At 73.5% G+C, this 57,671-nt stretch carries 43 protein-coding genes (2 of these 43 cut by a window edge); 24 read left to right on the top strand and 19 right to left on the bottom strand.

Annotated elements, in window-relative coordinates; translation table 11 throughout:
* A protein-coding gene (locus ACIP93_RS16285; RefSeq protein ID WP_401759292.1) for an ATP-binding cassette domain-containing protein crosses the window boundary here: on the top strand, positions 1-1,583 show its 3' portion. Its footprint begins 688 nt before the window's first position; the window shows 1,583 of its 2,271 coding nt (coding positions 689-2,271); the start codon falls outside the window, past its left edge; the stop codon is at positions 1,581-1,583.
* Here ACIP93_RS16285 and ACIP93_RS16280 read toward each other — a convergent pair.
* Entirely contained in the window at positions 1,580-2,269 is a 690-nt protein-coding gene (locus ACIP93_RS16280) for a FadR/GntR family transcriptional regulator (protein WP_401759290.1), read from the bottom strand. The genes ACIP93_RS16285 and ACIP93_RS16280 overlap by 4 nt on opposite strands.
* Positions 2,270-2,414: 145 nt before the next feature.
* Between ACIP93_RS16280 and leuA the strand changes: the two genes are divergently transcribed.
* The 5 genes from leuA (at position 2,415) to ACIP93_RS16255 (ending at position 8,986) form a co-directional block, all read left to right on the top strand.
* Complete coding sequence (gene leuA, locus ACIP93_RS16275) at positions 2,415-4,190, top strand: 2-isopropylmalate synthase (protein WP_401759287.1); 1,776 nt, start codon at positions 2,415-2,417, stop codon at positions 4,188-4,190.
* A complete protein-coding gene (locus ACIP93_RS16270) occupies positions 4,187-4,993 on the top strand; it encodes an ABC transporter ATP-binding protein (protein ID WP_401759284.1) in 807 nt (268 codons plus the stop codon). Before leuA ends, ACIP93_RS16270 begins: the two co-directional genes overlap by 4 nt.
* A 150-nt stretch (positions 4,994-5,143) precedes the next feature.
* Positions 5,144-5,923: a dimethylargininase gene (gene ddaH, locus ACIP93_RS16265; RefSeq protein ID WP_345218598.1), complete on the top strand. Its 780-nt coding sequence runs from the start codon at positions 5,144-5,146 to the stop codon at positions 5,921-5,923.
* A gap of 122 nt (positions 5,924-6,045) precedes the next feature.
* Positions 6,046-7,017, top strand: a complete 972-nt coding sequence (locus ACIP93_RS16260; protein ID WP_345218596.1) for an acyl-ACP desaturase — start codon at positions 6,046-6,048, stop codon at positions 7,015-7,017.
* Between the two features lie 1,033 nt (positions 7,018-8,050).
* On the top strand, positions 8,051-8,986 hold the full coding sequence (locus ACIP93_RS16255) for a chitosanase (RefSeq protein WP_345218594.1): 936 nt from the start codon (positions 8,051-8,053) through the stop codon (positions 8,984-8,986).
* A 69-nt stretch (positions 8,987-9,055) separates the two neighbouring features.
* Here ACIP93_RS16255 and ACIP93_RS16250 read toward each other — a convergent pair whose 3' ends face one another.
* Complete coding sequence (locus tag ACIP93_RS16250) at positions 9,056-10,741, bottom strand: GMC family oxidoreductase (protein WP_401759279.1); 1,686 nt, start codon at positions 10,739-10,741, stop codon at positions 9,056-9,058.
* A gap of 105 nt (positions 10,742-10,846) precedes the next feature.
* Positions 10,847-11,131, bottom strand: coding sequence for a WhiB family transcriptional regulator (locus ACIP93_RS16245; RefSeq protein WP_401759277.1), 285 nt, complete (start codon positions 11,129-11,131; stop codon positions 10,847-10,849).
* 489 nt (positions 11,132-11,620) lie between these two features.
* On the opposite strand from ACIP93_RS16245, the gene ACIP93_RS16240 reads away from it, so the two are divergent.
* Positions 11,621-13,042: an FAD-dependent oxidoreductase gene (locus ACIP93_RS16240; protein ID WP_401759274.1), complete on the top strand. Its 1,422-nt coding sequence runs from the start codon at positions 11,621-11,623 to the stop codon at positions 13,040-13,042.
* Here the strand turns inward: ACIP93_RS16240 and ACIP93_RS16235 are convergent.
* Complete coding sequence (locus tag ACIP93_RS16235; RefSeq protein WP_401759271.1) at positions 13,039-14,133, bottom strand: ATP-dependent DNA ligase; 1,095 nt, start codon at positions 14,131-14,133, stop codon at positions 13,039-13,041. The two genes, ACIP93_RS16240 and ACIP93_RS16235, sit on opposite strands and share 4 nt — an antisense overlap.
* A 93-nt stretch (positions 14,134-14,226) precedes the next feature.
* Here ACIP93_RS16235 and ligD point away from each other — a divergent pair, with 93 nt between their 5' ends.
* Together ligD and ACIP93_RS16225 are read left to right on the top strand one after the other, a co-directional pair.
* A complete protein-coding gene (ligD, locus tag ACIP93_RS16230; RefSeq protein WP_401759268.1) occupies positions 14,227-15,264 on the top strand; it encodes a non-homologous end-joining DNA ligase in 1,038 nt (345 codons plus the stop codon).
* Complete coding sequence (locus ACIP93_RS16225) at positions 15,261-16,409, top strand: ABC transporter permease (protein WP_401759265.1); 1,149 nt, start codon at positions 15,261-15,263, stop codon at positions 16,407-16,409. Before ligD ends, ACIP93_RS16225 begins: the two co-directional genes overlap by 4 nt.
* A gap of 688 nt (positions 16,410-17,097) precedes the next feature.
* On the opposite strand, the gene ACIP93_RS16220 is transcribed toward ACIP93_RS16225, so the two are convergent.
* Together ACIP93_RS16220 and ACIP93_RS16215 are read right to left on the bottom strand one after the other, a co-directional pair.
* Positions 17,098-19,329: a glycoside hydrolase family 3 N-terminal domain-containing protein gene (locus tag ACIP93_RS16220; RefSeq protein ID WP_401759262.1), complete on the bottom strand. Its 2,232-nt coding sequence runs from the start codon at positions 19,327-19,329 to the stop codon at positions 17,098-17,100.
* A 153-nt stretch (positions 19,330-19,482) separates the two neighbouring features.
* Positions 19,483-20,175, bottom strand: coding sequence for a TOPRIM nucleotidyl transferase/hydrolase domain-containing protein (locus tag ACIP93_RS16215; RefSeq protein WP_401759259.1), 693 nt, complete (start codon positions 20,173-20,175; stop codon positions 19,483-19,485).
* A gap of 213 nt (positions 20,176-20,388) precedes the next feature.
* Here ACIP93_RS16215 and ACIP93_RS16210 point away from each other — a divergent pair, with 213 nt between their 5' ends.
* Positions 20,389-22,491 carry an MDR family MFS transporter gene (locus tag ACIP93_RS16210; RefSeq protein WP_401759256.1) on the top strand — a complete coding sequence of 701 codons (2,103 nt, stop codon included), beginning with the start codon at positions 20,389-20,391 and terminating at the stop codon, positions 22,489-22,491.
* 76 nt (positions 22,492-22,567) lie between these two features.
* On the opposite strand, the gene ACIP93_RS16205 is transcribed toward ACIP93_RS16210, so the two are convergent.
* Entirely contained in the window at positions 22,568-23,806 is a 1,239-nt protein-coding gene (locus ACIP93_RS16205; protein WP_401759253.1) for a cytochrome P450, read from the bottom strand.
* A gap of 139 nt (positions 23,807-23,945) precedes the next feature.
* Here ACIP93_RS16205 and ACIP93_RS16200 point away from each other — a divergent pair, with 139 nt between their 5' ends.
* A complete protein-coding gene (locus ACIP93_RS16200; protein ID WP_401759251.1) occupies positions 23,946-25,025 on the top strand; it encodes a TetR/AcrR family transcriptional regulator in 1,080 nt (359 codons plus the stop codon).
* A gap of 198 nt (positions 25,026-25,223) precedes the next feature.
* Here ACIP93_RS16200 and ACIP93_RS16195 read toward each other — a convergent pair whose 3' ends face one another.
* Positions 25,224-26,285 carry a PucR family transcriptional regulator gene (locus ACIP93_RS16195; protein WP_401759248.1) on the bottom strand — a complete coding sequence of 354 codons (1,062 nt, stop codon included), beginning with the start codon at positions 26,283-26,285 and terminating at the stop codon, positions 25,224-25,226.
* A gap of 172 nt (positions 26,286-26,457) precedes the next feature.
* Here ACIP93_RS16195 and ACIP93_RS16190 point away from each other — a divergent pair, with 172 nt between their 5' ends.
* The gene (locus ACIP93_RS16190) at positions 26,458-26,955 is read left to right on the top strand and encodes an NUDIX hydrolase (protein ID WP_401759245.1); all 498 of its coding nucleotides are present in this window, start codon (positions 26,458-26,460) and stop codon (positions 26,953-26,955) included.
* 266 nt (positions 26,956-27,221) lie between these two features.
* On the top strand, positions 27,222-28,970 hold the full coding sequence (locus ACIP93_RS16185; RefSeq protein WP_401759242.1) for an FAD-dependent oxidoreductase: 1,749 nt from the start codon (positions 27,222-27,224) through the stop codon (positions 28,968-28,970).
* Here ACIP93_RS16185 and ACIP93_RS16180 read toward each other — a convergent pair whose 3' ends face one another.
* The 4 genes from ACIP93_RS16180 to ACIP93_RS16165 are packed head-to-tail and all read right to left on the bottom strand — an operon-like array spanning position 28,971 to position 34,860.
* Positions 28,971-32,282, bottom strand: a complete 3,312-nt coding sequence (locus ACIP93_RS16180; RefSeq protein ID WP_401759240.1) for an NACHT domain-containing protein — start codon at positions 32,280-32,282, stop codon at positions 28,971-28,973.
* Positions 32,283-32,324: 42 nt separating this feature from the next.
* Positions 32,325-33,089 (bottom strand): amino acid ABC transporter ATP-binding protein, encoded by a 765-nt coding sequence (locus ACIP93_RS16175; protein ID WP_345218560.1) that lies wholly within the window; start codon positions 33,087-33,089, stop codon positions 32,325-32,327.
* Positions 33,086-33,958 (bottom strand): amino acid ABC transporter permease, encoded by an 873-nt coding sequence (locus ACIP93_RS16170; protein WP_345219086.1) that lies wholly within the window; start codon positions 33,956-33,958, stop codon positions 33,086-33,088. The genes ACIP93_RS16175 and ACIP93_RS16170 overlap by 4 nt, the downstream gene beginning before the upstream one ends.
* 14 nt (positions 33,959-33,972) lie before the next feature.
* A complete protein-coding gene (locus ACIP93_RS16165; RefSeq protein ID WP_345218558.1) occupies positions 33,973-34,860 on the bottom strand; it encodes an ABC transporter substrate-binding protein in 888 nt (295 codons plus the stop codon).
* Between the two features lie 382 nt (positions 34,861-35,242).
* Here ACIP93_RS16165 and ACIP93_RS16160 point away from each other — a divergent pair, with 382 nt between their 5' ends.
* The 3 genes from ACIP93_RS16160 to ACIP93_RS16150 are packed head-to-tail and all read left to right on the top strand — an operon-like array spanning position 35,243 to position 39,307.
* Complete coding sequence (locus ACIP93_RS16160; protein WP_401759236.1) at positions 35,243-37,150, top strand: M64 family metallopeptidase; 1,908 nt, start codon at positions 35,243-35,245, stop codon at positions 37,148-37,150.
* A gap of 52 nt (positions 37,151-37,202) precedes the next feature.
* Positions 37,203-38,492 (top strand): VWA domain-containing protein, encoded by a 1,290-nt coding sequence (locus ACIP93_RS16155; protein WP_401759233.1) that lies wholly within the window; start codon positions 37,203-37,205, stop codon positions 38,490-38,492.
* Positions 38,492-39,307, top strand: a complete 816-nt coding sequence (locus tag ACIP93_RS16150) for a hypothetical protein (protein WP_401759230.1) — start codon at positions 38,492-38,494, stop codon at positions 39,305-39,307. The genes ACIP93_RS16155 and ACIP93_RS16150 overlap by 1 nt, the downstream gene beginning before the upstream one ends.
* 152 nt (positions 39,308-39,459) lie before the next feature.
* Here ACIP93_RS16150 and ACIP93_RS16145 read toward each other — a convergent pair whose 3' ends face one another.
* The 3 genes from ACIP93_RS16145 to ACIP93_RS16135 form a co-directional block, all read right to left on the bottom strand.
* Positions 39,460-40,284 carry an SAM-dependent methyltransferase gene (locus ACIP93_RS16145; RefSeq protein ID WP_401759228.1) on the bottom strand — a complete coding sequence of 275 codons (825 nt, stop codon included), beginning with the start codon at positions 40,282-40,284 and terminating at the stop codon, positions 39,460-39,462.
* A 110-nt stretch (positions 40,285-40,394) separates the two neighbouring features.
* The gene (locus ACIP93_RS16140; protein WP_266660214.1) at positions 40,395-40,610 is read right to left on the bottom strand and encodes a DUF397 domain-containing protein; all 216 of its coding nucleotides are present in this window, start codon (positions 40,608-40,610) and stop codon (positions 40,395-40,397) included.
* 93 nt (positions 40,611-40,703) lie between these two features.
* Positions 40,704-41,564, bottom strand: a complete 861-nt coding sequence (locus tag ACIP93_RS16135; protein ID WP_401759225.1) for a helix-turn-helix domain-containing protein — start codon at positions 41,562-41,564, stop codon at positions 40,704-40,706.
* Positions 41,565-41,805: 241 nt separating this feature from the next.
* Between ACIP93_RS16135 and ACIP93_RS16130 the strand changes: the two genes are divergently transcribed.
* The 7 genes from ACIP93_RS16130 (at position 41,806) to ACIP93_RS16100 (ending at position 53,557) form a co-directional block, all read left to right on the top strand.
* Positions 41,806-42,306, top strand: coding sequence for an ATP-binding protein (locus ACIP93_RS16130; protein ID WP_345218545.1), 501 nt, complete (start codon positions 41,806-41,808; stop codon positions 42,304-42,306).
* Positions 42,303-42,728, top strand: a complete 426-nt coding sequence (locus ACIP93_RS16125) for a hypothetical protein (RefSeq protein WP_345218543.1) — start codon at positions 42,303-42,305, stop codon at positions 42,726-42,728. Before ACIP93_RS16130 ends, ACIP93_RS16125 begins: the two co-directional genes overlap by 4 nt.
* Before the next feature lie 163 nt (positions 42,729-42,891).
* Positions 42,892-46,572 carry a DUF4132 domain-containing protein gene (locus tag ACIP93_RS16120; protein ID WP_401759221.1) on the top strand — a complete coding sequence of 1,227 codons (3,681 nt, stop codon included), beginning with the start codon at positions 42,892-42,894 and terminating at the stop codon, positions 46,570-46,572.
* Positions 46,569-47,678 (top strand): AAA family ATPase, encoded by a 1,110-nt coding sequence (locus tag ACIP93_RS16115; protein ID WP_401759218.1) that lies wholly within the window; start codon positions 46,569-46,571, stop codon positions 47,676-47,678. The genes ACIP93_RS16120 and ACIP93_RS16115 overlap by 4 nt, the downstream gene beginning before the upstream one ends.
* Before the next feature lie 5 nt (positions 47,679-47,683).
* Entirely contained in the window at positions 47,684-50,152 is a 2,469-nt protein-coding gene (locus ACIP93_RS16110) for a DUF5682 family protein (RefSeq protein ID WP_401759215.1), read from the top strand.
* 73 nt (positions 50,153-50,225) lie between these two features.
* The gene (locus ACIP93_RS16105) at positions 50,226-51,497 is read left to right on the top strand and encodes a VWA domain-containing protein (RefSeq protein ID WP_401759212.1); all 1,272 of its coding nucleotides are present in this window, start codon (positions 50,226-50,228) and stop codon (positions 51,495-51,497) included.
* A complete protein-coding gene (locus ACIP93_RS16100) occupies positions 51,494-53,557 on the top strand; it encodes a hypothetical protein (RefSeq protein ID WP_401759210.1) in 2,064 nt (687 codons plus the stop codon). The genes ACIP93_RS16105 and ACIP93_RS16100 overlap by 4 nt, the downstream gene beginning before the upstream one ends.
* Positions 53,558-53,618: 61 nt before the next feature.
* On the opposite strand, the gene ACIP93_RS16095 is transcribed toward ACIP93_RS16100, so the two are convergent.
* The 4 genes from ACIP93_RS16095 to ACIP93_RS16080 form a co-directional block, all read right to left on the bottom strand.
* On the bottom strand, positions 53,619-54,155 hold the full coding sequence (locus tag ACIP93_RS16095; RefSeq protein ID WP_345219081.1) for a thioesterase family protein: 537 nt from the start codon (positions 54,153-54,155) through the stop codon (positions 53,619-53,621).
* 50 nt (positions 54,156-54,205) lie between these two features.
* Positions 54,206-55,192, bottom strand: a complete 987-nt coding sequence (locus ACIP93_RS16090; RefSeq protein WP_401759207.1) for a 3-hydroxyacyl-CoA dehydrogenase NAD-binding domain-containing protein — start codon at positions 55,190-55,192, stop codon at positions 54,206-54,208.
* 123 nt (positions 55,193-55,315) lie between these two features.
* On the bottom strand, positions 55,316-56,218 hold the full coding sequence (locus tag ACIP93_RS16085) for a 3-keto-5-aminohexanoate cleavage protein (protein WP_401759204.1): 903 nt from the start codon (positions 56,216-56,218) through the stop codon (positions 55,316-55,318).
* 37 nt (positions 56,219-56,255) lie between these two features.
* Positions 56,256-57,140 carry a TetR family transcriptional regulator C-terminal domain-containing protein gene (locus tag ACIP93_RS16080; RefSeq protein ID WP_401759201.1) on the bottom strand — a complete coding sequence of 295 codons (885 nt, stop codon included), beginning with the start codon at positions 57,138-57,140 and terminating at the stop codon, positions 56,256-56,258.
* 200 nt (positions 57,141-57,340) lie between these two features.
* Here ACIP93_RS16080 and ACIP93_RS16075 point away from each other — a divergent pair, with 200 nt between their 5' ends.
* A protein-coding gene (locus tag ACIP93_RS16075; protein ID WP_401759198.1) for an MFS transporter crosses the window boundary here: on the top strand, positions 57,341-57,671 show its beginning. The gene runs 965 nt beyond the window's last position; only the first 331 of its 1,296 coding nucleotides appear in the window; the start codon lies at positions 57,341-57,343; the stop codon falls past the right edge of the window.

The raw sequence follows: 57,671 nt of genomic DNA, 5'->3' as shown, positions 1-57,671 counted from the left end.
GTCTGGTCAACCGTTTCGAGCGGCTCTTCCTCAAGCGGGACACCGGGTCGTTGTCCGCCGCCTCGCGCGAGGCGGCCGACGCCTTGACGGTCGAGGGCGTGTGCGGGGCGTGCGGAGGGGCGCGGCTGAACGAGGCCGCGCTGAAGTCCCGGATCGACGGGCTGTCCGTGCGGGACTACGTGTCGATGGAGGTCGCGGACCTGGTGGACGTGCTGGCCCGGATCGACGACCCGGTGGCCGCGCCGATCGCGGCGGCCGCCCGGGAGCGGCTGGAACGGCTGGTGGGGATCGGGCTCGGCTACCTGAGCCTGGACAGGGAGACCACGACGCTGTCCGGCGGCGAGGGGCAGCGGCTCAAGATGGTGCGACACCTGGGGAGTTCGCTGACCGGGCTGACGTACATCTTCGACGAGCCGAGCGTGGGGCTGCATCCGCGCGACGTGGGCCGGCTCAACGACCTGCTGGTGCGGCTGCGGGACAAGGGCAACACCGTCCTGGTCGTCGAGCACGACCCGGACGTGATCGCGGTCGCCGACCACGTCGTGGACATCGGTCCGGGTGCGGGCGTCGACGGCGGGCTGGTGGTCTTTGAGGGGCCGGTGGCCGGGCTGCGGGAGGCGGACACACTGACGGGCAGGTGCCTGCGGCGGCGGACCCCGCTGAAGGAGACGTTCCGCTCCCCCGCCGGGTGGCTGCCGGTCACCGGGGCCGAGCTGCACAACCTCAAGGGGGTCGACACCGCGTTCCCGACCGGCGTGCTGACGGTGGTGACGGGCGTGGCGGGTTCGGGGAAGTCGACCCTGGTGTCGGAGGTGTTCACGGCCGGGCACCCGGAGGCGGTCGTCATCGACCAGGGGGCGATCGGGGTGTCGTCCCGGTCCACCCCGGCGACGTACGTCGGCATCATGGACACGATCCGCCGGCTGTTCGCGCAGGAGAACGGGGTGAGCGCGGCGCTCTTCTCGTTCAACTCGACCGGCGCGTGCGGCAATTGCGCGGGACGCGGGGTCCTGTCGACCGACCTCGCCTTCATGGACCCGGTGACGACGGTGTGTCCGCGGTGCGAGGGGCGGCGGTTCGACGCGGAGGTGCTGGAGTACCGGCTCGGCGGCAGGTCGATCGTGGACGTGCTGGAGATGCCGGTGGACCGGGCGCGGACGTTCTTCGAAGATGCCTCGGTGGTACGGAAGCTGGACACGCTGCACGAGGTCGGGCTCGGGTACCTCTCGCTCGGACAGCCGCTCAGCTCGCTGTCCGGCGGCGAGCGGCAGCGCATCAAGCTGGCGACGCAACTGCACCGCACGGGCAGCGTGTACGTGCTGGACGAGCCGACGACCGGGCTGCACATGGCGGACGTCGACACCCTGGTCGCCCTCCTGGACCGGCTGGTCGACGCGGGGAACTCGGTGATCTGCGTCGAGCACAACCTGGACGTGGTCAAGCGCGCGGACTGGGTGATCGACCTGGGCCCGGACGGCGGCAAGCACGGCGGCGAGATCGTCTTCGAGGGGACGCCCCTGGACCTGATGGAGCATCAGGGTTCGTTCACGGCGGCCCACCTGCGGCGGGACCTGAGCGCCTAGAGCGCGCGGAGCCGTGCCTGTGTGCCCGCCAGTTCCGCCTGGAGGGCACGCCCGGCCGCGTCCGCGTCCCCGCGCACCACGGCCTCGACGAGCTCCTCGTGTCCCGCCTCCCCGCAGCCCCGGTCCTCCTCGCGCAGCCCCGTCAGTTCGACCATGTCGATCAGCCCGGCCCGCAGCACCGGCCGGAACTCGGCGAACAGCGAGCCCAGGACGGGGTTGTGCGCGGCGTCGACCACCACGGCGTGCAGGTCGATGTCCGCGTCCACGAACGCCGCGTCCGCCCCCGGCACGGCCGCCCGGCGCGCCCGCATCGCCGCACGGAGCGCGGTGACGTCGTCCGGGGTGCGGCGCTCGGCGGCCAGGCGGGCGGCCTGGACCTCGACCAGCATCCTGACCTCGTACACATCGGTGATCTCCGCCCGGCGCAGCCGGGTCGGCCAGTCCTCCTCGGGCTCGGTGGCGAGGACGAAGACGCCGGAGCCCTGGCGGGCCCTCAGCAGCCCCGCCTCGGAGAGGGCGCGCAGCGCCTCGCGGACGGTGGAGCGGCCCACGCCGAGCGTCTTGGCGAGGGTCGTCTCGCCCGGGATCTTGCTGCCGACGGGCCAGTGGCCGCCGGTGATCTGCTCGCGGAGCTGCGCGATGGCCTGTTCCACCAGGGGGGTCGGGCGGAGGGAGCCGAGCGGCATGAGTTTCACCTGTCAGGTTGTCTGAGGACTTGCGGTGTGGTTAGTGTAGCCGCCATGCGCTTCTGCGGTCTTCTTCTCGGCTGCCGCGGCGGGGTCTGAAGCCGACCGGCGCCCCGCCGCGGGGTGCCGTGCTGCCGGTCGGTCCATGGATCTACCGGACGACCTGAGGAAGACGCCTCCCGTGCACACCTGGAATCCGCAACGGCCCAGCCCCATGCCCTCGCACCGCTACCGCCCGGCCCATGAGCGCGTCGCCGTGCCGCTCGCCGACGCCGACCGCACCTGGCCCTCCCGCCGGATCGAACGTGCCCCGCTGTGGGTGCCGGTCGATCTGCGCGACGGCAATCAGGCGCTGTCCGAACCGATGGACCCCGTGCGCAAGCACAAGCTGTTCGACCTGCTGGTGGCCATGGGCTACAAGGAGATCGAGATCGGCTACCCGTCCGCGAGCCGCGCCGACTTCGACTTCGTACGCCGTCTGGCGACGAGCGGCGCGGTCCCGGACGACGTGACGACCGTGGTCTTCACGCCCGCCCGCCGCGAGCTGATCGAGCGGACGTTCGCCTCCGTCGAGGGCCTGCCGCACACGGTGGTCCACCTCTACACGGCAACGGCCCCCGTCTGGCGCGACGTCGTGCTGGGCCGGTCGCGCGCGGAGGTGCACGCGCTCATCAGGGAGGCCGCGACGGACATCCTGCGGCTCGCCGAGCGGCGCCCGGACGCGGACATCCGCTTCCAGTTCTCGCCCGAGGTCTTCAACCTCACCGAACCCGACTTCGTCCTGGAGATCTGCAACGGGCTCACCGAGCTGTGGGACGCCTCCCCCGACCGGCCGGTGATCCACAACCTCCCGGCGACCGTCGAGACCGCCACGCCGAACGTGTACGCCGACCAGATCGAGTACCTGCACCGGCACTTGGACCGCCGCGACCGCGTGATCCTGTCCGTTCATCCGCACAACGACCGCGGCACGGGCGTCGCCTGCGCCGAACTCGCCGTACTGGCGGGCGCGCAGCGCGTGGAGGGCTGCCTGTTCGGCAACGGGGAGCGCACCGGCAACGTCGATCTGGTCACCCTCGCACTGAACCTGCACACCCAGGGCGTCGACCCGATGGTCGACTTCTCCGACATCGACGCGGTCCGCGAGGTCGTGGAGCACTGCAACCGGCTGCCGGTGCCCGTCCGCCACCCGTACGCCGGCGACCTCGTGCACACCGCGTTCTCCGGCACCCATCAGGACGCCATCAGCAAGGGTTTCGCGGAGCACGCCCGGCGGGCCGCCGAACAAGGCGTGTCCGGACGCGAACTGCCGTGGTCCGTGCCGTACCTGCCGATCGACCCGGCCGACATCGGACGCTCCTACGAGGCGGTGATCCGGGTCAACAGCCAGTCCGGCAAGGGCGGGATCGCGTACCTGCTGGAGCAGGGGTACGGGATCGACCTGCCGCGCGGCATGCGCCCGGAGTTCGCGAAGACGGTGCAGCGGGCGACGGACGACAGCGGCCGCGAGGCGAGCGCGGAGGAGCTGTGGGAGCTGTTCCGTACGACGTACCTGGACGCCGGGACGGGCGGGGCGGTGGCCGTGCCCTGGTGGGAGACGCGCGAAGTCGCCCCGGGAGAGCACGAGTCGGTGTGCGACATCGCGGTGGACGGCGGGCCGCCGGCCCGCTTCAAGGGGGCCGGGAACGGCCCGGTCGCCGCCTTCACGGCGGCGCTGGCCGAGGCCGGGATCGAGGTGGCGGTGCTCAGCTACTTCGAGCACTCCACGGCCACCGGGCAGGGCAGTCCCGCGGTCGCGTACGTGGAGTGCCGGATCGGCCCGGCGGTCCTGTGGGGCGCGGGCCAGGACACGTCAGTCCTGACGGCCTCGGTCCGGGCCGTCCTCTCAGCAGTCAACCGGGCCCACCAGGAGCGACGGTGACGCTGCCTCAGATCGTTCTGCGGGCCGAGCACGTCGACTTCGTGCGCGACGGCACTTCCCTGCTGTCCGACATCTCGCTGACCGTCCGTCCGGGCGAGCACTGGGCCCTGCTCGGCGCGAACGGGGCCGGCAAGACCACCCTGCTGCGACTGCTCGGCGCGCTCGCGCACCCGACCCGGGGGCGCGTGGAGGTCCTGGGGCACGAGCTGGGCCGCATCGACGTGCGCGAGCTGCGTTCGTACGTCGGGCACGTCGACCCGCGCCATCCGCTGAGGTCGCCGCTGCGGGTACGGGACGTGGTCCTGACGGGGATCACCAACTCCGTCGAGCCGGTACCGCGCCGGCGGCCCACCGGGGAGCAGGAACGGTACGCGGACCGCCTCCTCGCGCTGCTCGGGCTGACGGAGCGCGGGCGGGCGCGCTGGCCGACGCTGTCGCAGGGCGAGCGGGGCCGGGCCCTGGTCGCGCGTGCCCTGATGCCCAGCCCGCGCCTGTTGCTGCTCGACGAACCGGCGACCGGGCTCGACCTGGTGGGGCGTGAGCAACTCGTCGACCGGCTCGACGCGTTGGGCACGAGCCGTCCGGACCTGGCGTCGGTCCTGGTGACCCATCACCTGGAGGAGCTGCCCTCGGGGACCACGCACGCGATGCTGCTGCGGGACGGTGTGTGTCTGGCCTCCGGCCCCGTCCGGGAGGTACTGACCGACGGCCTGGTCAGCGCGTGCTTCGCGCATCCGGTGCGCCTGCGGCGCGACGAGGGCCGGTGGAGCGTACGGACGCGGCGCGGGCCGGGCGCCGGCTGACGCGCCGCTCCCTCCGGGCGCGGGCCCGTCGTTCGCCGCGTTCGATACGTTCGAGTGGCGGGCCCGTTCGTTCGTCCCCGGGTCCGGTGACTTTCGCCGCGCATACGCCCCGTATGCGCCATCTGTCCGCCACGTACCGGGAGTTGTCCCATGCCCAGCAAGAAGGCCCTTGTCCGCCGTCCGAGCCCGCGTCTCGCCGAAGGGCTGGTGACGCACGTCGAACGGCAGCCGGTCGACGGGGAACTGGCGCTCGCCCAGTGGGAGGCCTACGGGGCGGCGCTGCGCGCCCACGGCTGGCAGACCGTGGAGGTGGACCCGGCCGACGACTGCCCGGACGGGGTGTTCGTCGAGGACACGGTGGTGATGTTCCGCAACGTCGCGCTCGTCGGGCGGTCGGGGGCCGCGCGCCGCAGGCAGGAGACGCCCGCCGTGCGGGACGTGCTGGTGGAGCGGCTGGGCTGCTCGGTGAACCGGGTCCGCGAGCCCGGGACGCTGGACGGCGGGGACGTCCTGAAGGTGGGCGACACCGTGTACGTGGGGCGAGGGGGGCGGACCAACGCGGAGGGGGTGCGTCAGCTCCGGGCCGCGTTCGAGCCGCTCGGCGCACGGGTCGTGGCGGTGCCCGTCAGCCGGGTGCTGCACCTGAAGTCGGCGGTGACCGCGCTGCCCGACGGGACGGTCGTCGGGTACGAGCCGCTGGTGGACAGCCCGGCGGCCTTTCCGCGCTTCCTGGCCGTGCCGGAGGAGGCCGGGGCGCATGTGGTCGTGCTCGACGGGAACTCGGTGTTGACGGCGGCGAGCGCTCCCAGGTCGGCCGAACTGTTCGCGGATCTCGGTTTCACACCCGTACCGGTGGACATCAGCGAGTTCGAAAAGCTGGAGGGGTGCGTGACATGTCTCTCGGTGCGACTGCGCGACCTGCACACATAACGGGGTGTAGCGGGACGCAACGGACGGGGACTTGGCTCAGCGCTCACGCCGCGCTTAACCTACGGTCTCGTAACCTACGAAGCCGTAGGTAATTGCTTTCGTCCCCACCCCCTGGAGTACCCGTGACGATCACCTCTCCCCATCTCGGCAGCTCGGAGGCGTGGACCGACGCCAAGCTGCTGTTCGCACTGGAAGAGGTGGTGGAAAAGGAACTCAACCGCCACCTGAAGGTCACCAAGGACTGGATGCCCCACGAGTACGTCCCGTGGAGCGACGGCCGCAACTTCCCCGGGTTCTTCGAGGACGGGGAGAAGTGGGAGCCGGAGCAGTCCAAGGTGACCGACATCGGCAAGATCGCGCTCGTCGTGAACCTGCTGACCGAGGACAACCTGCCCAGCTACCACCACGAGATCGCCTCCCTCTTCGGCCGCGACGGCGCCTGGGGCACCTGGGTGCACCGCTGGACCGCCGAGGAGGGCCGGCACGGCATCGTCATGCGTGACTACCTGCTCGCGTCGCGGGCGGTGGACCCGGACAAGCTGGAGCAGTTCCGGATGGCGCACATGAGCGAGGGCTTCGAGTCGGACAACCGGCACTCGATGCTGCACTCGGTCGCGTACGTGGCCTTCCAGGAACTGGCCACCCGGATCTCGCACCGGAACACCGGCCACCAGTCCGGGGACCCGGTGTGCGACCGGATGCTGGCGCGGATCGCGACGGACGAGAACCTGCACATGGTCTTCTACCGGAACCTGCTGGGGGCCGCCTTCCAGCTCGCGCCGGACCTGACCATGCAGGCCGTGCGGGACGTGGTCGTCAACTTCCGGATGCCCGGGCACGGGATGCCGGGCTTCGAGCGGGCTGCCGCGCAGATGGCGATCGGCGGGGTGTACAACATCCGCATCCACCACGACGACGTGATCCAGCCGGTGCTGAGGTTCCTGAAGGTGCTGGACATCGACGGGCTCGGGGCGGAGGGGCTGAAGGCGCAGGAGGAGCTGGGGCTGTACATGAGCGGGCTGGACTCGGAGGCGAAGAAGTTCGACGAGAAGCTCGCGGCGAGGCTGGCCCGCCGGGCGGCTCGCGGCCTCTGAGCCCTGGCTCCGCCCTCTCCCCCGGGCCCGGTGGGCGGCGGCACCGGCGCGCCGCCCACCGCTTCCGGCCTCCGGCTCCGCCCCTCCCCAGATTCCGGCGGGCGACGCACCCTCCTGCCCCCTCGGCACTGCGGCCGCCTCCCCTCGGCACGGCCGCCGCCTCCCTTTTCTCCTGGGGTGGCGGCGGCCGCCCTCCCCCGCTCCCTCTCCTTGGGCTCTGCAGCTCCCTCCCCCCCGCTCCCTCTGGGCTCCGCAGCCGCCCGCCACCCCCCGCTCCCTTGCGCGACGAGGCCGCCCGCCACCCCCGTCCCCTTGGGCGTCACCGCCGCCCTTCCCGTTTCCCCCGTCCCCTTGGGCGACGGGGCCGCCCCAAGGGGGCGAGGGGGGTACCCCCTGCTCGAGCGAAGCCGAGAGCTTGGGGGAGGGCGGGCAAGGGGGCGGCCCCTCCCGCTCCCGGTCCGCCCGGGTGCCGCCCCCTGCGTGAGCGCCTGCGCCGGACGCCCGACCCCGCCAAGGCCGTGAGCTCAGCCCCGGCACCGGACGCGCCAGCCCCGCCCGGCTCGGGCAGGAGAGGCCCCGGACCCGCCCCTCCACCTAAAGCGCTCGCCGCGCGGCCAAGGGGAACGGTTCCCGTGCAGATCCGTCGTGGCTGGGCGCGCAGTTCCCCGCGCCCCTGGAGGGGCGTGCCTCCGGTGGGAAATGGGCAGGCGTGTCGTGCGTGTGGGTGCGTAACGATCTGGGCGTGGCGCCGGCCCCCGGGCACGGCCTGCCGGGGGCGCGATCCGGTACCGAGGCCGGCCGGGTGGCCGGAGCCGTGGCCGGCGTGGCAATTGCCTTGAAGGCATGGGGTGTTGGAGAGCGGGCGGGGCACCTTCAGGGCGGGCGTGGGGGTGATGTGCCCCACCGTGCCCCGCCCCGCAGCAGGGCGTATCGGGCGGTCACGCCCCCCGCAGCCGGCCGGCCCCGGCAACGTCGCGGCCCCCGAGGGGGATCTCCTCGCAAGACCACCCCCCGCGCCACGTAATCTGTTCGGGTGAAACCTCTCACCCGTCTAGTCCTCATCGGCGCCCCGGTCGCCATCGTCGCCACCGCGGCGTTCGGCGGCCACCCCAAGGGGGACGACCCGATCTACGTCGATCCCTGGTCCACCGAGACCACCGCCGACGACCCGAAGCCCGACGAGGCGAAGAAGCCCAAGACCGACCAGGAGCTGATAGCCAAGCTGCCTCCGGGTCTCGCCGACCCCCTCCTGAAGGACCGGGCCGCGCAGATCATCTCCACCGCGGAGAACTCGACGAAGCACTGGCAGGGCCAGTACGCGAACATCCGCGACGTCAAGGACGGCAACGGCTACACGGCGGGCGTGATCGGCTTCACCTCCGGTACGCACGACATGCTGCAGCTCATCCAGGACTACACCAAGACCCACCCGGACAACCCGCTGGCCTCCTTCATCCCCGCCCTGCAGAAGGTCGACGGCACCGCCTCGCACGAGGGCCTGGACCCCGGCTTCACTCAGGCGTGGAAGCAGGCGGCGAAGGAGCCGGACTTCGTCAACGCGCAGAACGCGGCCCGCGACAAGTACTACTTCAAGCCCGCGGTCGACCTCGCGAAGATGGACGGCCTGGGCACGCTGGGCCAGTTCATCTACTACGACGCGATGGTCCTGCACGGCCCCGGCGTCGACAAGCGCGGCTTCTACGGCATCCGGGAGACGGCGCGCGCCAAGGTCAAGGCCCCCTCCGAGCTGGGCGGCAAGGGCGACAAGGCGTCGAAGCTGAAGGCCGAGAAGGCGTACCTGAACGCGTTCCTGGACGAGACGCGCGAGGTGCTGCGGACGAAGAAGACGCTCAACGACACCTCGCGGATCGACACGGCGCAGCGGGTGTTCCTCAAGGACGGGAACATGGACCTGAAGCTGCCGCTGAAGTGGAAGATGTACGGGGAAGAGTTCAGCATCACCAACTGACGGGGTCCGGCGTCGGCCGCTGCCGCGGGGCGGCCGTTGCCGAGGGGGCGGGAGCCGGTCCGGGTGCCGTCACCGCCCGGGTGACGACGTTGACTCGCCGGGCGGCCGGACGTGCTCCCGGCGGGCGTCCTCGCGCAGCAGTTCGGCGGCCTTCTCCGCGATGGCGACGGTCGGGGCGTGGGTGTGGCCGCGCGTGATGTTCGGCATCACGGAGGCGTCGGCCACCCGCAGCCCCGCCACTCCCCGCACCCGCAGCCTCGGGTCGGTGACCGACCGCGGGTCGCGGCCCATCCGGCAGGTGCCGGTGGGGTGGTAGAGGGTCTCCAGGGAGCCGCGCAGGGCGGCGGTCAGCTCCGCGTCGTCGACGACGCCCGGGTAGAGCCCCATGGGCCCGCTGGTGTACGGGGCCAGGGCGCGCCCCGCGAAGAGGCCCTCGGCGCGCCGCACGCCGGCCACGATGCGGCGCAGGTCCGAGCCCTCGGGGTCGGTGAGGTAACCCGGCTCGATGCGCGGCGGGGCTTCGGGGTCGGGCCCGGAGAGGGTGATGCGGCCGGTGCTGGCGGGCTGGAGGAGGACGACGCCGATGGTGAGGCCGTGTTCGGCGGGCGGGACGAGCCCGTGCCCGACGAACGGCACCGGGGCGAAGATCAGCTCCAGGTCGGGCGCGTCGACGTCGGGACCGCTGCGCACGAAGGCGACGGCCTCGGCCACGTTGGAGGTCAGCGGGCCGCGCCCGGCGAGGAGGTAACGGGCCAGGTTGGCGGGCGTGTCGGCACCGGTGAGGGTGATCGGGTCGGGGCAGCGCAGGGTGACGGTGGTGGACAGGTGGTCCTGGAGGCGGCGTCCCACCTCGGGCACGGCGACGCGCGGTTCGATGCCGAGGGCGCGCAGTTCGTCCGGGTCGCCGATGCCGGAGTGCAGCAGCAGGTGCGGCGAGCCGACCGCGCCCGCGCTGAGCACGACCTCGCGGCGGACGGTGATCAGGCCCGGCACGCCGTCGGCCTCGACGCCGACCACCCGGTGGGTGCCGGGGGCGAAGCGCAGCCGCCGCACCCGGGTGCCGGTGAACACGTCCAGGTTGGGGCGCCGGCGGGCGGGCCTGAGGTATCCGTCGGCGGCGCTCCAGCGGCTGCCGCGCCGCTGGTTGAGCGGGGTGACGGCGAAGCCGCTGTGGTCGGGGCCGTTCAGCTCGGGCAGTTCGCGCAGCCCGTCCTCGCGGCAGGCGTCGAGGAACGCGCCGGTGAGCGGGCTGGGGTCGCGGGGCGGGGAGACGTGGAGGGGGCCCTCGGTGCCGTACACGGTGCGCGCGGGGGTGGGGCCCGTCCACCGCTCGGCGCGCCGGAAGTACCGTACGAACGCGTCGTACCCCCACTCGTGGCCGGCCGCCTCGCCCCAGGCGTCGTAGTCGTCGCGGTGGCCGCGCACCCACATCATGGCGTTCAGGGACGAGCTGCCGCCGAGCACGTGCCCGCGCGGCCAGTACAACTCCCGCCCGTCCAGGGCCGCTTGTCCGACCGTGCTGAAATTCCAGTCGTACGGGGTCTTGAACAGCCGGGGGAAGGCCGCGGGCATGCGGATCTCCGGCTTGCTGCGGCGGTCCGGACCGCCGGACTCGACGAGTGCGACGCGCACGGTGGGGTCCTCGGAGAGCCGGGCGGCGAGCACGCAGCCCGCCGATCCGGCGCCGACGACGAGGTAGTCGTAGGTGTGCGTGGTGCCCGGCTCCTGCGCGGCGTACGGCTTGCGGCGGCTCAACGCGGCTCCCTGGTACGGCGGTTGCGGACTCGCGTGCCCCGTGGGCACGACATGTACTGCCGGTGCCCCAGCATGACGGTCCGCGCGCCGTGTTACCAGTGGGTACTAGCGGGTTTCCCGGCCGCGGCGCAGCGCGTACCGCTCCTTCTCGGAGAGTCCGCCCCACACGCCGAAGCGTTCGTCGTGGCTGAGGGCGTACTCCAGGCAGGCGGCGCGCATGTCGCAGGCGCCGCAGAGCCGCTTGGCCTCGCGGGTGGAGCTGCCGGGCTCGGGGAAGAAGAACTCGGGCCCGGTCTGGGCGCACAGGGCGCTCTCCTGCCAGGAGATCTCACGGCCGGCGGGAAGGCGGGAGAGCGTACGGCCGGCGGGACGGATGGCGTTGATCGGCATGCGGCACACGCTGCCCGCTCCCGATCAACGTCCGATCAACGCTTGATCAACGGGCCCGCAACGCCCGGCGCGTACGGCCCCCGCCCCGCGACGCCGACGGCCTCGGCCCCCGGAAGACCATTGCGCCGGGCTCCCGCGTTCGTACAGGATTCGCCCATGACCGTAACCCGAAAGGCCGACGCCGCGTAGGCACCGCGGGCGCGCCCGTGTCCGCGCCCGCGCTCCGGCATGCACCGGCCGCCCATGGCGCCGTACCGCTTCTGCTTCGAACACGAGCACTGCCCGTCCGTACGGGTGGGCCTGCCGAAGGCCGACACCTTCGTCCGTACCTCCTGGAGTCTCCGGTGAAGGCGCTCCGCCCCACGGCCGGGGCCGGGCGCGGCGGCGAGTGGGGGGTGGTGGATCTCGCGCGGTGGGACGGTTTCGGGGCGGGCAGGTCCTGGGGAGGTGTCGGGGGTCCGGAACCAACTGCCGCGAGGAGCACCCCACATGACTGATTTCGCAGTGGTCGGCGGCGGTGTCGCGGGGCTGGCGACAGGTCTGCTCCTGGCCCGCCGCGGCCACGCCGTCACCCTCTTCGAGCAGGACGCGCGCGCCCCGAGCGGCGACCTGGACGCCGACTTCTTCGACTGGCCGCGCCCCAGGACCGTCCCGCAGGCGGTGCAGCCGCACACGCTGCTGGGCGCGGCCCGTTCCGTGCTCATCGCCGAACTCCCCGACGTGTACGAGGATTTGCTGCGCCGGGGGGCGGGCGAGTACCGCGAGCTGAGCGTGTACGAGGAGCCGCCGGAGCCCGTCCCCGGCGACGAGGACCTGGTCCTGCTCCTGCCCCGGCGCATCCTCCTGGAGACCGTCCTGTACGACGCGCTGCGCGCGGAACCGGGGGCGGTGCTGCGGTACGGGGAGCCGGTGACGGGCCTGGTCTTCGACGGCGTCGACGCGAGCGGCGTCCCCCGGGTCGCGGGCGTGCGCACGGACGCCGGCCCCTGCCCGGCGGACGTGGTCGTCGACTCGGCGGGGCGCCGGGGCGGCACGGCCGCCTGGCTGGCCGAGGCGGGCGGCCGGCCGCCGGTCGTCGAACGGCATCCCACCGGGCTCGTCTACTACTGCCGCTGGTACCGGCTGCCGGAGGGCGAGGCGCAGGGGCAGCCGGTGGTGGCGAGCGGCTCGTTCGGGGGGTGCGCGGTGTTCCCCGCGGACAACCGGGTGTTCGGGGTGGCGCTGTTCCTGCACGCGGGCGATCCGACGCGGGCGGCGCTGATGGACCCGGACGTCTTCGAGGCGGCGGCCGAGACCTTCCTGCCCGGGGCGAAGCGGCAGGCCCGCCACGCCGCGCCGCTCTCGGGGGTGCTGCCGCTGGCCGGTCTGGAGAACCGCTGGACCTCGCTGGTGGACGAGGAGGGGCCCGTCGTCGCGGGGCTGCTGAACGTGGGCGACAGCTTCACCCACACCAACCCGACCATGGCGCAGGGTATTTCGCTGGCCCTGTGGTCGGCCCGTCGGCTGGCCCACCAGTGCGCCTCCCTGGACCCCTCGACCGCGGAGTTCACCGCCGCGTACCACGCGTGGGCGCTGGACGCGCTCCGTCCGTGGTTCGACGTGCAGGTCGAGACGGACGAGGCCGTCGGCCGCCGCTACGCCGACCGCGCTCCGGTCCCGTCGGCCGGTTTCGCCCGCGAGCGGGCGGCGATGACGGCCTGCGCCGTGACCGACCCGGTGGTGGGCCGGGCCCGTCTGCGGGTCCGCCACCTGCAGACGCTGCCGGCGCAGGCGTACGGCGACGAGGAGGTCCAGCAGCACCTGACGCGCTGGCTGGCCACGAACCCGTCCTGGGAGCCCCGGGCCGAGGGTCCGACCCGGGAGGAGTGGGAGAAGGCCGTCGGCGCCGGGCGGCGGGAGACTGCCGGCTAGGCGCCCGGGTCCCCGGGGGCGGGTCCGGAGGAGCCCAGGGCCTCGGCGAGGTCGTAGCTGACGGGCTCCTCCAGTTGTGCGTACGTGCACCCGGCGGCGTCCCTGTCCGGCCGCCACCTGCGGAACTGCACCGTGTGCCGGAACCTCGTGCCCTGCATGTGGTCGTACGCCACCTCGCAGACCCGCGAGGGGTCCAGGGCGACCCAGGACTGGTCCTTCTGGCCGTTCCACCGGTTCTGGCTCCCCGGCAGCCGGTTCGCCTCGTGCGCGGACTGGTCCTCCCAGGCCGCCCACGGATGCCCGGCGCCCGGCGCGGGCCGCAGCGGCTCCAGTTCCCCGGCCAGCTCCGCCCGTCGCCGCGCGGTGAAGGCGGAGGCCGCCCCGACGTGCTGGAGCACTCCCCCGTCGTCGTACAGCCCCAGCAGCAGCGAACCGACCCCCAGGCCCGGCGTCTTGTGCGGCCGGTACCCGGCCACCACGCAGTCGGCCGTCCGCTCGTGCTTGATCTTGTACATGAGCCGTGCGTCCGGCCGGTACGGAAGGGTGAGCGGCTTCGCCATGATCCCGTCGAGTCCCGCCCCCTCGAACCGTTCGAACCACCGCTCCGCCGTCGCCCGGTCCGTCGTCGCGGGCGCCAGGTGCACCGGCGGCGCCGCCCCCTCCAGCACCTCCACCAGCGTCTTGCGCCGCTGCGCCAGCGGTACGTCGAAGAGCGCGAGGTCCTCCAGGGCGAGCAGGTCGAAGGCGACGAACCTCGCGGGGGTGCGTTCGGCCAGGAGGGTGATGCGGGATTGGGCGGGGTGGATGCGGTCGGAGAGCCGTTCGAAGTCCAGCCGCCCGTCCTGCGCGATCACGATCTCCCCGTCCACCACGCACCGGGCCGGGAGGCCGGCGAGCAGCGCCGGGACCAGTTCCGGGAAGTAGCGGGTCAGGGGCTTTCCGGTGCGGCTGCCGATGACCAGGGCGTCGCCGTCGCGGTGCACGATCGCCCGGAAGCCGTCCCACTTGGCCTCGTACTGCATGCCGGGCGGGATCCTCTTGACCGCCTTGGCCAGCATCGGCTTGACCGGCGGCATGACCGGCAGGTTCATTCGCGGAGGATCGTCGGCATGGGCACCCATGTCCCCGACCCTGCCCGAAACTCCGATATGCGGCATATGCAAGCTCGGCCTACCGTGGCGCACATGGGCAAAGCGGGCGAGGCGATCGAGCTGGATGCGGGAGGGCGGACCGTGCGGCTGTCCAGCCCCGACAAGGTCTACTTCCCCGCACGCGGCTTCACGAAGGCGGACGTGGCCCGCTACTACCTGGCGGTCGCCCCCGGAATCCTGCGCGCGCTGCGCGAACGGCCGACCACCCTGGAGCGCTTCCCGGACGGTGTCGAGGGCGAGTCCTTCTACCAGAAGCACGCCCCGAAGAACGTGCCCGACTGGCTGCCCACGGCCACCGTCACCTTCCCCAGCGGGCGCACCGCCGACGAGATCTGCCCGACCGAGGCGGCCGCGGTGCTGTGGGCGGCGAACCTGGGGACCCTGACCTTCCACCCCTGGCCGGTGCGCCGCGCCGACGTCGACCGCCCCGACGAGCTGCGCATCGACCTGGACCCGCAGCCGGGCACCGACTTCGCGGACGCGGTACGGGCCGCCCACGAGCTGCGCGCGGTGCTGGACGAGCACGGGCTGCGCGGCTGGCCGAAGACGTCGGGCGGCCGGGGCCTGCACGTGTTCGTGCCGATCGAGCCGCGCTGGGACTTCACGACGGTGCGCCGTGCCGCGATCGCGGTGGGCCGCGCGCTGGAACGGCGCATGCCGGACCGGGTGACGACGGCCTGGTGGAAGGAGGAGCGCGGCAGCCGCATCTTCGTCGACTTCAACCAGGCCACCCGCGACCGCACCATGGCCTGCGCCTACTCGATCCGCCCCAAGCCGCACGCCCCGGTGTCGGCGCCGCTGCGCTGGGCGGAGCTGGACGAGGTGCGCCCCGAGGACTTCGACCTGGCCACCATGCCGGTCCGGTTCGCCGAACTGGGCGACGTGCACGCCGACCTGGACGAGCAGGCGTTCGTACTGGACTCCCTGCTGGAGCTGGCGGAACGCGACGAGCGGGACCGCGGGCTCGGCGATCTGCCGTACCCGCCGGACTACCCGAAGATGCCGGGCGAGCCGAAACGGGTCGCGCCGAGCCGTGCCAGGCACGACGGACAGGGAGCGGGAGAGGGATGAGCAGCGAGACACCCGAGCCGGAACGCGCCGCCGGGGCCGCGCACGATCCGTCGCACGAGCCGCACGAGCCGCACGAGCCGCACGAGCCGCACGAGTCGCACGAACGGCACGGCGCGCACGGGCGGGTGCGTACGGGCGCGGAGCGGTGGCAGGCCTTCAAGAAGGGTCCGTTCCTGCCTGCGACGGTGCTGGTCCTCATCCTGGCCGTGGCCGCCGGGCTGTTCGCCGGCTCGTACACGTACACCATGGCCAACCCCAGCCCGCACCACATTCCGGCGGCCGTCGTCGGCGATCCGGCGACGCCGCAGCTCAAGCGGTTCGTGGCGGGACTGGACGAGGCGCTGCCCGGTTCGCTGAAGGTGACGTCGTACGCGACGGAGGCGGCGGCCCGTGAGGCGGTGGAGGAACAGCGCGAGTTCGCGGTGCTGCGGGCCGACGGGCGGAAGGTGGAGCTCGACGTGTCGGGCGCGTCCGGCGCCTCGGTCGCGCAACTGCTCGGGGAGGCCGGGGCGAAGGTGGGCGAGGCGGCCGGGGTGGACGTCGAGGTGAAGGACGTCAAGCCCCTGCAGAAGGGCGACCCGCGCGGGCTCGCCCTCTTCTACATCTCCCTCGCCGCGGTGATCATCGGTTTCGTCGGCGCGATCCAACTGAGCGTGCACGCACGGGGGCTGAATCCGGCCGAACGCATCGCCTTCCACGTCGCGTACTCCCTCACCGGGGCGTTCGCGATCGCGGCGGTGGTGGACTGGCTGCTGGGGGCGCTGGACCTGCCGTTCGTCCAGTCCTGGCTGATCCTGGCGCTGACGATGTTCACGTCGGGGATGGTCTTCACGATGTTCAACACGCTGATGGGGCGCTGGGCGATGCTGCCGACCTGGGGGCTGATGGTCCTGCTGGGCAATCCCTCCTCGGGCGGGGCGGTGTCGTGGCCGCTGCTGCCGTCGGTGCTGGGGCACATCGGGCAGTGGCTGCCGCCGGGGGCGTCGGTGAACGCGCAGCACACGGCGGTCTACTTCCAGGGGCACCAGCACGTGTTCCCGTACGCGGTGCTGGCGGCATGGGCGGTCGGGTCCTGCACGGTCTTCTGGGTCTGGCGGCATCGGCATCCGGGAGGGCGCGAGAAGGGGGCGGCGCATGCCGCGTGAGGCGGTGCGGGGCGGCCCATGCCGCGTGCTGCGACTCGGTCCGGCCCGCGCCGTGTGACGCGCCCCGGACCGCCCCACACCGCGTGACACGCCCCCGGACCGGCCTCCCCTCTTCCCCTTCCCCTTTCCCTGAAGCACCCCCGCCCTCTTGCGCGCCGCAACCCGCCTTCACCCCCGCCCCCTTGCGCTTCGCAGCCCACCTCCACCCCGCCCCCTTGCGCGTCGCAGCCGCCCTACCCCCTTCCCCCCGTTCCCTTGGGCGTCGCAGCCGCCTTGTGCCCCCGCTCCCTTGGGCGACGGGGCCGCCCCAAGGGGGCGGAACGGGCGGGCAAGGGGGCGGCCCCTCCCGCTCCCGGCCTGCCCGGGTGCCGCCCCTGCCCGAGCGCCTGTGCCGGACGCGCGAACCCGCCAAGGCCGAGAGCTCAGCCCCGGCACCGGGACACCCAGCCCCGCCCGGCTCAGGCAGAGAGGCCCCGGACCCGCCCCTTTCCCTAAAGCGCTCGCCGCGCGGCTGTCCAGGGTTCACTGCGGATGCGTCGTGGCTGAGCGCGCAGTTCCCCGCGCCCCTGAAGGGGTGCCACCCCCGGTGGGAACCGTGCGGGAGCGGCATGGTTGCTCGCGCAGTTCCCCGCGCCCCTGGAAGGGCGCCGCGCCCGGCGGGGAAGCGGGCCGGACGGGGTGGGTGGGGTCAGGACACCTCGATCGTGCACGAGGCGCCGACCGTCGAGCTCGACCCCACGAAGAGCTCGATCCCCCCCGGCTCCACCACGAACCGCCCGTCCACCGCGTTCGTCCAGAACCCCAGATCCTCCGCCCCCAGCGAAAAGCGCACATCCGCCGACTCCCCCGCCCCCAGCGCGACCCGCTCGAAGCCCCGCAACCGCCGCACCGGCTGCACCAGCGACGCCACCGGGTCGTGGACGTACAACTGCACGACCTCGTCGCCCGCCACCTCGCCCGTGTTCCGCACGGAGACCTCCATCTCCAGCCGTTCGCCCCGCTTCAGCTCCGCCGCCCCGATCCGCGTGACGCTCGCCCGCGGCTCGCCGATCTCGAAGGTCGTGTAGCTCAGCCCGTACCCGAAGGGGAACTGCGGCGTCCGGTCGACGTCCAGGTAGCCGGTGATGAAGGTGTTGCCGGGGGACTTCGGGTCGTACGGGCGCCCGGTGTTCTCGTGGTTGTAGTGCACCGGGATCTGTCCCACGGTGCGCGGGAAGGACACCGGCAGCTTGCCGCCCGGGTTGACCCTGCCGAACAGCACGTCGGCGACGGCGTTGCCGCCCTCGATGCCGGGGTGCCACGCCTCCAGCACCGCCGACGCGGAATCCACCCAGTTCCCGACCGTCAGCGGCCGTCCGTTCAGCAGCACCACCACGAAGGGGACGCCGGTCGCCGCGACCGCCCGGATCAGTTCCTCCTGGCCTTCCGGCAGCCCGAGGTCACTGCGCGACGCGGCCTCCCCGCTGAGTTTGGCGCCCTCGCCCACCACGACGACCACCACGTCGGCGGCCTTCGTCGCCCCGACCCCGTACGTGACGCGCGCGCCGCGCCCGGCGGCGTCGCGGATTCCGTGCAGCACGGTCACCGGCGGGAACTTCTCCCCGCCCGGCCCCGCCCACGTGCCGTGCAGGTCACGGGAGTCCGCGAACGGACCGACCACCGCCACCGCCTTCCCCGGCGCGATCGGCAGCACCCCGCCCTCGTTCTTCAGCAGCACCATGGACCGGGCGGCCGCCTCGCGCGCGGCCCGGCGCGTCTCGGGCGTCGGCCCGGGAACCGCCTGCGCCTCCCGCACGTACGGGTCGGCGAACAGCCCGAGCGCGTGCTTGAGCCGCAGGACCCGGGCGACCGCGTCGTCGAGCCGCTCCTCCTTGATCCGCCCGTCGGCGAGCAACCGCGCGCCGTGCTCGGCGAGATGGGTGCTGACCATCTCCATGTCGACGCCCGCGTTGAGCGCGATCCGGCCCGCGTCCGCGCCGTCGGCGGCGAATCCGTGCGGGAGGAGTTCGCCCACGCCGTTCCAGTCGCTCACCACGACCCCGTCGAACTCCCAGTCCTCCTTGAGGATTTCGGTGAGGGTGTGCCCGTTGGCGTGCGCGGGGATGCCGCTGAGGGTGTTGAAGGAGGCCATGACGGTGGCGCAGCCCGCGTCGAGGGCGGCCTTGAAGGGCGGCAGGTAGAGGTTGCGCAGCCGGGACTCGGAGACGTCGACCGTGTTGTAGTCGCGGCCGCCCTCCGCCCCGCCGTACGCCACGAAGTGCTTGGCGCAGGCCGCGACGCGGTCCTTCGCCTTCAGACTGTCCGGGCTGGAGCCCTGGTAGCCGCGCGTCTTGGCGGCCGCGAACGCCGCCGTCAGGTACGGGTCCTCGCCGCAGCTCTCGGCGATGCGGCCCCAGCGGGGCTCGTGGGTGACGTCCATCATCGGGGCGAACGTCCAGTGGACGCCCTGCGAGCGGGCCTCCTTCGCCGACACCTCGCCGTCGACCCGGGCGACCTCGGGGTCGAAGGCGGCTGCCTGGGCGAGCGGGATCGGGAAGGTGGTCCAGAAGCCGTGGATGACGTCGAGCCCGAAGACCAGCGGGATGCCGAGCCGGGACTCCTCGACGGCGATGCGTTGCAGCGCGTTGCTGTGCCGGGCGCCGATGATGTTGAGTACGGAACCCAACTCGCCCTTCCTGGCGGCCTGTTCGGCGGCCGCGGTCTGGCTGCCGCCGGGGCCCGTCGCCCCGGTCCAGGAGAGCTGCTGGAGCTGCCCGAGCTTCTCGGCGACGGTCATGCGCCCGATCAGCGCCCGGATCTCCTCCTCGTGCCCGCCGTCCGCCGTCCCGGCAGCCGCCGGTTCCGTCGCCGCCACGGCGGCGGCCCCGCTGCCGGTCATCGCCGCGAGGAAGGTACGCCGTCCCACGCCACCGTCACCCATGTCTTCACCTTTTGAATGAGTCGAACCCGCTGTTTGCCACGAAGGCTCCAGGTAATCACCTCGGAGGGTGCTGCGGCAGGGGGCGGCGGGGGCCGAGCGCCCACTGTCCGCCCACATGGCCCACGCCGACGGCGCAGGTCGCCCGGGCGGTTCTCACACGTGGGCGAGCAGCGCGTCCAGCGGGTGCGGTACGCGGTCCAGGTCGAGCGCGTCGACCATGGCCCGCGCATAGCTCTCCTTGCGCCCCGCGGTGGTGCCGATGAACCTGCGGAGCTGCTGGTGCGCGGTGCGGGGCCGCTGCGCGGGCTGGTTCCTGAACGTGCGCAAGGAGCGCAGGTCCCCTTGTTCCGCGGCGACTTCCTCCACGCCTTCGCAGCCGAGGGCGCGGATGAGCTCGTCCTCCAGGTCGGCGTCGCAGACGTGGAAGCCGAGCCGTTCGAGTTCTCCGTACGTTTCGGGGCTGCCGAGCCCCGCCCGTTCCAGGGCCCGCCGGAAGTAGCCGGTCTCGGCGGCGTCGCACAGCCCGCACAGCCGGAGGTCCAGCCCGCGCGGGCCGAGCAGCGCCAGGAACCGTCCGACGCCGGTGGCTCCGCCCATCGGCAGGACGCACACCGCCTCGGCGTCGAGGTCGCGCCCCCGGCGCACGGCGAGCGCCTCCAGCGCGGCGCGGTCGCTGACGCCCTCGACGAGGACGACGGTCCGGGGGCCGTGCGTACGGGCGAGCCCGGTGGCGGTCCGACGGGCGGCGTCCGCCGCCGGCCCCCCGGCCGCCCAGGCGACGGCGGCTTCCCGGAACCGGTCCGACGCGTGCGTCTGCGGTCCGCTCTCCACCCGGTTGTCGTCCACCGGTTCAGTCTGGCAGGCACGTCGGAGGGAGGGGCGGCGGGCGAGTGGCTGCGACCACTGGGGGTGCACCGGTGTCCTCATCCGTGGCGGCCGACCAGCCCCTTGACCAGCGCCTCTCCGCCCCGGCGGCAGTGTCGCCGCGGCCGCGCCGTCCGTCACCGGGCCGGCCCTTCCCCACGTGCGCGATCCCCCCGCCGGTGTGATCGTGCGAGGGTGACCACTGCCAGCGAGAACGCCACCGCATCCGCCGCGCAGCCCGCCGAGCCGGTGCCTCCCGTCCTGGACGGCCGCAGGCGCAACATCGTCTTCGGCACGATCATGCTGGGCGTCCTCCTCGCGGCCCTCGACCAGACGATCGTCGGCACGGCCCTGCCGACGATCGTCTCGGACCTCGGCGGCGCGGCCCACATGTCGTGGGTGGTCACGGCCTACCTCCTCGCCGAGACGGTCGCGACGGTCCTGGTCGGCAAGTTCGGCGACCTGTTCGGCCGGAAGGTCGTCTTCCAGATCTCCGCGGTCATCTTCATCACGGGCTCCTTCCTCTGCGGCCTCGCCACCGACATGACCCTCCTCATCGCCTGGCGAGCGGTGCAGGGCATCGGCGCCGGCGGCCTGATGGTCACCGCGATGGCACTGATCGCCGATGTGATCCCGCTGCGTGAGCGCGGCAAGTACCAGGGGGCGATCGGCGCCGTCTTCGGCGTCTCGACGGTCGTCGGCCCGCTCCTCGGCGGCCTCTTCACCGACCACATGTCCTGGCGCTGGGCCTTCTACGTCAACGTACCGATCGCGATCCTGGTGGTCCTGGCCGCCGCCCGCACCATCCCCTCCGTCAAGTCGGCCGACAAGCCCCGCATCGACTACCTGGGCATCGCCCTCGTCGCGATCGGCTCCAGCGCCCTGGTCCTGGCGACGAGCTGGGGCGGCAACGAGTACGCGTGGGGCTCCGCGGTCGTCATCGGCCTCTTCGTCGGCGGCGTCGTCGCGCTCGCGCTCTTCTGCGTGGTCGAAACCCGGGCGGCGGAGCCCATGCTCCCCATGAAGCTGTTCGCCAATCCGGTCTTCACCGTCTGCTCGGTCCTCAGCTTCATCGTCGGCTTCGCGATGCTCGGCGCGATGACCTTCCTCCCCACGTACCTCCAGTACGTCGACGGGGACTCGGCCACGATCTCGGGCGTCCGTACGCTCCCCATGGTCCTCGGCCTGCTCATCGCGTCGGTCTTCAGCGGCAACGTGGTCAGCAAGACCGGCACCTACCGGATCTTCCCGATCGTCGGCTCGGCGGTGATGGGTCTCGGCCTGTACCTCCTCTCGCTGATGGGCCCGACGACCGGCACCTGGCTGGAATCCCTCTACATGTTCGTGCTGGGCGTCGGCATCGGCCTGTGCATGCAGGTCCTCACCATCGCCGTCCAGAACACCGTCGACTACGCGGACCTGGGCACCGCCACGTCCGGTGTCACCTTCTTCCGTACGCTCGGCAGTTCCTTCGGCGCCGCGGTCTTCGGCACGATCTACGCGAACTCCCTGAAGCCCAACCTGACGGAGGGCGTGACCGCCGCGACCCGCCTGGCCCCCGCCGGCACCGACCCCGCCGCCGTCGCGCGGGCCGCCCAGAACCCGCAGGCGCTGCACGGGCTCCCCGCCGCCCAGATCGAGCCGATCGTCCAGGCGTACGCGAACACCCTCAGCACGGTCTTCCTGTGGACGGTGCCGGTGGCGGTCCTCGGCTTCCTCGTGTCGCTCTTCCTCAAGCAGGTGGAGCTGCGCGACACCTCACGTGCCGCCTCCGCCGACCTGGGCGACGGCTTCGCGCAGCCGACCCCGAGCGGAGCGCACGGCTCTTCGCAGGCCCTGGAACGGGCGGTCGCCCGCATCGTCCGCGCCAAGGGGCCCCTGACGGCCCGCCAGATCGTCACGGGCTCCGACACCCGCCTCGACATCGCCGGCGCGTGGGCGGTGATGCAGGTGGACCTGTTCACCCGGATGGTCGGCCATGCCACGCTCGGCCTCGTCTCCGGCCGCCGCAACGTGCCCCCGGAGGTACTGCTGCCCGTCTTCGACCGCATGGTCGACGAGGGCTACCTGACCCGCGACGGCAACTTCCTCTCCCACACCCCGGCCGGTGAGCGCGAGGCGCGCGTGATCGCCGACGCGTGGTCGACCTGGCTGGGCGACCAGCTCGAGAAGGACGCGGGCCGCCCCCGCAGCGCGGAACTCCACGCCGCCGCCGACCGCATCGCCAAACGCCTCCTGGCCGAAGACCTGGCCCAGAACCTCCCGGTGGCGGCTCGGGAGGGCGCGTCGGCCGGGTAGCCGCCCGGACCGCGTCCGAACCCCGCGGTCCGGCGCCGGGCGACGGCTTCGGAGGCGCACGGGAAGGGCGACGGCCTCAGAGGCGTACGGGAAGGGATTCCAGGCGCCACGTTCCGGGGTCCAGGGCCCTCTTCGCGTCGCCCGCGCGGGCCAGGCGGGGGAAGCGGCGGACCACGGCGGCGAGGGCTGCCTCCGTCTGGACGCGGGCGACCGACGCGCCCAGGCAGAAGTGCGGGCCGTGGCCGAAGCCCAGGTGAGGGGTGGCGGGAGCGGGGCGGCGGACGTCGAGCCGGTCGGGGGCGGGGAAGGCGCGGGGGTCCCGGTTGGCGGCGGCCACCAGGGCGGTGACGGCCGCGCCCTTCGGTATGCGCACGCCGTGCAGGTCGGTGTCCTCGGACGCGTAGCGCGGGATGGACAGGAGGGTGGGGCCCGCCCAGCGGGTCAGCTCCTCGACGGCTCCCGGCAGCAGGGACGGGTCCGCGCGGAGGGCGGCGAGCTGGCCGGGGTGCGCGAGGAGGGCGTCGACGGCGTTCGCCACCAGGGGGGTGGGTGACTGGCCCGCGAGGACGATGTGCCAGATCAGGGTCACCATTTCGGTGTCGGTCAGGCGGTCGCCGTCCTCGTCCTGGGCGCGGATCAGGTCGGTGAGGAGGTCCGTGGGACCGGCGGCGGGTGCCGTGTCCGTGAGTTCGGTGCGACGGCGGGCCACCGCTCGCTGCGCGCCCCGGATGATGCCGGGGATCGCCGCCGCGAACTGCGGGCCCGCGCCGGCCGCGATGGTCGCTCCGGCCTCACGCCAGTGCGGGCGGTCCTCTTCCGCGATGCCGACCCACTCGCAGATCACCTCCATCGGGAGGCGCAGCGCGAAGTCGGCTACCAGGTCGGCGGTGTCGTCCTGGTGGGAGGCCGTGGCGGCGAGGTCGTCGAGGAGGCGGTCGACCGTCGCCTCGATGCGGGGGCGGAAGGCGGCGGCGCGGCGGGCGCTGAAGGCGGGGGCGACGAGCCTGCGCAGGCGCAGGTGTTCGGGGCCGTTCATCTCGGCCATGGTCCGCATGTACGGAACGCAGTCCTCCGGTACGTCCGGGCGCAGGAAGCTGTCGGTGCGGATCCCGAAGCGGGGGTCGCCGAGGAAGGCGCGGGCGTCGGCGTGGCGCGTGAGGGCCCACATTCCGCCGAAGCCGGGGGCGGCGAGGTGGACCACGGGGGACTCCTCGCGGGCGCGGCCGTAGGCGGTGAAGGGGTCGCGAAGCACGTCGGGGTCGGAGAGCAGGAGCTCGGGGACGGGGGGCCGGGGGTGGAGAGGTGATTGCGGCATGCGTGTCTTCTCCTCGTCGCATTCGGATGACGTGAGCACATGATGCCATCATCTGAATGGTCTGGGTATCTTGAATGCGTCGGAACCGTGTGGCTGGAGCGGCTGCGGCATCCCGGGAGACGAGTGCGACAGGAGTGACATGGGCCGGTTGACCAGGGCCGAAGTGCAGGAGATGAACCGGCGGAAGGTGCTGGAGGCCGCCCGGGAGGAATTCGGTGAGCGCGGGTTCCGGGACGCCAAGATCGACCGGATCGCCGAGCGGGCCGGGCTCACCCGGGGGGCCGTGTATTCCAACTTCCCCGGCAAGCGGGCGCTGTACTTCGCCGTGCTGGCCGACCTCGCGAGCCGCGAGGTCGCACCCGCTCCCCCGGCCTCGGTCGACACGGTGCGCGAGGCGCTGGGCGCGCTCGCCCGGGGCAGAGTCGCCCGCTTCCCGCTGGCCGGTGCGGAGAGCGCCGAGCATCCGGCGCGGGACCTGCCGTCGGTCGTCCTCGCGGACGCGCAGACCCGGGAGCCGTACGCGCAACTGCTCAAGCTGGACGCGATCGTGCTGGGGACGGCGCTGGAGGGGCTGGCCGGGCGGGGCCGGACGCGGCTGGTGCCGGTGGCGGAGACCGCGCTGACCCTGCTGCACGGGGCGGATCAACTGGCGGCGGCAGCACCGGGGTTCGGGGACCCGTTCCAGGTGGTCGCCGCGTGCGAGCAGCTCGCGGAGCTGGCTCTGGAGGGCTCGGCCGGCGCGTGGGCGCCGCCGCACCTTCCGTTCGTGGCCAAGGCACGGCCCGTCGACGAGGCGTGGACGCCGCCGGCCGCGACCGACGCGCTGCGCGGACAGGTGGCCCCGTCGGCGGAGGACGGGGTGGTGGCCGTCCTCGGGCTGCACCGGCTGGAGGCCGTGGAGGAGGCGCTACGGGTGGCGGCGCCCGCCGGGGAGACGGTCACCGCCGTGCTGGTCACGGGTGAGCCCGGTGAGCTGGGGCCGCTGGCGCGGCTGACCGTGGCGGAGCTGGGGGTGGCGCTGCGGCAGGCGTTTCCCCGGGGGGTGTGGCCGGGGGTGCGGGTGGTGCACGACGAGTCGGGGGTGGTCGCGGGGGCGGCCGGGGTGTCGGCGGTGAGCGATGCGACGGAGGTCGCGGTGCGGGTGCGGAACGGACGGGTCGTGGCGCGGGCGGAGGGGCGGGGGGCGTGTTACGCGGCGGCGTCGGCGGAGGTGGGGTGACGGGGGCTCTCCAACCCCGTACGACCCGGGGCCCCGTCCGGCCCGGGAGCACTGCACCGGTGCGGCGGCGGGGCGCGATCGGGGCGTCATGGCGATGCCCGGGGAGCGTGGCACCGTCGGCCCCCGCCGCCCGGGCGCACCCGCGAGTTCCCCAACTCCCCCCGCGCTCATGGCGATTCGTGCACCCGTGGCCCGGCCCTAGATCTCCTTCGACGGCCAGTCCAGCATGCGCGCGCCGATGACCGCCGTCTGGAGCGTGTAGCGGCGCAGCGGGTCCGAGGGGTCGGCACCGGTGAGCCGGTGGATGCGTTCCAGGCGGTACGTCAGGGCCCGCACGCTCAGGTTCAGCCGCCGGGCCGCCTCCGCGGAGACGCAGCCCGCGTCGAAGTACGCCCGCAAGGTCTCCACCAGCGGCCCCGCCCCGCCGCGCGCCTCCTCCAGCGGGCCGAGCGCACTGCGCACCAGGTCTTCGAGGGCCTGCCGGTCCCGGCCCAGCACCGGGAAGACCAGCAGGTCGGCGGCGTACAGCACGGGCCCCTCCATGCCCATCCGCTCGGCGAGCGACAGCGCCCCGAGCGCCTCCTCGTAGCTGTGCACGACACCGCCCGCGCCGGGGTGCGGCCGGCCGACGGCCACCAGGATGTCGTCGGCGGCGGCGTGCGCCTGCTTGGCGAAGTGGTGCAGGACGTCCTTCTGCTCGCCCGGCGCGACGCACACCAGGCGTCCGTCCTTGCTGGCGACCAGGATGCGGCGGTCGGTGAAGCGGGCGGTGAGGGAGTTCTCCACCGTCCGGCTGATCGCGTCGCCGTCCTCGATGGCGTCGGGCCCCTCGGCGACGGCCACGCTGTGGGCGCGGGAGAACCGCAGTCCGAAACGTTCCGCCCGCGCGGCGAGACGGCCGAGGTCGCTGCGGCCGTGCAGCAGGTCGTCGACGAACTCCCTCCGTACCGCCTCCTCCTGACGGATCGCCATGCGCTGGGCACGTTCGTACCCTTCGGCGACGGCGTCGACGGCCTGCTCGACGGCGGCCAGCACCTGGTCGGGCGTCCTGCCCGCCGTGGGCGGCCACTGCTCCCTGGTCCGCGTCAGGTACGCGCGGACCACGGCCCGCAGCCCGAGCCCCGATTCGGCGGCCCGCTCACCGAGGGCGCGCCGGGCTTCGAGCTCGTCGCGGTCGAGCCGCCGTCCGGTCTCCGCCACCTCGCGGAGCAACCGGGCGTACCCCTCCAGGTACTCCTCGGGCACCTCTCCTGCCGTCACGTCGCACGCCCCTCCACCTGCTGTTTGTCCTGTCCAAGGATGACAGACGGCGGACATTCCCGGCGCGGCGGAAGACCGGCCGTGGCGTCGCCCGCCACGGCGGACGGAGTGCGGCGGCCCGCCCGGCGCCCGCCCCCTGCCCGCCCGGCCGTACCGCCTACGCTCGACGACCATGAACGACGTACGACACCTCACCGACCCGGCCACCGACACGCAGACCCGCACCGCGCCCACCCCGAACTGCCTCGCCGGCGTCGGCGTGATCGTCCAGGACGCGGCCACCGGCCGCGTCCTGCTCGGCCTCGGCCACAACGGCCGCTGGGAGCTGCCCGGCGGCAAGGTGGACACGGGCGAGAGCTTCGAGGCTGCCGGGCTGCGCGAGCTCGCCGAGGAGACCGGCCTGTCGCTGGACGCCTCCCTGGTGCGGGTCGTGGGCGTGACGCTGGACAGCGGTTACGGTCTGAACCGGATCTCGGCGGCGGTGCTCGTCCCGGCCGGGAACGCCGTCGCGCAGGTCATGGAGCCGGACAAGATCCTGCGGTGGGAGTGGTTCGCCCCGGAGGAGATTCCGGACGCGCTGTTCGTGCCGTCGGCGGCGGTTCTGCGCGCGTGGCGGCCGGACCTGTCCCTGCCGCTGACCGACTCGTACGTGTACCGGGCTCAGGGCTGAGGACCGTGCGCGCCCGGGGCTGAACACGGTCCGGCCCGACGGGGGCAGCACCTTTCGGCCACCTCAACTCCCCTGTCGGTCATGACAGTTGGCAGACGTCTTCCCGTTCCAGTGGTGCCGCTCTATGCTCCTGCGACTCATGTGTCGGTTACCACTGGTAAGGGGCTGGGCAGATGGACCGCACGAGCTTCACTTCCCGACGTACTGACGGAGCCGCCGGAGCTTCCCGACGTGCCTCCGGAACCGAAACCTCCCGTCGCGCCTTCGTGGCCGGAGCGGCTGCCGTCGGCGGGGCCGCGGCGCTCGGCGCGCTCCCCGCGGGCGCGGCGCAGGCGGCGCCCCCGCGCGCGGGGGCCGGCCAGTCCGTGGCCGTCCTCGGCGGCGGCGTCGCCGGCCTGACCGCCGCGCACGAACTGGCGGAACGCGGTTTCCAGGTCACCGTGTACGAGAGACGCGCCCTCGGCGGCAAGGCCCGCAGCATGGACGTGCCGGGCAGCGCGAAGGGCAACCGCAGGCCCCTCCCCGGCGAGCACGGCTTCCGGTTCATCCCCGGGATCTACCACAACCTGCCCGACACGATGCGCCGCATCCCCTTCCCCGGCAACGCCAACGGGGTGTGGGACAACCTGATCGCCCCGCCCGAGATGATGTTCGCGCGCTCGGGCGGGCGCGAGGAGATGCGGATGCCGATCCCCTGGCCCGGCCACCGGCCGCCGGACCTGGACCTCGACGACATCCGCCGCATGCTGACCGGCCTGCTGGACACCGCCTTCCACCTCCCCCTCCACGAGGTCGCCTACTTCGTGAACCGCGCACTGGTCTTCCTCACGAGCTGCGACGAGCGCCGCGACAGCACCTGGGAGAGGACCCCCTGGTGGGAGTTCGTGCGCGCGGCCCGCATGTCGAAGGACTACCAGCGCATCCTCGCCATCGGCGTCACCCGCAACATCGTCGCGACGAAGGCCGAGGAGGCCAGCACCCGCACGGTCGGCACGCTCGGCGAGGCCTTCGTCTTCAACGCGCTCGGCCAGGGCGCGGACGGTCCGCCGGACCGCATCCTCAACGCCCCGACGAACGAGGCCTGGATCGACCCGTGGGAGGCGCACCTGCGGGCGCTCGGCGTCGACTTCAAGATGGGCTGGACGGTACGGGAGATGAAGACGGCGGGCGGGCGGATCAGCGCGACGGTCGTCGAGGACCCGGCGGGCGCACGTCAGTCGGTCGTCGCCGACCACTACGTCTCGGCCCTGCCGGTGGAGCACGCGCGCCGCACCTGGAACGCCGACATGCGGGCCCTGGACCCGCAGTTGGGGCGTGCCGACAAGCTGGAGACGGACTGGATGACGGGCATTCAGTTCTACCTGACGGAACGCCCGAGGATGGTCGAAGGGCACGTCAACCTCATCGACTCCCCGTGGTCGCTGACCGGTATCGCCCAGGCCGGGCACTGGAAGGGCCGCGACTTCGCGGCCGTGTACGGCGACGGGACGGCCGTCGAATGCCTGTCGGTCGACATCTCGGAGTGGGACAAGCCGGGAATCCTGTACGGGAAGACGGCGAAGCAGTGCACCAGGGAGGAGGTGGCGAGGGAGGTGTGGGCGCAGCTCAAGGCGTCCCTGAACGACACGGGCAGGACCGTCCTGAAGGACGGCACGCTGCACTCGTGGTTCCTGGACCCGGGCGTCGACGGCCTCGGCACGCCGCACCCCACCAACGAGGACGAGCTCCTCGTCCATCCGTGCGGGACGCTGCACAACCGCCCCTCCGCCGCGACCGCCGTCCCGAACTTCTACCTCGCCGGTGATTACGTCGCCGTCGACATCGACCTCGCCACCATGGAGGGTGCGAACGCCTCCGCCCGGGCGGCGGTCAACGCCCTGCTGGACCGGGCGGGGTCGGACGCACCCCGGTGCACGGTGAAGGGGCTGCACAAGGTCCCGGCGATCGAGACGCTCAAGCGGCACGACCGGACGCGGTGGCGGCTGGGGCTGCGGAACGCGCTGGACGTGGGCTAGTCACGCATCGGGGCCCGGGCCGGGGCGGCCGTGCAGTTGGCGCAGCTCTTCCCGGGCCCATGGGGCGAGCCTGTGCTCCTGGGCGGCAAGCGCTTCGCGAGCGGCCGGGGAGCCCCGCTCGGCCTCCCCCACGGAGAGGAACACCCCAGGGTTGTGTTCTGCCAGCTCCGCCAGCATCTCGAGCAGGTGGGCCCGCAGCACGCGGGCGGGCATGGGCATGTCTCCCGACGGCTCCCCGCCCCCGCGAGGGCAGGCGTCCAGCGCTCTGATCGCGACGCGTGCCTGGAGCGCCACCGTCTCCGGTTCCATGTGCGCCCACGAGCGCACCATCTGCGAGACCCGGTCGAGAGGCAGCCGGGGCGCGTCGTGGAGCGCCTGGCCCAGCAGCAGGGGGCGCAGGCGGGCGTAGTCGAACTGCGAACCCCGGGCGGCGTCGAGGAGCGGCACACAGCGTTCGTACCGCGCCGTCAGCTCCGCGTCGGAGGTGCCCAGATGGCTCGTCAGCCACACCTCCAGCAGGTCGTGCGCCCATGAGGTGGCGGGAGCGCCCGGGGGTCCGTGGAAGGTGTCGAGGGCCGCACCGAACCGGCGGAAGAACGGGTCGAGGGCGTGCCGCAGTATCTCGTCGTGGCTGACGTCGGCGACGACCATCTTGTGGCGGGCCTCCACCCACCCCTGCCGCGCCCAGTACGAAGCCCTGGTCTGCGTGTCGCTGGACGGCGGGTACCCGTACACCCAGTACGGGTCCACCGGGTCCGGCTCCGGCGGCTCCGTCCGCAGGGGGTACACGGTCAGCTCCCGCCGGTCCCCGACCCAGGAACGCTTCACGTCGAGCGCGAGGGCGTACTCCGTCCACTCCTGCGCGGTCAGCGCGGACCGGTAGAGCTGGACCCGCAGCGGCCAGATGCCCGCCGGGTCCACGGCTTCGGGGAACAGCCGGCGTGCGGTGACCCCGCCCGTGAGCAGGACCGTCAACATCATCAGGTTGGCTTCGTACTTCCCGTGCCGGGCGGCCGTGGCGCGGGGTATCGGCCGGTAGTCGGCGTACCGGTGCTCGACGCGGTTGCGGGCGTCCTCCATCACACCGATCAGCAGCTCGCCGAGGCGCTCCCGGCGCTCCGGGTCGAGCCGGGCGATGCGGGCCTCCACGAAGCGCAGCATCTGCCGGGAGGCCAGGGACGCGTACGAGAGCAGGACGTACACCAGGTCGTCGTCCACCGGCGCCCGTCCGAGCGACAGGGCGGGCCGCTGGTCGAGGAGTTGGTCCACCAGCAGGACCGCGAGCCGGGCGACCAGGTACTCCCCGAAGGTGGCGTGCAGGAATTCGTACGTCGTCAGCTCGCGTTCGTCCTGGACCGCCTGCGCCTTCTGCACGAAGAAGAAGCGGCCGAGGGCGATCTCGGCCTGGTTCAGCGGGGTGCGGAAGTCGGACGCGGGGGCGATGGCAGGCCGGCCGAGCAGGGCGGTGAGGTCCGCTTCGAGCTCGCTCACGGTGATCCACTGGCGGCGGCGGTTGAGGATGCCGAAAGCGATGAGGCCGAGTCGCTGGAGTTCACGCTCGCAGTGGTCCGCCCGCTCGCGCGAGGTCATGGTGCCGCCCGACTTGCCGACCTCGCGGACGGCGAAGGAGGTGAGCAGTTCCTCGTAGAGGTCGGCGGCGGCGAGAGGCTCGCCGTCCGCCGTCTCCTGCTGGAGGGCGTTCGCCGTGGCGTCGTACAGGGCGAGCATCAGGAGCAGGAGGGGCTGGGAGGCGAGGGCGGGGTGCCGGGCGGCGACGGCGGCGGGCAGGGGGCGCAGTCCCTGGGCCGTGAAGTACGGGGCGTTCAGCCCGTTCCAGACGTCCAGCCAGCGACGGATGTGGAGTTCCCGGAAGGGTTCCAGCCGCAGGGCGAGCGTGCCCTGCGGGCAGCGGGCCCGGTCGGCGACGGCGGTGCGGCTGGTGACCAGGGCGTAGACGGGCCGGCCCTGGTCGGCCTCCTGCTGCTGGAATTTGGCGATCTTCACCAGGTAGTCGGTCTGGTTGACGCCCGTGGCCTGGAGGAGTTCGTCGAAGCCGTCGAAGAGCAGGACGGGGACGGCCCCGGGTGCCGAGCGGACCAGTTCTGGCCAGCTCACGCGTTCATGCGTCAAGGACCGTACGGCATGTTCGATCTGGTCCTGGACGTCGTCCTCGGCACGGATCTCGCGCAGGACGATCCGTACGGGCAGAAAGCCGGTCCCTGACAAACGGGCGGCAAGGATCTTGGTCAGCACCGACTTGCCCGCCCCGGGCTGGCCGAGGACGAGCAGCGGGGCGGTGGTGGAGGCGAGCGAGGTGAGCGTGCCGGAGAGGAATTCGGTGAGGTCGGACCGTACGGGAACCCGCTCCCACCACTCCTCCTGCGCCGGACCGCTGCCCTCTTCGGGCACGGGGGCCACCCGGAAGTCCGGGTCCACGTACCCTCCGGCGAGGCTGGGCACCGTCAGCCCGCTGGGGGCCTCGCCCTCGGAGAGGATCGGGCGCGGGAGGGCGGCGCGATAGGAGGCGGTGAGCCCGTGTGCCGCGTGGGCGAACTCGACGGGGCGGGTCAGTCCCAGGAGGGCCCGCTCCACCCCGTCCAGCGACTGGCGCAGGACGCTGCGTGTGGCCTGGTGTTCGATCTGCCCCGACCAGAAACCGAACTCTGGTATCTCCAGCGCGAGTTGTGCGTACAGCTCCCGATAGCGCACCAAGGCGTTCTGCTCAAGGCCCAGCAGCACCGCCCTGGTACGGGTACGCCCGTCCTCGTCCAGTCGCTCCCAGAGAGCGAGCCCCTGCAGGAAGTCCCGAAGGAGATTCGCGCGCATCGAGTACCAGCCGCGCAACTGGACGACGGTGCCCTCGAAGGGCAGTTCAGCCGTCGGGTGGGGCACCTCCGCGGACAGCAGCCTCCCCACCAGGTGGTCTGCGGTGACCTGCCCCCCGGCCAGTGCGAGCTGCTCGTTCCGGTTCAGCTCCAGCTCGCCGAACTCGAACGGCAGCTCCGCCTCCGCCAGCACCTCGAAGAACGCCGTGATCACCAGCACCGCGTGCGCCGCCGCGATCTGCTCGGTCCGCTCGGCCCGCTCCGCCGACCCGAGCCGGTCCCGCAGCCCCTGTGTCACGTCCCGCCCGGTCCGCAGCACCCTCCCCTGCGCCCCGAACAGCCCGAGGACAGCATCGCTCGCCCCGCCCGTGGCGGTGGACAGCGCGCCGCTCACCGCCCGGTCGGCCGCCGCCAGCGCCTCGCTGTCGCCGCCCAGGATCGCCACCGCGTCCCGGTAACTCAGAAGTCGTCGCCCGCGCATCCCCATGACCCAGATCTACCACGCAACACCGACAGCCGACCCGACGATCTACAACCGCCCCGCTTCCACGATCCGCTTCAGGAAAGCCTGGGTTCGCGCCTCCTTCGGCGCCCCGAACACCTCCGCCGCCGTGCCCCGCTCCAGCACCACCCCCGCGTCCAGGAAGCACACCTGGTCGGCGACCTCCCGGGCGAAGCCCATCTCGTGGGTGGCGATGACCATGGTCATGCCCTCCTCCTTCAGGTCGCGCACCACGCCCAGCACCTCCCCCACCAGCTCCGGGTCGAGCGCGGCCGTGATCTCGTCCAGGAGCAGCAGGCGCGGACGTACCGCCAGAGCCCGTACGATCGCCGCCCGTTGCTGCTGCCCACCGCTCAGCCGGTCCGGGTACTCCCCCGCCTTTCCGCCCAGGCCCAGCCGCTCCAGCAGTTCCCGCGCCCGCTCCTCCGCCTCCGCGCGGTCGACGCCGTGCACCCGGCGCGGGGCCAGGGTGATGTTGTCGAGCACCGACATGTGCGGGAAGAGGTTGTACGCCTGGAAGACGACGCCGATCCGGCGGCGCACCGCGTCCGCGTCCGCCCGGGGGTCGGTGATGTCCTCGCCGTCGAGGAGGATTGCCCCGTCGTCGATCTCCTCCAGCAGGTTCACGCACCGCAGCAGGGTCGACTTGCCGGAACCGGACGCGCCGATCAGGGCGGTGACCGTGTGCGCGGGGACCTCCAGGTCGACGTCCCGCAGCACCACGGTCTGCTTGTGCCGGGTGCCGTAGGTCTTGCGCACGGATTCCAGCCGCAGCACGGGTTCCGTGGTCATACCGTTCCTCCTTGGGCCCGCCGGCGGTCCATGCGTGCCGTCACCCAGTCCGTGAACCGTGTCATCGGGATGGTCAGGGCGACGAAGATGAGGCCCGCCACGATGTACGGGGTGTAGTTGAAGTCGCGGCTGGCGATGATCTGCGCCGCGTACACGGCGTCGACCGCGCCCGCGATGGACACCAGTCCGGTGTCCTTCTGGAGCGAGACGAGGTCGTTGAGGAGGGGCGGCACGACGCGCCGCACCGCCTGCGGCAGCACCACGTACCGCAGGGTCTTGCGGTGGGAGAGGCCGAGCGAGCGGGCGGCCGCCCGCTGCGAGGGGTGGACGGACTCGATGCCCGCCCGGAAGACCTCCGCGACGTACGCCGAGTACGTGAGGGTCAGCGCGACCCCGCCGAGGACGACGGGGTCGGTGGTCACGCCCTGCAGGCGCAGCGCCGGGACGCCGAAGACCACGATGAGCAGGTTGATGATCAGCGGCAGGCCGCGGAAGAAGTCGGTGTACGCCGTCGCCAGCGCCCGCAGCGGGAAGAAGGCCGGGCCGCGCAGGGTGCGCGCGACCGCGAGCAGCATGCCGAGGACCAGGACGCACGCCCCGCACACCGCCAGGAGGCGCAGGTTGAGCCAGAGGCCCTCCAGGACCTCCGGGAGGGCCTTCCTGGCGTAGGCGGGGTCGAAGAAGGTCTCGCGGGTCCGTTCCCAGCCGGGTGAGTTGACGACGACGAGGTAGAGGACGGCCGCGGTGACGAGGGTGCTGAGCGCGGCGACGGCCGTGGCCCTGCGGGTGCGGCGGCGCTTGAACGCCTCGCGTTCCAGGCGGCGGGCGGAGGGGACGTAACCGTCGCCCGCCACCGCCGCCGGCGGCATCTTGTCGAGCGAGGTCACTTGAGCACCGGCGCGCCGACCGCGTCCGCCAGCCACTGCTTCTCCAGCCTGGCGAGCGTGCCGTCCTTGCGGAGGCCGTCGACCGCGCCGGTGACGCAGGCGGTGAGGGCGCTGCCCTTGTCGAGGACGAGGCCGAACTGCTCGGCCTTGCCGGGGACGTTCTCGAACTGGCCGACCACGGCGGCGTCCTGGACCTCGGCGCCGGTGATGTAGAAGGCGGTGGGGAGGTCCACGACGATGGCGTCGACCTGGCCGTTCTTCAGGGCGGCCTTGGCGAAGTCGTTCTTCTGGTAGACGGCCGGCTGCTGGGTGGGCCTGATGACGTCCTTGATGACGTCGAGGCTGGTGGTGCCGACCTGGGCGCCCAGCTTCACGTCCTTGAGGTCGGCGACCGACGTCGCCTTCGCGGCCTTGGAGGACTTGAGCGCGACGACGGTCTGGCGGACGTCGTAGTAGCCGGAGGAGAAGTCGACGGCCTTCTTGCGCTGGTCGCTGATGGAGATCTGGTTGAGGTCGAAGTCGAACTTCTTCTCGCCCGGCGCGAAGGCGTTGTTGAAGGCGACCGTCTGCCAGACCACGTCGTCCTTCCGGTAGCCGAGCCGCTCGGCGACGGCGTAGGCGACGGCGGACTCGTAGCCCTGCCCGTTCTCCGGCTTGTCGTCCTTGAACCAGGGCGCGTATGCGGGCTTGTCGGTCCCGACCGTCAGCTTGCCCGCGGTCTCCGTGGCCAGCTTGCCCTGCGGACAGGCGGCGGCCCCCTGGGCGGACGACGACGGCGCGGCCTTCGAGGACGGCTCGGGCTGCGGGGCGCAGCCCGTGGCGAGGGCGGCGGCGAAGACGGCGACGGAGGCAGTGAGGCTGCGGGCGAGAGTGACAGGGCGCATGGCGCCGAGAGTGGCAGTGAGCAGGGATTTTGTCCACGCCGAATGGGTGTTCGTCCACATTCTGGAATGTGTTGCGAGAGGGTGAATTCTCGCCGGGGCGGGTGCGGACGGAGGAGGGCGACGGCGGGCGGAGAACGTCGGCCGAGTGGTGGCGGCACCGGCCGCGCGCCCGTCCCGGACGACACGTCACGGGTCGCCTTCACGGTGTCACCGGTCCGGCCGCCACCGCGCACCGGTGCGCGCGGCACGCGTGGCCCGGACGGGCGGGGCACGGGACGCCACCACGCACGAACGGCCGGCCCCGCACCCGGCGCACCGCGGCGTCACCTGGCCAACTCCCGCCCCTTTACCCGGCATTCGGCGCACCCCTACGCTCCGCGCCATGCGACTCATCCGACGCACCACCAGACCCGCGCTGCTCGCAGCCGCGGGCGCGCTGCTCGCGGCCTCCGTGGCCGCTCCCCCGCAGGCCGCCGCGCAGGACCGCGATCCGGTCACCGCGAACGCCACCGTCGTGCCCGTGCAGACCACCGGCCCCGTCGACAAGCGCTTCAACCTCGTCGTCCTCGGCGACGGTTACACGGCCGCCGAGATACCCGAGTTCCGCGCCGACGTGGAAAAGCACATGAACGTGCTGTGGAGCATCGAGCCCTTCGCCTCCTACCGCTCGTACATCAACGTCTGGGCCGTCGAACTCCCCTCGCCCGAGTCCGGCGTCGACTGCGATCCGGGCCTCACCGACGCCCGCCGCGACACCCCGCTCGACATGGCCTTCTGGGGCGGCTGCAACGCGAGCAGCGTCCAGCGCCTGCTGACCGTCGACACCAGGAAGGCGAGCGCCGCCGCCGACCTCGTCGCGGGCACCAAGAGCGCCAACCGGCAGATCGTCGCGCTCGCCAACAGCGAGACCTACGGCGGCGCGGGCGGCGCCTGGGCCACCGCGTCCGGCGGCAACGCGCTGTCGTCGCTGATCACCCCGCACGAGATCGGCCACTCGCTCGGCAAGCTGGACGACGAGTACGACTACTACGGACGCGGCGTCCCCGGCGGCACGTACACCGGCGGCGAGCCGAACTCCGCGCACCACACCCTCCTCAGCGAGGAGGAGATGCGCGCCCGGCAGCAGAAGTGGTGGCGCTGGCTGGGCGAGGAGAGCCTGTCCGGCGGGCGGATCGGGCGGCACGAGGGCGGGCTGTACTCCACCAAGGGCGTCTGGCGGCCCAGCAGGCACTCCATGATGAAGACCCTCGGCTACGACTTCGACCAGGTCGAGCGCGAGGTGATGACCCAGGCCATCGCCGGCAAGGTGAACCTGGTGCAGGACCACACCCCGAACACCGCCCCGCTCGGCGCCGACCGCACCGCCTGGGTCGACACCCTGCACCCGGTGGGCGGCGCGCTCGACGTGACGTGGAAGCTGGACGGGAGGACCGTGCCGGGCACCTTCGGCGCGCGCAGCCTGGACCTGGAGCGGCTGCGCGTGGACGCGGGCACGCACACGCTGACGGCGACGGTCACCGATCCGACCGAGTTCGTACGGGACCCGAAGGTGCGCGGTTCGCAGGCCCTGACCCGTACCGTGACGTGGACGGTCGACCGTTCCGTGCGCACACCGCACCGGCCCGGCGGGAAGGCCGGGTTCACCGGGCACACCGGCACCGGCAAGCCGGTCGGCGCGAAGTCCGTCGTGTACGCCGACACCTCGCACCCGGCGGCCGGCCGCAGTCCTCAGGTCCGCTGGACGCTCAACGGGTGGCCCGTCGCGACGAGCCTCGGCAACGACCGGGACCTCGACCTGAGCAGGCTCCCCCTGCCGGCGGGCCGCACGCACACCCTGAAGGCGCGGATCGCCGGTACCCCGCAGACCTTGACCTGGACCGTCGACGCGAGCGCGGCGGCGGGCTCGTACGAGCTGTCCGAGCCGCTGCGCACCGTGCGGCGGCCCGGGAAGCCCGTGGAGTACGTCTACGACGGGCCGTTCACGATGAAGTTGGACGCGAAGGACGACCAGAAGGGGACGGTCGTCTCGCAGTTCCGGGTGAACGGCGACGGCTGGTACACCTACTACGGCTGGCCGACGGACGCGGACGCGCCGTGGCGGTTCACGCCCTCGGGGACCAACGTCGACGACCTCGTGTACGGGAAGCTGGGCACCCCGCGCGTGGTGCCCTGGGACGACGCGACGCCCGAGTACAGGACGCACACGGTCGAGCACCGGACGATCGACGCGGCCGGCAACGTCGGGCCCGCGAAGAAGTTCCTGGTCACGCTGGAGCCGCCGCGGCCGTAGCCGTACGGCGCTCGTTTTGTGCCGCGCTGACGATCTTTCATAGGATCCGGCGATGATCACAAGGAAACGACTGGCGGCCACGGCGTGCGGCGCACTGCTCGCCGCCCTGGCCGCCGGGCTGTCCCCGTCGCCGGCGCTCGCCGACGACGGGGACGGCGCCGAGGGCGCCCCGAAGGAATCCCCCAAGGTCGAGCTGGTCCTCGACGTCAGCGGGTCGATGCGGGCCAGGGACATCGACGGGCAGTCCCGGATGGCCGCCGCGAAACAGGCCTTCAACGAGGTGCTGGACGCCACGCCCGAGGAGGTGCGGCTCGGGATACGCACCCTGGGGGCGCACTACGCGGGCGAGGACAGGAAGAAGGGCTGCGAGGACACCCGCTCGCTCTACCCCGTCGGCAGGCTCGACCGTACGGAGGCCAAGGCGGCCGTCGCCACCCTCGCCCCCACCGGCTTCACCCCGGTCGGGCCGGCCCTGCTCGGCGCGGCGAAGGACCTGGAGGGCGGGAACGCCACCCGGCGGATCGTGCTCATCACGGACGGCGAGGACACCTGCGGCCCCCTCGACCCGTGCGTCGTGGCGCGCGAGATCGCCGCCAAGGGCACCCACCTGGTGATCGACACCCTCGGCCTGGTGCCGAACGCGAAGATCCGGCAGCAGCTCACCTGCATCGCCGAGGCGACCGGCGGCACCTACACCGCCGTGCAGCACAAGGAGCAGCTCTCCAAGCGGGTCAAGCAGTTGGTGGAGCGGGCGGCCGACCCGGTCGTCAACCCCGTCGCCGCCCGGGGCGGCGCGTCCTGCGCCGACGCCCCGAAGCTGACCGCCGGCCTCTACACCGACCGCGCGAAGTTCGGCGAGCACCGCTGGTACCGGGTCGCGGTACGGCCGGGCCAGGAGCTGCGGGCCGCGGTGAGCATCGGCGCGGACCGTGCGGTGAACAACGACTACGGGCTGCTCGTGCGGGCCTCCACGCTCAGCGGGCGGGAGATCGTGCGCGGCCAGGAGTCCGGGGACGGGCGCACGGACGTGATCTCGTCCGGGCTGCGCTACCCGAAGGCGGAGGTGGCCGCCGGGAAGGGGCAGGAGCCGCCGGTGGAGACGGTGTGCCTGCGGGTGAGCAGTTCGTTCTCCGCGCCGCCCTCGGTGAAGACGGAGCCGGGGATGCCGGTGGAGCTGGCGCTGGACCTGGTGGACGCGCCGGAGCGGGCCGCCGACGTGGCGTCCTTCGGGCTCGGGCACGGCTGGTGGCTGCTGGGCGTGCTGGCGGTGGCCGGCCTGCTGGCGGGCCTGGTGTTCGGCTGGCTCTCGCGCTGGCGCGTTGCGGTCTGGAGGACCAACTGATGCGTACGACACGTGTGGTGAGCGGGGCGCTGCTGGCCGCGCTCGTTGTTCTCGGTGCGGCCCCCGCGGCGAACGCCGACCGGACGCCCTCGCCGTCCGCCTCCGCGGACGCGGCCGCGCCGACCGAGGCCGGGACGTCGTTCCGTACCGCGACGGCCGTGAAGCCCGGGCAGGTCGCCACGGCGGGCGCGTCGACCGGCGACTACCTGTACTGGGTGTTCCCGGCCGACGCCGGTCAGGACGCGACCGTACGGGCCGAGGTCGCCCTGCCGCAGTCGGCGCAGCGGCACGGGGCGCAGACCTGGCAGCTCGACGTGTACGACGGGCTGCGCAGGAAGCAGGCGTGCGTCTACGGCTCCTCGACGGCGACCGCGCCGAAGGAGGCGTCGTCGGTGTCGCTGGCCTGCCGTCTGCGGACCGTCCGCTCGTGGGCCGAGCAGTCGTCGAACGACCCGCTGCCGGGTTCCTATTTCGTACGGTTGACGGTGACCGCGCTCGCCGACGACGACCTGGGGCTGCCGGTGAAGGCCGAGGTGCGGCCCTCGGTGGCCGACGCGGGCGGCGCGAAGGCGGTCGACGGGGCGCTGACCGCACCGCTGGTGCCGGGGGCGTCGACGCGGCAGGACGACGCGAAGGGCGGGTCGAGGCAGATCTCGGTGCAGGCCTCCCCCGAGGGCGGCTGGGCTTCCGGGAACTGGTCGAGCCGCTGGCTGTGGACGGCCGGCGGAGCCGTGCTGGCCGCGCTGGCGGGCATCGCGGGGTACGCGATGACACGGGGTGCGGGGCGTCCCGGGCGGGTGCCGCAGGAGCGGTGACGTAACGTCATCGCGCGTCGAGGGGCCGGGATCTGACGCTTCCGGCCCCTCATTCGTACCCGGGTGCGCTTCGAGCCGGTGCCGACGCGGCCGCGCCGAAACGCGACGGTGGCCGCGTCGCGGGGCGGGGCGGCCACCGGGCGCACGGATCGTCAGGACTTGCGGGCCACGCCCACCCAGCCGGGGATCGGCTCGTCGCCCTGGACCGGGACGACCTCGCCCAGCTCCGGGCGCCAGTCGGCGGCCAGGGAGACCCCGGGCTCCACCAGCTCGTAGCCCTCGAAGAAGCGGACGACCTCCTCGCGCGAACGCGGCTGGAGGGTGAGTCCGCGCGCCTTGTACATGGCGACCGCCTTGTCCGCGCCCTCGGGGTCGAAGTCGCGCGCCACGTGCGACAGCACGAGGTAACTGCCGCTGGCCAGGCGGTCCATGAGGCTGCGGACGATCTCGTACGCGCCTTCCTCGTCGCCGACGAAGTGCAGCAGGGCGACCAGCGAGAGGGCGATCGGCCGGTCGAAGTCGAGGACCTCGCCCGCCCGCTCCAGGATGGACTCGGGATCGCGGGCGTCGGCCTGGATGTACTCGGTGACGCCTTCGGGGGTGCTGCGCAGCAGGGCCTCGGCGTGGGCGAGGACGATGGGGTCGTAGTCGCAGTAGACGATGCGCGACTCGGGGGCCGCGGCCTGCGCGATCTGGTGCAGGTTGGGCTCGGTGGGTATGCCGGTGCCGATGTCGAGGAACTGGCGGATGCCGTGCTCGGCGAGCCAGCGGGTGGCCCGGTGCATGACCGCGCGGTTGACGCGGGCCATCTCCCGTCCGCGCGGGTCGAGCTGGAGGAGCTGCTTGGCCATCTCCTCGTCGACGGGGTAGTTGTCCTTGCCGCCCAGGAACCAGTCGTACATCCGGGCAGGGTGCGGCTTGCTCGTGTCGATCTCGATGGAGGGGGAGCTGCCGGTGGTGCGGTCCTGCCCGGTCATGGAGGTCTCCTGGGAGGTCAAGTGGCCAAGGGATGAAGGGTACTGAGGGACGCTCGGGTGGGCGCCCGCGCGTCGGGGTGTTCCGGCGGGGCGGCGCGGGCGGAGCGGACTCAGGTGAGCAGGAAGTCCGCCTTGCCCGCCTTCGCGCCCTGGATGAAGGCGGCGATCTCACCGGGGGTGTAGATCAGCGCGGGCCCGTCGGGATCGGTGGACTGGCGGACGGCGACGCGGCCGTCGGCGAGCTTCATGGTCTCGACGCAGGCGCCGCCGTTGCCGCCGCTCCAGGGTTTGGTCCAGCCGTCGGCGGGCAGGTCGGCGGCGGGCATGCCGTTGTAGATGCGGCGGCCCGGACGCAGGTCGGCGCGGCGGGCGGCGCGCCGGTCCGGGCGGGGGGTGCGGGGAACGCGGGACATGACGGGTCAGAGCTCCTTGCGGAAATCCGCGAGGATCTCCTTCGTGCGGGCCGCGGTGGCGGCCTGCGCCGCCATGCGGTCCATGACTTCGAGGTGGGTGGCCACCTCGGGCCGCGCGTCGAGGTAGACGGCGCCGGTCAGGTATTCGCTGTAGGCCATGTCGGGGAGTTCCGGCACGGCGAAGCGGAAGAGGATGAAGGGGCCGAAGGTGCCCGGGTGCGGGCCGCTGCTGAACTCGGCGAGCTGCAGGGTGACGTTGGGCAGCTCGGCGGCCTCCAGCAGCCGGTCGGCCTGGGCGCGCATCACGTCCGGGCCGCCGGCCATGCGGCGCAGGACCGTTTCGTCCATGATCGCCCAGAGGGTGGGGGCGTCCGGTCCGGTGAGCAGTTCCTGCCGCTGCATGCGCAGGGCGACGTACCGTTCGATGTCCTCGGGGCGGGTCTGCCCGACGACTCCGCTGCGCATCACGGCGCGGGCGTAGTCCTCGGTCTGGAGGAGGCCGGGGACGAAGTGCGGGTCGTAGGTGCGGATGACGGAGGCGGCGCCCTCCAGGCTCACGTACATGCTGAACCAGTCGGGCAGGATCGCGTGGAACCGCTGCCACCAGCCGGGCTGGTTGGCCTCCTGGGCGAGCCGGACGAAGTCCTCGGAGTCGGCCTCCGTGCAGCCGTACTCCTTCAGCAGGATCTGCACGTACGGAATCTTGAGGGCGACCTCGGCGGTCTCCATCCGGCGCACGGTGGCCGCGGCGACGTGCAGCACCTTGGCGGCGTGGTCGCGCGTGAGCCCGGCGCGTTCGCGCAGGTCCTGCAGACGCTTGCCGAGCACCACCTGCCCGACGGTCGGGGCGGACCGCGGTTCACTCATGGGAAACCTCCCCGTAACTCACCGTCACTGAATGGCGATTGTGCTCTACGTGCTGTTGCGATGCAGTGTGCCATGCGGTCTTGATCTACGAAACGACACTCTGGAAATTTCAGAGTGCCCCTTGCCAAGTGACGGGGGCAGAGAGAGAGTTGAGGTGTGAACTGGTTCACGCGGCTACCGTGCACCGCATCGGGGGAGGCGGTGCACGGTGGTCGCTCCCCCCTTGGTTAAGGATGCGGTCGTGGTACCTGGCTCCACGCTCTTCTCCCCGGTCACGGGCCCGCTTCAGGAGGCCCGCGTCCGTCGGTACGGTTTCGTCCTGCCCGCATGTCCGGAGTCGGTCGCGCGCGCACGGCACCTGACCACCGACCGGCTGACCGACTGGGGCCTGGGCGAGGACGTCGGCTTCGCCGCCTCGTTGGTCGTCTCGGAACTCGTCACCAACGCGGTGATCCACACGGGCAGCGAGCGGGTGCGCTGCGAACTGGTCGACGCCGGGGGCAGGCTGCGGATCGCGGTGTGCGACGAGGGCGTCGGCCCGCTGGGGCCCCGGCTGCGGCGCACCGCGCAGGACGCGGGCGAGCACGGGCGCGGTCTCGTGCTGGTCGACGGGATGTGCGACGCGTGGGGGACGCAGGAGAACGACCTGGATTCGGGCCGCACGGTGTGGGCGGAACTCCCGCACGCCTGCGACGACGTGGTCCCGCCCGCCGCTGCCGCGCAGGGCGGCCCGCTGCGATGAGCCACCGCCTCGCCGCCCGGCTCACCCGGGTCCGCAGGGCCGGCGCGGGCGGCCCCGCCCGGCTGCCGCTGCCGCCCACCCTGGACCACACCCCGCTCGGCTGCGACGCGGTGGGGCTGCCGGCCCGGCACGGGCAGCGGCTGCTGCGGCAGTTGCCGCGCCCCGGATGCGTGTTCGCCGACGGGAGGGGCGACGAGGAACTCTGGTGGTGGATCGTGCCCTCCGGCTCCGACCTCGGGGTGCCGTGGCCGGAACCCGCGCGGTACGCGGCCGGGGCCTATGTCGCCGCTCCGCGCACCCGGTTGGTCCACCGGCCCGAGGGCCCTGCTCCGTACACTCCGCCGATCCCCCTCTACCTGATGGTGTGCAGGCTCGCGGGGACGACGCCGGTATGGGTGGACGGGCTGCCCGCCTGCCCCTGAGACCGCTTCCGCGTTGTGCCCCTGACCTGCTGGGAGACCGCTCCGACATGGTCTTCGGCGACTGCCGTCGGGGGCGTTGTCAGTGCCGCTCGCTACTGTGTTCCCACTTGATCGAAAGGCGGTCCGGGGGACCGTCCGGCACGGGCACGACGGGGTGGGGACAGTGGGGCGCTGGGAGTACGTCGAGGGCGGTTCGGCCAAGTTCTGGGAGGCCGAGGCGGCCGGCACCACGCTGACGGTGCGGTACGGACGGATCGGGTCGGACGGCCGGGGGCAGGTCAAGGAGTACGCGTCGGCGGAGGCCACGCGGGAGGCGCTGGCGAAGACGGTGGCGGAGAAGGAGCGGAAGGGGTACGCGAGGGTCGGACCTTCGGCTTCCGGGTCCGTGCGGGTGGCGGCTTCCGGTCCTGCTCCGGTGGCCGCGGTTTCCGGGTCCGTGCCGGTGACCGCGGAAGAGGTGCGTGCGACGGAGGCCGAGGGCGCCGCCGTGGTGATTCCGGACGAGGAGACCTTCGTACTGCCGGACTCCTGGCGGCGTCTGCTGCACCCCCGGCGCGGGGGCGTCCCGCGCAGGCCCGCGCCGGCTCCGCGGACGGCGGTCGAGGACTTCCAGCGGTGCGTCGCCGAGGCCGCGCCGAGGATCGACGCGTGCCTGAACTCGTCCGAGAGCGAGCCCGGCCTGGTCGAAGCGGCGCGGGCTCATCTGGGCGGCAGCCCGGACCCGGTGGGGGCGGGCGCGGTCCTGGCGATGGCCGAGGACGGCTCCCACTTCTACAGCGGGGGCGTCAAGCACTGGGTGGACGCCTGCGTCGCGCTGTACGGACTGCCGTTCACGGCGCGCGCCGTGGTCGAGTACCTGGACGTCCACGTCGAGACCGACCTCTACCGGCCGAATGGCGCGGACACCTCATTGAAGGTGCTGCCGCAGGGCGAGGGGTCCTACCGGGTGGTCGGCCGCCGTGCGCTGGTGGACCGGACGCGTGCCCTGCTCGCGGCCTGCGACGAGGACACGTACGCACGGACCGTGGAGGCGGTGGGCCGCCACCTGGGCGCGGGGCGGCGGCGGATCGTGGCGGCGTATCTGCTGCCGACCGAGACCGAGTGGGTCGACGCGTGCTGTGCGGACCCCGGCAAGGAGGGCGGCGAGGTGCGCTCCCTGCTGCTGTGCTCGCTGAGCGCACCGGAGCAGTGGGAGCGGCTCGGCGGGACGTCGTACCCCGACGGGCGGGGCTGGTCCGTCGCGACCATCGCGACGCTGGCCGAGGGGATCGGGGTGACGGCGGCGACGCCGCTGGTCGAGCAGGTACGGGGGGCGTACGTCGACTCCGACGGTCTGCGGACGATGGCCGGGGCGCTGGCCGAGTTCCCCACGGAGGACGCCTTCGCGGCGCTGCTGCACCGGGTGGGCGACAAGCGGGTCGGCCCCGCGCTCCAGGAGGCGGTCACGCGCTGGCCGGTGCGGGCGCTGCGGCAGTTGGTGCTCGTCTCCGCGCGGGACGGGTCGGCCGCGGGCCAGTTGCTGCGGGGGCTGGTGCACGGGCGGCGGGCGCTGGTGGAGGCGGTTCTGCCGTCCCTGCCCGAAGAGGTCGCGGCGGTGGTGCGGCCGCTGGTGGCGGAGTCGGGCCGACTGCCGGAAGCGGTGGCGGCCGACCTGCCGGAGGTGCTGGTGTCGCCGCCGTGGTCGCGGCCGGACGGCCGCATCGCCGCACCGCGGGCGGTGGCGGTGCCGGCGGCGACGGCGGACCCCGCGGTGGTGTGGCTGCCGGGTGAGCGGGAGGAGTGGGCGCGCACCAGGTCCTGGTACCACGACGGCTACTACGGGAAGGAGGCCCCGAAGCTCCGGCCGGAGGAGGTGCGCTCGTCGCTGACCGAGGCGTCGACGGCATCGGCCGTCCTGTTCGTGCTCCGCCCCGAGGAGGAGGTGCGTCCGTGGCTGGACGGCTGGTCGCCCTCGGACATCTGGAGCGCGGAAGGTCTTCTCGAACCGGTGGCGGCGAGGTTCGGGCTGGACGCGCTCCCCATGCTGAAGCGGGTGGTGCCGCGCCGTCCGGCGATGCTGGGACGGGTGCTGCTGCCGTTCGTCGACGTCGTGCTGGCGCGGCTGATGACCGACTGGCTGACCCGGCCGAAGTCCGTCTCCTCGATCGCCGAGTCCTGGTTCCGGCGGCACGGGGCGGTGGCCGCCGGGCTGCTGGTGCCGGACGCCGTGGGCACGGCGGGACGCAAGCGCCGGGCGGCCGAGGGCGCCCTGCGGCTGATCGCCTCGCAGCAGGGCCCCCAAGTGGTCATGACGGCGGCCGAGGCGTACGGGCCGAAGGCCGCCGGCGCCGTGGACGTGCTGCTGTACGCCGATCCGCTGCGGGCCGCGCTGCCGTCGAAGATGCCGGTCGTCCCGGTGTGGGCGGAGCCGGGGCTGCTGCCGCCGGTCACCGTGCGGGGCGGGGCGGCGGCGCTGCCGGTGGAGTCGGCACGGCATGTGCTGACGATGCTGGCGCTGTCGAAGCCCGGAGAGCCGTACCCGGGGGTGGCGACGGTGCTGGAGACCTGCGACCGGGCGTCGCTCGCGGAGTTCGGCTGGGCGTTGTTCGAGCAGTGGCGGCTCGCGGGCCTGCCGTCGAAGGAGTCCTGGGCGCTGCACGCCCTGGGGCTGCTCGGTGACGACGGGACGGTACGGCGGCTCACGCCGCTGCTGCGGATCTGGCCCGGCGCGGGAGCCCACCACCGGGCGGTGGAAGGGCTGGAGGTCCTGGCCGCGATCGGCACGGACGTGGCCCTGCTGCATCTGCACGGCATCGCGCAGCGGGTGAAGTTCAAGGCGCTGAAGGCGAAGGCGCAGGAGAAGATCGGGCAGATCGCGGAGAACCTCGGCCTGACCGCCGAGCAGCTCGCGGACCGCCTGGTGCCCGACCTCGGGCTCGACGCCGACGGTGCCACGGTCGTCGACTACGGGACGCGGACGTTCACCGTCACCTTCGACGAGCAGTTGCGGCCCTGCGTCCTGGACGCGGACGGCAAGCGTCTCAAGGACCTGCCGAAGCCGGGTGCGAAGGACGACGCCGGGCTGGCGCCGGCGGAGCGCAAGCGGTTCATGACGTTGAAGAAGGACGTGCGGACCCTCGCCTCCGACCAGGTGCGGCGGCTGGAGGCCGCGATGGTCGCGGGCCGGTCGTGGACGGCGGAGGAGTTCCGGGGGCTGCTGGTGGCGCACCCCCTGGTGTGGCACCTGGTGCGCCGGCTGGTGTGGGTGAGCACGCCCTCCGGGGCGGGCGCGCCGGACACGGCGTTCCGGGTGGCGGAGGACCGTACGTTCGCCGACGCCGAGGACGAGACCTTCGCCCTGCCCGACGACGCGTCGGTGCGGCTCGCGCATCCGCTGGCGCTGGGCGAGGCCGGGGTGGCGGCCTGGGCGGAGGTGTTCGCGGACTACGAGATCCTCCAGCCCTTCGCCCAGTTGGGGCGGGCCGTGCACCGGCTGACCGCCGAGGAGGCCGGAGCCGTCCGGCTGGCCCGTTTCGAGGGGCTCACCGTCCCGACTACGACGGTGCTCGGCCTGACCAAGCGGGGCTGGCGGCGCGGCAGCCCCGAGGACAACGGGATCGAGAACGAGATCAGCAAGAAGCTCGGCGACGACCTGTACCTGGTGATCGGCCTCGACGGCGGCATCGCCGTCGGCGCGATCGACCAGATCCCGGAACAGCGGCTGGACGCGGTGGCGCTGAGCACCCGTCCGGTGCACCGCTGGTACGGCGACGACTCCGGGCTGCGGTTCGCTGACCTCGACGGGATCACCGCCTCCGAGCTGCTGGCCGATCTGACGTACCTCACGGAAGGGGCGGCCAGGTGAGCGTCGACCACCTGACGGCGGAGCAGGAGTCGCTGCAACGGCCGCCCGCCGAGGTCCGGTACGCGGACGAGCTGGCCGCGCTGCGCGCCGGGGACACCGGACCCCGGCCGCCGGGCTGGGCCCTGAGCCTGCGGGCGGCCCGCAGCTTCGTCGTCGGGGACGAGCAGAGCGGGATCAGCCGCAAGTTCGTGGGCAGTCCGTCCCTGGTGGACCGGGCGCTGGTGACGCTGGCGACGAACCGCGGGCTGATGCTGGTGGGCGAACCGGGCACCGCGAAGTCGCTGCTGTCGGAACTGATCGCGGCGGCCGTCAGCGGCACGTCGACGCTGACCGTGCAGGGCGGCGCGGCCACCACCGAGGACCAGATCAAGTACGGGTGGAACTACGCGCTCCTGGTCTCGGAGGGCCCCTCGGCGCGGTCGCTGGTGCCCGCGCCGATGTTGCGCGGCATGGCCGAGGGCAAGGTCGTGCGGTTCGAGGAGATCACCCGGTGCCCGCCGGAGGTCCAGGACTCGCTGCTGTCGCTGCTGTCGGAGCGGGTGGTGGCCGTTCCGGAGCTGACGGGGCCGGAGGGGATGGTCTTCGCCCGGCAGGGGTTCAACGTCGTCGCGACGGCGAACACCCGGGACCGGGGCGTCAACGAGATGAGCGCGGCGCTCAAGCGCCGGTTCAACTTCGAGACGGTGTTCCCGATTCCCGACCTCGACACCGAACTGGCCCTGGTGGAGGCGGAGGCGACCGCGCTGCTCGCCCGCTCCGGGGTGACCGTCGCCCCGGAGCGGGACGTACTGGAGGTCCTGGTCGGCACCTTCCGGGAGCTGCGGGCGGGCGGTGGCGGCGAGGGGAGGGCGCCGGACCGGCTCTCGGCGGTGATGAGCACCGCCGAGGCGGTGTCGGTGGCGCACGCGGTGGGCGTACGGGGCTGGTTCCTGCGCGGCGAGGCGGGCAGCGCCGCCGACGTGGCGGCGTGTCTGGCGGGCACCGCGGCGAAGGACAGCCCGGAGGACCTGGCCAGGCTGCGCCGCTATCTGGAGCAGCAGGTGCCCCGGCGGCGCGGCCCGCAGTGGAAGGCCCTGTACGACGCACGCCACCTGCTGGACGGGTGAGGGCGATGGGCGGGCGGGTGCGGCTGTTGGGGGTGCGGCACCACTCCCCCGCCTGCGCGCGGCTGGTCGCCGCCGCGATCGAGGAGCTGCGTCCCGCGTACGTCCTGGTGGAGGGCCCGGCGGACATGAACGGGCGGCTGGACGAACTGCTGCTGGGGCACGAGCTGCCGGTGGCGGTCTTCAGCCACTACCGCCACGCCGGCCGGTCGGCGACCTCGTGGACGCCGCTGTGCGCGTACTCCCCGGAATGGGTGGCGCTGACGGCGGGCCGGGCGGCCGGTGCGCAGGTCGCCTTCATCGACCTGCCGGCCTGGCATCCGGCGTTCGCCGAGCGCGCCAACCGGTACGCGGACGCGGAGCTGCGGTACGCGCGGGCGACGGAGCGCCTGTGCGAGCGGTTCGCGGTGGACTCCGTGGACGCGCTCTGGGACCGGTTGTTCGAGGTGGAGCCCGCGGACGGGCTGTGGGAGCGGCTGGACGCCTACTTCGACCTGGTGCGCGGCGATGCCCAGGCGGAACCGGGCGACACGGCGCGCGAGGCGTACATGGCGTCCTGGGTGCGGGCGGCTGCCCGGGCGGCGGGCGACCGTCCGGTGCTGGTCGTCACGGGCGGCTTCCACACTCCCGCGCTGCGGGGGCTGACCGGGTCGGACGCGGAGGCCGGCGCGGGGCAGGAGTGGCCGGAGGTTCCGCTGCCGGAACCGGACGCGGTGGCCGGCAGCTATCTGGTGCCGTACTCCTACCGGCAGTTGGACGCCTTCGCCGGGTACCAGTCGGGGATGCCGTCGCCGGGCTACTACGAGCAGGTGTGGGAGCGCGGGCCGCGGGAGGCGGCCGACACGCTGGTGCGGGCCGTCGCCGGGCGGTTGCGCGCCCGCAGGCACCCGGTGTCCACGGCCGATCTCGTGGCCGCCCGTGCCCTCACCCGGGGGCTGTCCCTGCTGCGCGGGCACTCCCGCCCGGCCAGGACGGACGTGCTGGACGGACTGGCCGGTGCGCTGATCACGGACGACCTGGCCGGTCCGCTGCCGTGGACCGGCCGGGGCGGGCTCGCCGCAGGGACGCATCCAGTGGTGGTCGAGATGGTGGCCGCGTGCAGCGGTGACCGGGTGGGCCGGCTGCATCCGGACACCCCCGCACCGCCCCTGGTGCACGAGGTCGCGGCGCTGCTGGCCGACGCGGGAATCCGCACCGGCCGGCCACTGACGCTGGATCTCGGCGACGGCCGGGACCTGGAGCGCAGCCGTCTCCTGCACCGGCTGCGCGTGCTCGGCGTGCCGGGGCACGAGCGGACCGCGGGCCCGGCACACGGTGCGGATCCGGTGTTCACCGAGCGCTGGGAGCCCGGGGAGCGCGCCGGCCGGGACGCGGCGCTGGTCGAGGCCGGATCGTACGGGGCTCGGCTCGACGAGGCGGCCGCCGCCGTGCTCGCGGAGCGGGCCGGGGGCGCGGGCCGGGAAGGGCTCGCGGCCGCCCTGTTCGACGCGGTGCTGTGCGGGGCGGCCTCGGTGTCGGACCGGCTGCTGGCCGAACTCGCCACGGGTGTCGGGGAGGTGAAGGAGCCCGGGGCGCTGGGTGAGGTGCTGGCGACGGCACTCGGGCTGTGGCGGCACGACCGGGTGTTCGGGGTGGCGCGCGGACCCCTGCTGGGCGCACTGGTGGGCGAGGCGGTCCTGCGGGGTCTGTGGCTGCTGGAGGGGCTGCGCGGAGGGCCGGGCATGGACTTCGGGCGGCTGCGCGCGGTGGTGGCCCTGCGTGACGCGTGCGTGCACGCGCCGGAAGCGGTACCGGTGCCGCGGGAGGCGGTGGCGGACGCGGCCCGCCGTGTCTCCCGGGACGCGGAAGCCCCTGCCGATCTGCGGGGCGCGGCCTTCGCGCTGTGCCGGACGCTGGTGCGGGAGGAACGAGGGGCACGGGAGGAACGGCAGGAACGGCAGGAACGGCAGGAAGGTGAGAAGGAGGCCGGGGACAGCACCCGGTCGGCGTCCTCCCGTACCGGACCGGGGTCTGCCCGGGACGGCAGGTCCCTGCCGCGCGCGGCCGCAGACGAGGTGCTCGCGCTCGCCGGGAGCGGCGAGCAGCTCGGGGACTGGCTGGCCGGCCTCTTCGCGGTGGCCCGCGACCAGGTCTCCCGGGCGCGGGGCCCGGCGGGCGACGCGCTCGTCGGCGTGCTGGACTCGCTCGTCGGGGCCATGTCCGACGAGGAGTTCCTGGTGGCCCTGCCCTCGCTGCGGCAGGCCTTCGCGTTCTTCCCGCCCAGGGAACGCGAGCACATCGCGCGGCAGTTGCTGGAGCGTCGCCGGCTGCGGGGCTCGGCACGCTCCCTGCTGCGCACGGGTACGGACCCGCTGGTGGTGGCCGAGGGCCGGGCCCTGGAGAAGTCCGTGGACAACCTGCTCGCCCGGTACGGGCTGGACACCGCTTCGCCCGGGGCGGAGCACACGCAACGGCCGCAGGACGAGGTGCGGCGATGAGCGACGACCGACAGCGGCAAGGGCGGAACGCCCCGATGAACGACGACCGACGGCCGCAGGAAGGAGCACCGCGATGAGCGACGACGAACCGGCCGCCGAGGAGCACGGCACCGCGGCGGCCCCGGCCCCGCACGCCGGTACCGGCACGGCCGGCGACGGCAGTGGCGCGGGCGGACGTGGCGACGACCGGGGCGGGGACGCCGGGCTGGAGCGGTGGCGGTTGATCCTGGGCGAGCCCGCCGAGCGCCCCGCGGGCGGGCTCGCCGGGCGGGCGGCGGCGCGGGACGCGGCCCTGGAGTGGCTGTACGGGCGGGACCCGGACCTCGCCCGGCGCGGTGTGCGGCGCGCCCGGGGCGCCGGTGGCGGTGCGGAGCGCGGTCGTGGCGCGGGGCACGGACCGTCGGCGGTGACGGCCGTCGACTGGCTCGACGAGGTGCACCGGCTCTTCCCGAAGGAGACCGTGGAGCGGCTGGAGCGGGATGCCGTGGAGCGCTACGGCATCGAGGAGATCGTCACCGACCCGGCGGTCCTGGAACGGGTCGAGCCCAGCGCCACCCTGCTCAAGGCGGTCCTGCGCACGAAGCACCTGATGAACCCGGAGGTGCTGCGGCTCGCCCGGCGCATCGTGGCGGAGGTGGTGCGGCACCTGACGGAGCGGCTGCGCCCCGAGATCCGGCAGGCTTTCCACGGCACCCGCTCGCGCCGCCCCGGCAACCGCCAGGTGGCCCGGAACTTCGACTTCCGCGCCACCGTCCGGGCCAACCTGGCGCACTACCGCCCGCGGGAGAAGCGGCTGCTGATCGAGAAACCGCACTTCCACTCGCGTACCGCACGCCACCTCGACCAGTGGCAGTTGGTGCTGCTCGTCGACCAGTCCGGCTCGATGGCGGGCTCCGTGATCCACTCGGCGGTGACCGCCGCCTGCCTGTGGGGGCTGCCGGGGCTGAAGACCCGTCTGGTCGCCTTCGACACCTCCGTCGTCGACCTGACCGGCGACGTCACGGACCCGGTGGAGCTCCTGATGCGGGTGCAGCTCGGCGGCGGCACCGACATCGCGCGGGCCGTGGACTACGGGGCGGGCCTGGTCGAGAACCCGCGGCGGTGCGTGTTCGCCGTGGTGAGCGACTTCCACGAGGGCGGCGACCCGTACCGCCTGGTGCGGACCGTGCGCGGGCTGGTCGAGCAGGGCACGACCGTGCTCGGGCTGGCCGCCCTCGACGAGGACGCGAACCCGGCGTACGACAGGGAGCTGGGCCAACGGCTCGCGGACGCGGGGGCCCACATGGGGGCGATGACACCGGGGCAGCTCGCCGTGTTCGTCGCCGAGCGGCTGGCGGGGCGATGACGGTACGAGCGGCCGTCCGGGCGGACCTGCTGGCCCTCTCCGCCGACACGCTCGCCTCGCTGGCCAACCGGGGTCTGGTCAAGCGCGCGACGAAGGACCTGGACGCGGGGGCGGGGCCGGACGTCTCGGTCGCCGACGACGGTCTCGTACGGGCCGTGCACGAGGACGGCACGCAGACGGAGCTGCCGCCCGGCGCGGGCCTGGACCGCGGCCGCTGCTCGTGCGCCGCGCCCGGCACCTGCCGGCACCTCGTCGGCCTGGTCCTGGCGCACCAGCGGACGGCGGGCGCGGGGCCGGGGACGGTCGCAGCCGCCGACGGGGAGCCGCCCGCTCCCTGGTCCCCCGGCGCGTTCGGCGACGAGGCGCTCGCTGCCGCCGTCGGCGCGCGGGCGCTGGCGCGGGCCCGGCGGGTCTTCGAAGGCGGGTACACCGCCGAGGTGCATCCGGCCACGCCCGCCGCACCCGAACCGTGGGTCGAACTGCCCACCTGCACCGTGCGGTTCCCCGTGCCCGGCGAGATCGGCCACGCGCTCACGGACGCCTCCCCCGCGCTGCGCGGCGAGATGCTGGCGCTCGCCGTCTGGGCCTTCCGGGCGGCCGGGGCGCGGCCCGCCGAGCCGGGGGCGGCCGCTCCCGTCCGGCTGGAGGTGGGCGGCGGCCACCACCCGTCCCGCGCGGCCCGCACCGCCCTGGACCGTGCGGTCACCGCCGTGGACGACCTCCTCGCCGACGGCGTCGCCCACGCGGGCCCGCTCGTCGGCGGCTCCCTCCGGTCGAGCGGCACGGCCCTGGCCTCGGCCGGACTGCACTGGCCCGCAGGGGTCGTCGCCGACCTCGCCGCACAGGTCGAGGCATACGGGGACCGCAGCGCCGCCCACCGGGCCGAGGACCTGGCCGCGCTGGCCGGTGAGTTGTACGCCCGGCACCGGGTCGCCGCCGCCGGTCCCGGTGCGTACGCCGACGTGCTGGGCGTGCGGGAGGCCGGGGAGACCGCGCTGCGCCGGGTCCGGCTGGTCGCCCTGGGCTGCCGGGTGCGCGGCGCGGGCCCGGCGACGTGCGCCGAGGTGTTCTTCGCACACCCCGAAGCGGGCGTCGTGCTGGTGCTGCGCAAGGAGTGGACGGCACGGGAGGGCGACGGGACCCCGCCGCCGAGCGGCCCCGACGTCGGGACTCGGCGCGTGCTGGGCACCACCCTGCGGGCGCTCGCCACGGGCAGTCTGATCAGCGAGAGCGCCCGGCGCACGGCGGGCCGCGCGCTGGTGCTGGGCCGCAGCCGGGTCGCCACGACGACGGTCGTCGCGGTGGGTTCGGCCTGGACCTCGCTGCCGGAACCCCTTCTGGTCCGGGACCTGGTGGCGCACACCGCCGACTGGGACCGCCGGCCGCCCCGGCTGCTGCGCCCGCGGGTGGCGGCGGAGACCGTACGGGTGGTGGAGCTCTCGTGGGTGGGCCCGGTGGCGTACGACCCGGCCGGGCAGCGGCTGTCGGCCGAGGTGCGGGACGCGGCGGGCAACGGGGCCGTGCTGAGCGCCGGGTACGACCCGCGGTGCCCGGACGCGCTGGACGTCCTGGCCGACGCGCTGGCGGAGGGCGCCGGTACGCGGTGGGTGAGCGGGGTGCTGTCCCGGGCCGGTGGCCGCGTCCGGATCGACCCGCTCGCCGTCCTGACGCCGGCCGGGGTGACGGTGCCGGACCTCGCACCGGCCGCGTCCGGCTCCGTGCCCGCGTCGGCGGACCGGGTGCCGCCGCCGGTGGGCGGGCCCGCCACGCACCGGGCGGACGACGACGTGGCCACGGCGGTCGGCCGGGCGCTGACGGCGCTCGCCGAGGCCGCGCACCACGGGCTGCGGAGTTCGCCGCCGTCCGTGCTGTCCGCGCTGGACGACGCCGGGGACCGGCTGGCCCGGTGCGGGCTGGACCGGGCCGCCGGTCTGGTGCGGGCGGTTCCCGCCGCGCTCCCCCGGGGCGTCACGGCGGTCCGTGACGCCTGGGTGGAGGCGCAGATACGGCTGCTGGTGACCGCCGAACTGCACCGGGAGCGCGACGTCCGAGCCGGTTGAGCACGCGCGGCCCCGGCCCGCCCGGGCACTCCGGGAGCGCGATGCCCGGGCCGGTTGACCGCTACCGGGCGTCGGCAGCGGCCGGTGCGGCCGCCGGGACCTCCGCGATGGAGCGGCCCGCCCAGGACGGGGCGTCCTCGGTCAGGCTCGCCAGGCGTTCGCGGATGATCTCCGGGAAGCCGGTGGCGCGGCCCGCCGCCTGGTCGACGTGCAGGGCGAGGAGTTCGGTGGTGGCCACGGGCTCGGCCTCGGTCGGCAGGGTCATGGGCGCCTCCCCCGAGACCGCGGTGTCCACGACGAACAGTTCGTGGGCGAAGCGCACCTTCTTCGCGGCGACGCCCAGCACCCGGGTGCGCACGGCCAGGCGGGCGCCCTCCGGTACGTCGTCGAGGTAGCGGAGGTGTGCCTCGACCGTGTAGAGGGAGCAGCCGGTGGTCTCGCGGTAGCCCGCGTGCAGGCCGGTCTCGATCATCATGGCGTCGGTGGCGTACCCGAAGACGAGGACGTAGAAGGCCTCGCTCATGTGGCCGTTGTAGTCGATCCACTCGGGACGCACCGTGTGGTGGACGAGCGGCAGGCAGTCGACGACGCAGTCCAGTTCGGTGGTGTCGGTGACGTCCTGGCGGTCCCCGACGCGTGCTTCGCCGCTCACTCGGCCGCCTCCCCCGCGGTGCGCTGCCGCGGCAGGCGGCCGGTGGCGCGCAGGACGTCGATGACGCCCCGGTCGCGTTCGGCGACGAGGTCGGCGATGGTGCGCCCGTCGGCGGCTTCGTCGCATCCGGCGACCACCGCGTCGTACAGCTTCCGGTCGAGTTCGGGTGCTTCCAGGCGGGTCCACGGGGACTTCAGGGACGGGCCGAAGTGGTCGAGCATGTGGGCCATGCCGCCCTCGCCGCCGGCGAGGGCGAAGGTGAGCATCGGTCCCATGAAGGCCCAGCGCAGGCCGGGCCCTTCGGTGATGGAGGCGTCGATCTCGCGGACGGTGGCCTCACCGTTGGCGATCATGTGCAGGGCCTCGCGCCACAGGGCTTCCTGGAGGCGGTTGGCGATGAAGCCGGGGACCTCGCGGTCCATGGTGATGACGGACTTGCCCGCGACCTCGTAGAAGCGGGACGCCCAGGCGACGGTCCCGGCGCTGGTGCGCTCGCCGCCGACGACCTCGACCAGGGGGATGAGGTAGGGCGGGTTGAAGGGGTGGCCGACGACGAGGCGGCCGGGGTCGGCGGCCTCGGTCTGCATGTCGGTCATCGGGTAGCCGGAGGTGGAGGACGCGATGACGACTCCGGCGGGGGCGGCGGCGTCGAGCCGGCGGAGCAGGTCGCGTTTCAGCTCCAGCTTCTCGGGGGCGCTCTCCTGGACGAACTGGGCGTCGGCGACGGCCTCCTGGAGGGTCGCGGTGACGGTCAACCGGTCCGCGCAGGCGCCCTCGGCGAGGCCGAGCCGGGTGAGTGCGGGCCAGGCGGCGTCCACGAGGCGGCGCAGCTTCGGCTCGGCGTCGGGGGCGGGGTCCCAGGCGGTGACGTCGTAGCCGCGGGCCAGGAAGTGGGCGACCCAGCCGCCGCCGATGACACCGGCGCCGACACAGGCGACGCGGCGCACGTCCTCGGGGGCGCAGGGGGGTGTGGGGGAGGTCATGGTGGGGGGAAACTCCTCGTGCTGCGGAACAGATGTGACGGACTTTCAGGCAATGGGTCTTTCAGGCAATGGAGCTTTCGGGCAAGGGAGCTTTCCGGCAGTCGGGCTTAGGCCAGCCGGACTTCAGGCGCGCGGCTTGAGGCCCAGCACGGTGCGGGCCTCGTCCGCGGTGGCGACCCGGGAGCCCAGCGACTCGGTGATGGTGACGGCACGCTCGACGAGTCGGGCGTTGGTGGCCTTGTCGCCCTTGCCGAGGTAGAGGTTGTCCTCCAGGCCGACCCGGACGTGCCCGCCGAGCAGGATGGACTGGGCCACCCACGGCATCTGCATCCGGCCGAGGGCGAAGCTGGCGAACTGGGCGCCGTCGGGCAGCAGGTTGACCATGGACTGGAGGACGCCGGGGTCGGCGGGCGCGCCCCAGGGGATGCCCATGCAGAGCTGGAAGACGGTGGGGTCGTCCAGCAGCCCCTCGGCCCTGAGCTGCTTGGCGAACCACAGCTGGCCGGTGTCGAAGATCTCCAACTCGGGCCGTACGCCCAGCTCCTGGATGCGCCGGGCCCCGGCGCGGAGCATGTCGGGGGTGGAGACGTAGAGGTTGTCGCCGAAGTTCAGCGAGCCGCAGTCGAGCGTGCAGATGTCGGGGAGCAGGTCCTCGACGTGCGGGAGCCGGTCGAGCCCGCCGACCAGGTCGGTGCCGGGCAGCGGGAAGCCCTTGAGCGGCTGGTCCGGGTCGACCACCAGGTCGCCGCCCATGCCGGCGGTGAGGTTGATGACGACATCGGTGCCGGTCTCCTTGATCCGCTCGACGACTTCACGGTAGAGGCGCGGGTCGCGGGAGGGGTCGCCGGTCTCGGGGTCGCGGACGTGGATGTGCACGACGGCGGCCCCGGCCTCGGCCGCCTCGACGGCGGAGGCGGCTATCTGCTCCGGGGTGACGGGGACGTGCGGGCTCTTGCGGACGGTGTCGCCCGCCCCGGTGAGGGCGCAGGTGATGACGACGTTCTGGTTGACGGCGGTTTCGGCCATGTGAATCTCCTTGTGTACGACGGATGTTGACGCTGCGTCAGGGGGTGAGCGTGGCGGCGACATGGGCCAGGAGCGCGTCGTGCATGGCGCGTGCGCTGGTGCCGCCCCCGTCCGGGGCGGCCGCGAGCACCTGGCCGGCGAGCCCATCGATGAGGGCGGTGAGGCTCAGCGCCGCGGTCTGCGGGTCGGTGCCGGGGCGGAAGACGCCCTGGTCGACTCCGCGCCGCAGGACGTCGGCGACGGTGTCCCGCCACTGCCGGTAGTAGTCGACGTGCAGCCGCCCCACGGCGGTCGAGCGGGCCGCCTCGGCCCACAGGTCGACCCAGACCAGCCACTGGCGGCGCTGCTGCTCGGTGTAGGGGACCTGGAGTTCGATGAGCCGGTGCAGTTCGGCGGCGGGGTCCGGGTCGTCGGCGCGGGCGGCCCGGCGGGCGGTGTCCTCGTCCATGCACCAGCGGACGGCGGCTTCGAGCAGGTCGTCCCGGCCGGGGAAGTGGTAGTGGACGGCCGCGGTGCTGGTGGCGCAGGCCTCGGCGATGTCGGCGACCCGCACGGCGTGGAAGCCGCGCTCGGCGATCAGCCGGACGGTCTCCCGCACGATCTGGCGGGGCCGGCCGCCCTCGGGCGCGGTCGCCGCCCGGCCGCCACGCCGTACCGGTGCGGTCTGCGGGGCACGCGCCCCCAGCAGCCACCCCACGTCCGCCCCGGCGGTGTCGGCGATCCGGGCCAGTTCGGCGGCGGTGAAGCGACGGGTGCCGCCGAGCGAGCGGGAGAGCTTCGAAGGGTCCATCACCACCCGCCGGGCGAACTCGCGCTGGCTGACCCCCGCGGCGGCGACGACCTCCCGGACGCGGGCGGCGACCGCGGCGGCGGAGTCGGGCGGGGGTTCCCGCACCGGGGGCGGGGCCTCGGGCTGCTGCATGGTCGGCCACCGTACGCAGGTATTGAGCAAATCTCAACGCGCATCGTGCGCTGCCAGCGGATTGCGGCACCGACTGATGCGCCAGTCAGCGCGGACGGCCGATCGGCGCCGGATGTCTCCCCGGTCATAGCGACAGTCCTTAACGCCGCCTTCACGAAAGACCCTTGTGCGGCTCCCCCGATTCCGCGAGGGTCCTGATCATGACTGAGACGACCAGGCCGGCCGCGCCGCCGAACCCCGTCCGCAAACCCCTCAGGCAACTGCTCGCGGCCTCCGTGGGCAACGCCGTGGAGTGGTACGACTGGTACGCGTACACCTTCCTCTCCACCTTCATCGCCGCGCAGATCTTCCCCAGGAGCGCGGGCAGTCCGCTCGTGCCGCTGCTGTCGACCTTCGCCGTGTTCGCGGTCGGGTTCTTCATGCGGCCGGTCGGCGGGCTGCTGCTCGGGGCGGTCGCCGACCGGCACGGGCGGCGGACCGCGCTGACGGTGACGATCCTGCTGATGGGCGGCAGCAGTCTGCTGGTCGGGC

Source organism: Streptomyces sp. NPDC088745 (genome assembly GCF_044751045.1).
Classification (GTDB): domain Bacteria; phylum Actinomycetota; class Actinomycetes; order Streptomycetales; family Streptomycetaceae; genus Streptomyces; species Streptomyces cremeus.
The sequence above is the reverse complement of the archived record's forward strand: the minus strand, read 5'-3'. Positions and strand labels throughout refer to the sequence as shown.

Coding starts and splice junctions, on each gene's coding strand:
- ACIP93_RS16245 (WP_401759277.1), bottom strand. CDS start 11,131: ATGCCGATCAACGCCATCCGTCCCGCCGGCCGTACGCTCTCCCGCCTT.
- ACIP93_RS16145 (WP_401759228.1), bottom strand. CDS start 40,284: ATGACCGGGCAGGACCGCACCACCGGCAGCTCCCCCTCCATCGAGATC.
- ACIP93_RS16190 (WP_401759245.1), top strand. CDS start 26,458: ATGAACGACGTACGACACCTCACCGACCCGGCCACCGACACGCAGACC.
- ACIP93_RS16175 (WP_345218560.1), bottom strand. CDS start 33,089: ATGACCACGGAACCCGTGCTGCGGCTGGAATCCGTGCGCAAGACCTAC.
- ACIP93_RS16180 (WP_401759240.1), bottom strand. CDS start 32,282: ATGGGGATGCGCGGGCGACGACTTCTGAGTTACCGGGACGCGGTGGCG.
- ACIP93_RS16135 (WP_401759225.1), bottom strand. CDS start 41,564: ATGAGTGAACCGCGGTCCGCCCCGACCGTCGGGCAGGTGGTGCTCGGC.
- ACIP93_RS16280 (WP_401759290.1), bottom strand. CDS start 2,269: ATGCCGCTCGGCTCCCTCCGCCCGACCCCCCTGGTGGAACAGGCCATC.
- ACIP93_RS16100 (WP_401759210.1), top strand. CDS start 51,494: ATGACGGTACGAGCGGCCGTCCGGGCGGACCTGCTGGCCCTCTCCGCC.
- ACIP93_RS16170 (WP_345219086.1), bottom strand. CDS start 33,958: ATGCCGCCGGCGGCGGTGGCGGGCGACGGTTACGTCCCCTCCGCCCGC.
- ACIP93_RS16110 (WP_401759215.1), top strand. CDS start 47,684: ATGGGCGGGCGGGTGCGGCTGTTGGGGGTGCGGCACCACTCCCCCGCC.
- ACIP93_RS16240 (WP_401759274.1), top strand. CDS start 11,621: ATGACTGATTTCGCAGTGGTCGGCGGCGGTGTCGCGGGGCTGGCGACA.
- ACIP93_RS16125 (WP_345218543.1), top strand. CDS start 42,303: ATGAGCCACCGCCTCGCCGCCCGGCTCACCCGGGTCCGCAGGGCCGGC.
- ligD (WP_401759268.1), top strand. CDS start 14,227: ATGGGCAAAGCGGGCGAGGCGATCGAGCTGGATGCGGGAGGGCGGACC.
- ACIP93_RS16150 (WP_401759230.1), top strand. CDS start 38,492: ATGCGTACGACACGTGTGGTGAGCGGGGCGCTGCTGGCCGCGCTCGTT.
- ddaH (WP_345218598.1), top strand. CDS start 5,144: ATGCCCAGCAAGAAGGCCCTTGTCCGCCGTCCGAGCCCGCGTCTCGCC.
- leuA (WP_401759287.1), top strand. CDS start 2,415: ATGGATCTACCGGACGACCTGAGGAAGACGCCTCCCGTGCACACCTGG.
- ACIP93_RS16080 (WP_401759201.1), bottom strand. CDS start 57,140: ATGCAGCAGCCCGAGGCCCCGCCCCCGGTGCGGGAACCCCCGCCCGAC.
- ACIP93_RS16205 (WP_401759253.1), bottom strand. CDS start 23,806: ATGCCGCAATCACCTCTCCACCCCCGGCCCCCCGTCCCCGAGCTCCTG.
- ACIP93_RS16225 (WP_401759265.1), top strand. CDS start 15,261: ATGAGCAGCGAGACACCCGAGCCGGAACGCGCCGCCGGGGCCGCGCAC.
- ACIP93_RS16155 (WP_401759233.1), top strand. CDS start 37,203: ATGATCACAAGGAAACGACTGGCGGCCACGGCGTGCGGCGCACTGCTC.
- ACIP93_RS16200 (WP_401759251.1), top strand. CDS start 23,946: ATGGGCCGGTTGACCAGGGCCGAAGTGCAGGAGATGAACCGGCGGAAG.
- ACIP93_RS16235 (WP_401759271.1), bottom strand. CDS start 14,133: ATGAACCTGCCGGTCATGCCGCCGGTCAAGCCGATGCTGGCCAAGGCG.
- ACIP93_RS16160 (WP_401759236.1), top strand. CDS start 35,243: ATGCGACTCATCCGACGCACCACCAGACCCGCGCTGCTCGCAGCCGCG.
- ACIP93_RS16220 (WP_401759262.1), bottom strand. CDS start 19,329: ATGGGTGACGGTGGCGTGGGACGGCGTACCTTCCTCGCGGCGATGACC.
- ACIP93_RS16105 (WP_401759212.1), top strand. CDS start 50,226: ATGAGCGACGACGAACCGGCCGCCGAGGAGCACGGCACCGCGGCGGCC.
- ACIP93_RS16165 (WP_345218558.1), bottom strand. CDS start 34,860: ATGCGCCCTGTCACTCTCGCCCGCAGCCTCACTGCCTCCGTCGCCGTC.
- ACIP93_RS16140 (WP_266660214.1), bottom strand. CDS start 40,610: ATGCCCGCCGCCGACCTGCCCGCCGACGGCTGGACCAAACCCTGGAGC.
- ACIP93_RS16090 (WP_401759207.1), bottom strand. CDS start 55,192: ATGACCTCCCCCACACCCCCCTGCGCCCCCGAGGACGTGCGCCGCGTC.
- ACIP93_RS16085 (WP_401759204.1), bottom strand. CDS start 56,218: ATGGCCGAAACCGCCGTCAACCAGAACGTCGTCATCACCTGCGCCCTC.